Origin of the sequence: Mesorhizobium sp. M6A.T.Ce.TU.016.01.1.1 (assembly GCF_003997065.1) — a bacterium.
Classification (GTDB): Bacteria; Pseudomonadota; Alphaproteobacteria; order Rhizobiales; family Rhizobiaceae; genus Mesorhizobium; species Mesorhizobium mediterraneum.
In genome coordinates, this window is record NZ_RZTJ01000008.1 from 1 (window position 1) to 57,671 (window position 57,671).

The window sequence follows — 57,671 nt, forward strand, 5'->3', positions numbered from 1 at the left end:
CCCCAGGTCCCCGCCCCCGCCCGGCAGTGCGTTTCCGCGTCTTCCACAGACAGCCATTGCGGCGCCGGCTGCTTGCCGGCGGTGATCACGTTGATGCGGTTGTAGGTTCTCAGGCAATGGTCGGCGATCCAGAGCAGCGTGTTGGCATCCGGCGGAAAATACAGCCTGACCGTATCGGCCTTCTTGTTGGCGACGAAGTCGGCAAAGCCCGGATCCTGATGGCTGAAGCCATTGTGATCCTGCCGCCAGACATGGGAGGTCAGCAGGTAATTGAGAGAAGCGATCGGCTTGCGCCAGGCAAGCTCCCTGGACGTCTTCAGCCATTTCGCATGCTGGTTGACCATGGAATCGACGATGTGGATGAACGCCTCGTAGCAGGAGAACAGGCCATGGCGGCCGGTCAGCAGATAGCCCTCCAGCCAACCCTGGCAGAGATGCTCGCTGAGCACTTCCATGACGCGGCCGTCACGGGAGAGCTGGACGTCATAGGGCTCGATCCGCTGCATCCAGACCCGGTCCGTGACTTCGAAGACGTGGTCAAGGCGGTTGGAGGATGTCTCATCCGGTCCCATCAGCCGAAAATTCCTGGCCTCCGCATTCAGGCGCATCACGTCGCGGAGATAGCTTCCGAGAACCCGCGTCGCCTCGGCCTTGGCGCCTCCTGGACGCGGCACATCGAGCGCCAGGCTTTTCCAATCTGGAAGCGCGAGGTCGCGCTTCAGCAATCCGCCATTGGCATACGGGGTCGCGCCCATGCGCTGGGGCCCGGTTGGCGCAAGCGCCGCCAGGTCTGGAAGCAGACGCCCGCTATTGTCGAACAGCTTTTCCGGCTCGTAGCTCCGCATCCAGTCTTCGAGGATCTTGCGGTGCGCCTCGTTGCCGCGAGCGTTCGACACCGGCACTTGATGCGAGCGCCAGAAATCCTCGACCTTCTTGCCATCGACCTCCTTCGGTCCGGTCCACCCCTTCGGGCTACGCAGCACGATCATCGGCCACAGCGGACGCTCTCCCTGCCAGCCCGAAGCACGGGCTCGCTTCTGGATTGAGCGGATCCTGTCCAGCGCGGTGTCCAGCTTCGTGGCCATCAACCGATGCATGGGAATTGGCTCGTGACCTTCGACGAAAAATGGTTCGTAGCCATAGCCGGCAAACAGGCTTCGCAATTCCACGTCATCCATGCGGGCTAGGATTGTCGGGTTGGCGATCTTGTAGCCGTTGAGATGCAGGATCGGCAGCACGGCGCCGTCGGATGCCGGGTTGAGGAACTTGTTGGAATGCCAAGCCGCCGCGAGCGGACCGGTTTCCGCTTCACCGTCGCCGACGACGCAGGCGACCACCAGATCGGGATTGTCGAAGGCCGCGCCGAAAGCATGGACCAGCGCATATCCCAGTTCTCCGCCTTCATGGATCGAGCCGGGCGTTTCGGGCGCCACATGGCTAGGCACGCCGCCAGGAAAGGAGAATTGCCGGAAGAGCTTTCTCAGGCCGTCTTCGCCCTGGCCGATTTCCGGATAGATCTCGCTGTAGGTGCCCTCGAGCCATGTGTTCGCGACCATCGCCGGGCCGCCATGACCTGGGCCGCAGATAAACAGAATTTCGAGACTGCGCTCACGGATGACGCGGTTCAGGTGGACGTAGATGAAATTGAGGCCGGGTGTCGTGCCCCAATGGCCGAGCAGCCGCGGCTTGACGTGCTCGGCTTTCAGGGGCTCGCGCAGGAGCGGATTGTCGAGCAGGTATATCTGGCCAACCGAAATGTAGTTCGCGGCGCGCCAATAGCGGTTCATGAGAGCGACCTGATCAAGGCCTGTTGGCTGCGCGGTGGTCCGAGCCTCGTCGTTCATCGAAACGTCTCCAGAATGCGTTTGCCCGTCGATATCTGGAGTGCCATCGCCCCGGAGAAAGGATTTTCACGGAAATAAGTTCGGCTGGAGCCGCCATTTACGCCTGCCAATCGCTCTTTTGCAGGAACCTGGAAGCTCGCCAACGGTTAAGGAGACGAGCCGCAGGAAATGATCAAGCGCTGCCGAGGCCGGGCGCGCACCGATGGAGGGATTGTCGCCGTTGGGCACGATTGGGGGCACAATCGGGCCGGAGGGCCGCCAACTGGCAAGAGGAGCAAAAGATGCTCGATCTTCCCGATGCACGCAACCGAATGGTCGAAGTCCATCTCAGTCGCCGTGGCATCCATGACCACGAGGTGCTGGAAGCGATGCGTGAGGTTCCGCGCGAGGCTTTCGTCGCACCCGGCTTTGAAGAATTCGCCTACGAGGATGGGCCGCTGCCGATTGCGGAGGGCCAGACGATATCGCAGCCCTACATCGTCGCATTGATGATCGAGATGGCGGAGATCGGACCGGGCGACCATGTCCTGGAGGTTGGCACCGGCTCCGGGTACGCGGCTGCCGTGATGAGCCGGATCGTCGAACGCGTTTACACGATCGAACGCCACGCTGGATTGGCCGAAACGGCGAGGCAGCGGTTCGAAGAGCTTGGCTATGATAATATCGAAGTTCGCACCGGCGATGGCACCAAAGGCTGGCCCGACGCAGCGCCCTTCGACGCCATTCTGGTCGCAGCCGGCGGACCCGGTGCGCCGCTTGCGCTTCAGGAGCAGCTCGACGTCGGCGGCAGGCTCGTCATCCCGGTCGGCGACGAACCGCATGATCAGCGCCTTCTCAAGGTCACCCGAACCGGCGCTGCAACTTACAGCGAAGAGGATTTCGGCGGCGTGCGGTTTGTCCCGCTCATCGGCGAGCAGGGCTGGCCCGAGAATGGCAGCCGCATCGCGGATCGTCCGTCCGGACGCGCGCGCACGCGCAGCCTGCCGGAGATGATCGCGGCGGCGGCCGAACCGCTGCCGGATTTCGACGATCCGGCGTTCGGCGAATTGTTCGACCGGTTTGGCGACAGGCGCGTCGTCCTGCTCGGTGAAGCGAGCCACGGCACGTCGGAGTTCTACCGAGCCCGCGCGGCGATCACTCGCAGGCTGATCGAGAAACACGGCTTCACCATCGTCGCAGTCGAGGCCGACTGGCCTGATGCAGCGGCGATCGATCGCTACGTCCGCCACCGGTCGTCACGCGCTGACGCCGATCCGCCGTTCCAGCGGTTTCCCACCTGGATGTGGCGCAACACGGACGTTGCGGCGTTCGTCGACTGGATGCGACAACACAATGAAAGGATCAGGATATCGTCCCGACTGGCGGGGTTCTATGGCCTCGACATCTACAACATGAGCGGATCGATCGCCGCGGTTCTGCAATATCTCGACCGGGTCGATCCGCAGGCGGCAAAGATCGCACGTGAACGCTATGGCTGCCTGACGCCTTGGCAAAACGAGCCATCCACCTATGGCCGTGTCGCGCTCACATCGGGTTACGAGAAATGCGAGAAGGCGGTGCTTGAACAATGCCGCGAACTGCTTGCCAAACAGCTCGACTATGCGCAGCAGGACGGCGTCGATTTTCTGGATGCCACCCAGAATGCCCGGCTGATCGCTTCCGCAGAACGCTACTATCGGATCATGTACTATGGCGGCGCGCAGTCCTGGAACCTGCGCGACACCCACATGTTCGAGACGCTCGAGCATCTGCTGGAAGCCCGCGGGCCGAACGCCAAGGCGGTCGTGTGGGCGCATAATTCCCATATCGGCGACGCCCGCTATACCGAGATGGGAATTGTCAGGGACGAAGTGAACATAGGCCAACTCTGCCGCCAGCGTTTCGGCGACGAGGCAGCCTTGATCGGGCTCGGCACGCATTCCGGGACAGTGGCCGCGGCCTCCGACTGGGACGGCGAGATGGAAATCAAGCGGGTGCGGCCTTCCCATAGCGATAGCTACGAGCGGCTTTGCCACGACTGCGGCGTCTCGCGTTTCCTGCTCGACATTAAGCGCGACGACACGCTGCGCGAACGGCTTCTGGAGCGTCGGCTGGAGCGCTTCATCGGCGTGATCTATCGGCCGGAGACCGAGCTGCGCAGCCATTATGCGGATGCCTCTCTTTCCCAGCAATTTGACGCGTTCGTGTGGTTTGACGAGACCGCCGCGGTGACGCCGCTTGGGCCGGAGCATGTCGGTACGGGCGTTCCCGACACCTATCCGTTCGGGCTTTAGCGCCTCACGGCAGAGCCGTATCAAGGTGCGTTTCGGCGGAACATTCATCGCGCCCTGCTGTTTCTAGAACAGGACCCTTTTCGAAGGAGTTGTGCCATGAGCGGAACCAAACATCCAAAATGGAAAAAGCCGAGCGATGCCGATCTGAGGAACAATCCCGGTATCGGGACCTCCAAGGGCACGATCAAAGAAGGCGACGAACTCATGCTCGAAGGCGAAAACACGATTGAAGGCGATGTCGAGAACGACACGAACGCCCTTGGCGGGATCAATCCAAGGCAAAAGATGCGGACGAACAAATAGCGTCGCGGCCATCCCTCCGCGCTATTCACTCCCAGCAAAAAATGTCGCGGCGACAGCAATTGAGATCAGGCTCAGCATCGCCAGGCCTGCCCTGGCGACGTGCGAGGCTTCCCAAACGTCGCGCAAGTCCCTCCAGTCGCGGCTTTGCTTCCGAGGGAGCATTGAAAAAAACGTCGCGGCTGGTTTCGATACAGCGATATCTTGCATCCAGAAATTGTTGACGGGATGCGTGACCAACCAATAGGTCGCATGTTCCGCCACCAAGAAGACAAGTGCCATCAAGGTCCACCAGAATCGAGCGCCTGGATAAGGCGTCAGGTAGAGCAGGATGGCGAGCGCAATGATGCCGCCGATCTCGGCGAACCCGCCGACAGTGAAGCCGGGATAGTAGATCGCCTGCACAGATTTGTAGGTTGCCTCCTTGAGGCGCAACTTGCCGGGCAACTCCAACGCGTGCGCGAGCGAGAGAGCCATCGTGATTGCGACCAGAAGAAGGGCGACAATCATGAATGCGCGCATGCTGTTACTCCCTGCCTCGCAATACGCAGCGTACATAGAGTGCTCCCCGACCCGGTAAAGGTGACGACGGTGGAGGCACCGTCCCATTTCCAATGCCGCCTGACATTGAACCGCGCCGAATTTGTCGTTCGGCCGGCGCGCCCGTGCCATCGGCCTTCACCAAAATGGCCACGTCCGTGACGGCAGGGAACCATCGCTAGGCACGATGGTTGTCATCCCAGGTGATCCTCCTCGAGGAACATCCCAGCTGATCCTCCTCAAGGAAACGGACATGCCCGATCCTGATCCGAACAATCCCGTGCCGATACCGGATAATCCCAATCCTGAGCCTGCGCGGCCGCCTGCTCCGCCGGAAACTCCGCCGAATGAGCCTCCGGGCGTTCCTCCGCCTTCGCCTGATCCCGTTCCCAGCCCGGAAAGGCAGCCCGTCGAAATTCCTCCCGATACACCACCCGAGATTCCCACGGAACCGACCTTCCCGGGTCCTACGGCCAGGGCATCGGACCCACAGCAAGCTTGATCACGAGAGGCTGCGCTGACGCATGGCGAAACGGCGCGGACCTTTGCAGCGATTGGCTGTAGACCGGTTGGTCATTCCCCGATTTGGCTGGTCGAACGTTCGTTGAGCGTCCCACCCGTTTGCGCATCGATCGCCGCCAGGCTGACCTCATAGCCCCACAGGCGACGGATATGGCGCAGTGTCGCGTCGCGACTGGCCTCCTCCAGCACGATGCCGTTCTTCACCTTGTGCTCCAGTCGCAACTGTCGGTCGCCGAGCAGGTCCACATCCACCACCTGGATATCCGGCCGGCTGGCGCCGATGTCGTAGCTGTGGGCGAGCCCGGCGCGTATCTTTTCGTAGCCACGCTCATTGTGTATCGACGCGACTTCGTAATGCGGTTCGCTGGCGGCATCGGCGAGGATAAAGAACCGCCATTTCCGCATCAGGGCGGGGCTCAGATACTGGCGGATGAAAGATTCGTCGCGATGGTTCGCCCACGCGTCGAGCAGGGTTTCGCGCCAATTGCCGTTGCCGGCTATATCGGGGAACCAGTCACGATCCTCGGCGGTCGGCTCAGTCGATATGCGCTGGATGTCCTGCATCATGTCGAGGCCCAAGGCATAGGGATTGATGCCGGAAAACCGCGGATCGTCGAAAGCCGGCTGAAAGATCACGTTCGAATGGTTGCGCAGGATTTCCAGCATCGCGCCTTCGGTGATCTGGCCGCGATCGAACAGCATGTTCATGAGTGTGTAGTGCACGAAGGTGGCACAACCTTCGTTCATCACCTGCGTTTGCCGCTGCGGATAAAAGTATTGCGCGACGACGCGGACGATCCTGATGATTTCACGTTGCCAAGGCTCCAGGACCAGGCTGTTTTTTTCCAGGAAGTAGAGCAGGTTCTCCTCGGGCAGCTTGAGCGTTTTCTTCCGCTCCGCCATGCCGAGGTCCGTTTCGCTGGCCTTGGTCCCGTCCTTCGAACGCGGGAGCGTGCGCCACAGGTCGTTGTAGGAACGCTCTTCGTACTCCAGGCGCTCGCGAATGCCTTCACGCTGCCGCTCCGACGACAGCTTCGGCGGCCGATGGTATCTGAACACGCCCTGTTCCATCAGCGCGTGGGCCGAGTCGAGGATCGCCTCCACCGCGGCCACGCCGTGCCGCTCCTCGCAGCGGGCAATGTAGCCTTTGGCGAAATCAAGATAACTCAGGATCGCGCTGGCATCCGTCCACTGCCGGAACAGATGATTGTTCTTGAAGAAATGATTATGGCCAAGTGCTGCATGAGCTGTCACCAGGGCCTGCAGGGCCATGGTGTTTTCCTCCATCAGGTAGACGATGCAAGGATTGGAATTGATGACCAGTTCATAGGCGAGCCCCCGCCCGCCTTTGCGATAGAGCAATTCCTGATAGAGGAAATGCTTGCCGAAGGACCAATGGCGATACATCAGCGGCATGCCGACCGAGGAATAGGCGTCGAGCATCTGCTGGGACGAGATGATCTCCATCTGCACTGGATAGACGTCAAGGTGAAGCTCTTCGATCGCGATCGCCTCGATCGCTTCGTAGGCGCGCGACAATGTCTTGAAATCCCAGTCGGACCCCGAAAAGAGCAAACCTGATTTGCTGGTTTGGCCGGATTTGCTGGTCTGGCCGAATTTGCTGGTCTGGTTCGCCATCAGCTCACCTTCAAGCGCTCTTCTGGAAGGCCGGCTGCCTGGCAAAGAGCTGGCGGAAGACCGGATAGATGTCGGCTGCGTTGGCGATGCGGCTCATCTGGAAATTCGGCCATCTCTGGTTGACAGCATTGTAGGCGCGCCAGAGCGAGGTTCCATTGTCGGTGGTGCCGAAAATATGGCTCTCGCGTTCGTCGATGATCTCGACATAGGCGAAATACTGGCACAGGCGCATGATCTGGCTGTCCATGAGGCCTATGCAGCGCTCGGAATCGGTCACGAAATTGTCGCCATCCGATGCCTGGGCGGCATAGATGTTCCACTCGTTGCTGGGATAGCGTTGCTCGATGATGCGGTGCATCTCTTCGAGGGCCGTGGAAACGACCGTACCGCCGCTTTGCGTATTGTAGAAGAAGGTTTCCTCGTCCACCTCCTGCGCCTCGTGCGTATGACGGATGAAGACGATTTCGGTGCGATCGTAGCGCCGTTTCAGGAACAGGTGCAGCAGCACGAAGAAGCGCTTGGCCAAATCCTTCTCGCGCTCGCCCATTGAGCCGGATACGTCCATGAGACAGAACATGACCGCATTGGCATTCGGCACGGGCCGGAAGTCGAAACGGTTGAAGCGGATGTCGACCGGGTCGACATAGGCGATCCGCTTGCGGCGGCGCTCAAGTCGCTCAAGCTCTTCCCGCAACGCTGTAATGCGCTGGCCTGCCGCCGCGCTCGCGGGCTCTGCCTCCAGGATTGCGAGTTCCTCCGCAATCGCATCGAGTTCCCCCTGCTTGGGACGCCTGAGCGCAATTCGGCGACCATGGCTGTTTCGCATCGTGCGCCCGACATTGATGTTGGTTGGGGCACCGGTCGCGGCGAACCCAGCCCGGCGCGGCTTGAAGGCAAGTATCTCCTTGAGATTGAGCTTGACCATGTCGGGAAGTTCGAGATCCTCGAAGAAGAGATCGAGCACCTCCTCGCGCGAGAGCACGAAACGAAAGTCGTCTTCCGAGACCGCTTTCCCGGGAGACGAGCCGCCGCCGCCCTGGCCGGGCTTGGGAACCCGGTCGCCTGGGGCGAAATGCTTGTTGCCCGGCAGGATGTGCTGCCGCCTGCCGCTGTCCTTCGCATCGCCGAAGCTCGGCTCGGCTGTGCCCCTCGCTGGCATGGAGACGGCATGCTCGGCATCCACATCCGCGATCTTGCCGGTGCGGATCTGATCCCGGATGCTTCGCTTCAGTTCCTCGCGCGCACGCTTCAGGAAGCGCTGGCGGTTGCCGAGGCTCTTGTCCTTCGGGTTCAGTCGGCGATCGATGAAGATCGGCATGGAACCATCCCGGCCGGACTCAACCCGCCTTGTTCACCCGCATGTACCAGTCCACCAGCCGGCGGACCTGACGTTCGGTGTAACCGCGTCCGACCATCCGATGCACGAACTCGGTATGCCGCTTCTCTGTTACGCTGTCCTGCTTGGAGCCGAAGCTGATCACCGGGAGCAGATCCTCGACCTGGCCGAACATCCGCTTTTCGATGACTTCGCGCAGCTTTTCATAGCTTGTCCATGACGGATTGCGGCCATTATTCCTGGCCCGGGCGCGCAACGTGAACTTCACGACCTCGTTGCGGAAGTCCTTGGGATTGGCGATGCCGGCCGGCTTTTCGACTTGCGACAGTTCGTTGTCCAGCACCTCGCGATTGAGGATCTGGCCGGTGTCGGAGTCTTTGTAGTCCTGATCCTCGATCCAGGCGTCGGCGTAGGCGATGTAGCGGTCGAACAGGTTCTGGCCGTATTCGCTGTAGGATTCCAGATAAGCCTTCTGGATCTCATGGCCGATAAACTCGGCATAACGCGGGGCGAGTTCGGACTTTATGAAGTCGAGATAAGCAGCTTCCGTTTCCTTTGGGAACTGCTCGCGCTTGATCGCCTCCTCCAGAATGTACATCAGATGCACGGGATCGGCGGCCACTTCCTTGGTGTCGTAGTTGAATGTCTGCGACAGGATCTTGAAAGCAAAGCGCGTGCTGACGCCGGTCATCCCTTCGTCGACCCCAGCGGCATCGCGGTATTCCTGAACCGACTTCGCCTTGGGATCTATGTCCTTGAGGTTTTCGCCGTCATAAACGCGCATCTTCGTGTAGAGCGGCGAATTGTCGTGCTCGGCCAGACGCGTCGATACGGTGAACCGGCTGAGAATGTCCAGGACCTCCGGAGCACAAGAACTGGAGGCCAACTCGCTTTCGCGCAGCAGCTTTTCGTAGATCTGCCTTTCTTCGGTGACCCGCAGGCAATATGGCACCTTGACCACCAGGATACGGTCGAGGAACGCCTCGTTGTTCTTGTTGTTCTTGAACTGCAGCCATTCCGATTCGTTGGAATGGGCTACGACGATGCCCTGATAAGGGAAAGATCCGAAGTTTTCCGTGCCGTTGTAGCTGCCTTCCTGGGTAGCGGTCAGCAACGGATGGAGGACCTTGATCGGCGCCTTGAACATCTCGACGAACTCAAGCAACCCTTGCGTGGTCCGGTTCAGGCCGCCGCTGTAGGAATAGGCGTCCGGATCGGATTGGCTGAAATGCTCGAGTTGTCTTATGTCGACCTTGCCGACCAGGGCCGAAACGTCCTGGTTGTTCTCATCGCCTGGCTCGGTCTTGGCGATGCCGATCTGGCGCAGCCGCGAAGGCATCAGCTTGACGACGCTGAACTTGGAGATGTCGCCGGACAGTTCATCGAGGCGCTTGGCCGCCCACGGCGAGATCAAGCCGTTCAACCGGCGCCGCGCGATGCCGTATTTGTCCTCCAAAAGGTCAGCCATGCGGTCGGGATGGAAAAGCCCGAGCGGCGATTCGAAAACCGGGCTGATCTGGTCGCCGACCTTCAGCGTATAGATCGGACGCTGCTCCATCAGCTTCTTCAGCCGTTCGGCCAGCGAGGACTTGCCGCCGCCGACAGGGCCGAGCAGGTAAAGAATCTGCTTGCGCTCCTCAAGCCCTTGAGAGGCGTAGCGAAAATAGCCGGCGATACGCTCGATCGTGTCCTCCATGCCATAAAACTCGGCGAAGGAGGGATACACCTTGATTGTCCTGTTCGCGAAAATGCGGCCGAGCCGCTCATCCATGCTGGTGTCGACCAGAGTGGGTTCGCCGATCGCCTCGACCATCCGTTCGGGCGCCGAGGCATACATCGATTTATCCTCACGGCAGGCGAGGAGATATTGCTGGATGCTTATCTCCTCCTGCGCCGCATTCGTGTAAATCTCCGAAAACAGATCGAAGACGTCGGAGTGGTTCTCGCGCATGGTATCCTCGCCCCGGCCGGTCTGGTTGCTGTCGCCTCTTCATTCAACTGTCGGAAAGCCTTTGTGGTTCCCTCTCAACACGTAGTGAGTCTGAGACCAGATGTTAGGGGTCCAGACAGATATCGTCAAAGCCTGAAAACCAGCCAGCCAATGGTTCGCACAATGGAACGTTTCCGAGGGACGTCCATTCCTCCATCAGTGCGCTTGCCGAGCACAAGCACGCCACGAACAAGCCGTTTTTTGGAGGAATGAGCCATGCCGCTTACGCTCAGCAGTTCCGCCTTTGCCGAGGGTGGAAAAATTCCGGAAAGATATACCCGTGATGGAAAGAACGTGTCCCCGCCGCTGAAATGGTCGGGTGTGCCGGATAAGGCGAAGAGCCTCGTTCTCGTCGTGCAGGATCCCGATGCGCCGAACGGAACCTTCGGTCACTGGGCAGTGTTCAACATCCCGCCTGACGTCGGCGAACTGCCCGACGCTGAGAGTGGCAAGCCTGGTCCTGCAGCGCTCAGGCAAGCCACAAACGACTTTGGCAACGCTTACTATGACGGTCCTGAACCGCCGATCGGGCACGGCATCCATCATTACCATTTCCGACTTGCCGCGCTCGACACGCCGAGCCTCGCGATTCCGGGGTCCGCGGGCGTGGAGCGCATCTGGCAAGAAGCCAAAAAACATGTCCTGGAGGAAGCAGAATTGGTGGGGACATACGAACGCAACGGTTGAATTGGCGGCACAGGTCATTCGGTTGAAGATATCTACACCGTGCTGTCCGCCCCTGCACCAGAAGGGAGGAACGGTTCCACCTTCTCGACAATGAGGGAAAGGAGATGTTCCATGTTCGAGAACAGCATGTGGTTGATCGTCGTTGCCGGCGGCCCGCTATTGCTGGCGATCCTGATCGCCTACGCACTCCTCACGCAGCGCGATCGCGGTCCGGCAGAACGCAGAGAAAGCGATCGGGCGACCGAGCGCTTGTATCGCGAGCAAAAGGACTGACCGGCTGGGGCGGAGCCAGTTGAAGATCACATCGGCAGCCCGACCTTTGTCTTTGCTGCCACTACACTCCGACGCTTTCGGGCCAAAGCGCCTGGATGTGTTTCGGCAAAGCGTCTCGCACTTTCGCCGACTGGCCGAGGTCGACATGCCGAGCGAGAACTTTGAACACAGATCTCGTCGCATCCTCGGGATTCACGGGTCGAGTGGATTTCATCTCCTCGGCCACGCGCTGCAGGAATTCCTCCAATGAACGGCTGTTGGTCGGCAGATTATGCGGCCGATACCGATCATAGTAGGCGCCGCGTATGAGAAGCGGCAGCTCCGCTCCCAAATTGGCAGCCAGTTCGATCTGCAGCCAGTCTCGCAAAGTGCGCAAAACGGCGCCCAGCATATGCCAGGCAACGCGCCTATCGGGCCCGTGGTCGGCCATGATCTCGTCCAGCCAGATGTGTGTTGTTTGCAGGGTTTTGTCAAAAACTTCCAGGCCGGTTGCGCTCATCGTCGCCTCCTTAAGCATGGGCAATCCCAATACCCACCATGACGGGCAAACGGGGATCGAGCGCAATTGTTTCGTCAGTGGTTGAAAAATTGCCCAAGAGCCGCGGCGAATGCAGCTTTAGTTCGAAAGCTCAATCGCCCGGAACCTTCCGCCCATCTCGCCGGTTTACCGCGGAGGGGTTGGAAATGGGTCAATATTTCAGCCTGTCCGCTGCGTCTTTTTTGCTCGCGAGCGGCTATGCCGGCGCTTGGTCGGTACTTGAGCCCGCGGGAGAGGAAGCGCAGCAGATAGCCGTGCTGTTCTGGGTAATGCTAAGCGGCGGCGCGCTCATCTGGCTGGGCGTGGTCGGCCTGCTTCTTCATTCAGCCCTGTTCAATCGCCGCAGGCTGGCCGAAAAGTCCGCCAGCAGGATCATCCTTTGGGGCGGCGTGGTCTTCCCGTCGGCCACGCTTTGTGCCCTGCTCGCCTATGCACTGTGGCTGATGCCTGGCCTCCGGCCCTTCGCCCAGGCGAGCTCCGCCGCCCTGCGGATCGAGGTCACCGGCAGGCAGTTCTGGTGGGAAGTTGTCTATCACCCATCTCAGGGGTCACCGGTCGCTTCTGCCAACGAGATCAGGCTGCCGGTCGGCGAGCGGGTCGAATTGACCCTGAAAAGTGCCGATGTGATCCATTCCTTCTGGATTCCACCGCTCGGCGGCAAGATGGACATGATCCCCGGCCGCATCAACAGGCTTTCACTCAAGGCCACGAAACCCGGTGTTTTCCGGGGACCCTGTGCCGAATATTGCGGCACGTCTCACGCGCTGATGGCGTTCTCGGCCGTGGCGATGGAGCCCGAAGCATTCCGGTCCTGGCTGGCCGCCCAGGCGATTCCTGCGCCAAGCGCAGGCGCGAGCGGCAGCGCGCTGTTCCTGCGTCATGGCTGCGGGTCCTGCCATTTCGTCGCGGGCACAGATGCGCGCGGCACGATCGGCCCGGATCTTTCGCATCTCGGATCCCGCGTCACCGTCGGAGCTGGCATCCTGCCCAACACCGAAGACGCCGTCGCCCGCTTCATCGCCCGGCCCGAACTGATCAAGCCCGGCTCCAGCATGCCGGCTTTCGACATGTTGCCACCGGACGACGTTCGCGCCATAGCCGCCTGGCTGAGAGGCCTGCAATGAGCGCTGCGGTCAAGGAGCGTTCGCGGGAAGAATACAAGGCGCAGGAAGAGCGGCTGCGCACCGTGTGGGCCAATCCGACCGGCTGGCGCTACTGGACCTCGGTGAACAATTTCCAGATCGGCCTCTGGTACGGCTCGGCCGCCTTCGCCTTCATGCTGTTCGCCGGCGCGCTCGCGCTGCTCATGCGCCTGCAGCTCGCCGTGCCCGACAACGACTTCCTGTCGGCCGACTTCTTCAACCAGGCCTTCACCCTGCACGGCACGGTGATGATGTTCCTGTTCGCGGTGCCGATCTTCGAGGCGGTCGCGATCTTCCTCCTGCCGCCGATGCTGGGCGCGCGCGAGATGCCGTTCCCGCGCCTCGGTGCCTTCAGTTTTTGGAGCTTTTTCCTTGGCGGTATCTTCGTCTGTGGCTCGATCTTCTTCAATGCTGCGCCGTCGACAGGCTGGTTCATGTATCCGCCGCTCGCCACCGACAAGGAGTTCTCCGGCATCGGCGCCGACATTTGGCTGCTAGGCCTTTCGTTCATCGAAGTCGCCTCGATCGCGGCCGCCGTCGAGCTCATCGTCGGCATCATGAAATGCCGTGCGCCGGGCATGCGCATCAACCTGATGCCGCTCTTCGCCTGGTACCTGCTGATCGTGGCGGGAATGATCCTGTTCGCCTTTCCGCCGCTGATCGCCGGCGACCTCCTGTTCGAGATGGAACGGATGTTCGATTGGCCGTTCTTCGATGCGGCACGTGGCGGCGACCCACTGCTCTGGCAGCATCTGTTCTGGATCTTCGGCCATCCGGAGGTCTACATCATCTTCCTGCCGGCCATCGCGCTGATGGCGATGATCGTGCCGACTTTTTCCCAGCGTCCGATCGTCGGTTATTCCTGGATCGTGCTTGCGGCAGTGGGAACTGGGTTCCTCTCCTTCGGCCTGTGGGTGCATCACATGTTTGCGACAGGCCTGCCGCAGATCTCGCTGGCCTTCTTCTCGGCGGCCTCCGAGGCGGTGGCGATCCCGACCGGCGTGCAGATCTTCGTCTTCATCGCCACCATGCTTGCCGGCCGGGTGATCTTCTCGACGCCGATGCTGTTCGGTGCCGGAGGATTGGCCATCTTCGTCATCGGCGGGCTGACGGGGGTCATGGTGGCGCTAGCACCCTTCGACTGGCAGGCGCACGACACGTATTTTGTCGTCGCGCACCTGCATTATGTGCTGATCGGCGGCATGCTTTTTCCGGTCGTGGCCGGGCTCTATTACTATTACCCGCTGATCGACGCGAAGCAGCTTTCCGACCGTCTGGGTCGGCTCGCCTTCTGGCTGATGTTCTGCGGCTTCAACATCGCCTTCTTCCCCATGCATCTGAGCGGCTTGCGCGGCATGCCCCGGCGCGTCTTCACTTATCCGGCTGAAATCGGCTGGGATTGGCTGAACCTCATCTCGACGGCCGGAGCCTTCGTCTTCGCAGCGGGCGTGCTGATGGTTGTCTTCGACGTGCTCAGGCCGAAGCACCGGCAGCCGCGCGGCGAACTCAACCCGTGGAACGCCGGCACGCTGGAATGGATTTCCGAGCCGGAGGAGAACTGGGGCGTCCGCTCGATACCCCTCGTGCGCAGCCGCTATCCCCTGTGGGACCAAAAGGACCTTGCCCGCAAGGTCAATGAAGGCCGCTATTACCTGCCCGACGCGGAAGAGGGATGGCGCGAGGGACTGGTCACCTCCGTGCTCGACGCCGAACCCATCCAGGTGCTGCGCGTCGGCGGCACGTCCTATGTCACCATCGTCTCGGCCCTCTCGCTCGGGGCCGCCTTCATCGCGCTTACCTTCCACTGGTGGATCGCGACGGCGCTGGCTGCAATTATCTGCTTTTGCGCCGTCCTCTATTGGCTCTGGACGGGCACCGGCGAAATCCCCGAGAAGCCGGAGAAAGATGTCGGCCTCGGCCTCAGCCTGCCGCTTTATGCCTCCGGTCCCGATTCGGTCGGCTGGTGGGCGATGTTCATCACCATGGTGGGCGACGGCACGGCCTTTGCCAGCCTTGTCTTCGGTTATTTCTTCTACTGGACGATCCATGCCGACTTCACCGCGGGGATTGCCGGGCCTGATGCGGTCTGGTCGCTGGTGGCTGCCATCCTGTTTGCTGCAGCGTGGGGCCTGATGGTGGCGGCACGCACGTTCAACAGGCGCGGCGCCACGGCCGCTATGCGCGGCTCGCTGGTGCTGTCCTTACTAACCACCGTCGGCGCGTCCGCCGCAGGCTTGGCCGGGCCGTGGTCTCCCGGCATGGAGCCGACGCGCCACGTCTATCCCGCAATCGTGTGGATCCTCGTGCTCTGGGTGCTCGCCCATGCAGCGGTCGGCACGGTCATGCAGGCCTATTGCCTGGCACGCTCGCTGGCGGGCCGGCTGACGCCGAAGCATGACATGGATCTAGGCAACGTGCTGCTCTACTGGCATTTCCTGCTGGTCACCGCCGTCATCACCTTCACCATCATCGGCCTCTTTCCGGCAGCGATGTGAGGCGGCGATGCGGCTCATCCCGAAACAGATCGAGACACTCTGGACGCTGTTTACCGCGCCCGTGGTCTGGGCTGCGCATTTCCTCGTCTGCTATCTGGGCGCGGCGATCTATTGCGCTAAACCTGAGCTTGTCGGGCTGAGTTTCAGCGCTGTGCGCGCGGGTATCGCCGCCGCCACTGTGATCGCCCTCTCACTGATCGCGCTGTCCGCATGGCTCGCCTGGCGGCAATGGGGCTTCGGCACCGATGATCCGCCCCATGACGATCCGACGAGACGGGACCGGACCCTGTTCCAGGGCTTTGCGACGCTGCTGCTCTCGGGTCTCAGCTTCATCGCCGTGATCTTCACCGCGATGCCCGCATTGTTCCTGACGGAGTGTATCCGGTGAGACGCGCTTGCCTCATCCTCGGCCTCTTCGTCCTCGCCCTGGTCTGGCTCGGGCCGCTGCTCGACGCCTGGCGGGATTCGTTTTCGGCGCACATGCTGGCGCATATGGGAGTGGTAGCGATCGCCGCGCCGCTGATGGCGATTGGGATCCCGCTCGGTCCAACACCAGATGCAAACCGGACGTTCGCCCTACCCCTCCTCGCCTCCCTCGTCGAGCTTGTCATTGTCTGGTCCTGGCACGCGCCGGCCATGCGGGGGCTGGCTCAAAGCTCGCTGTTGGCCACCGCCATCGAGCAGGCCACGTTCCTCGCCGCCGGGCTGTTCTTGTGGTTGGCCTTCCTGCCGCGCCGCGGCTCGGACACCACAGGCAATGCCGCCGGAGCCTTCGCCCTGCTTCTCACATCCATCCATATGACCTTGCTCGGCGCGCTGCTGGCGCTGACCCCAAGGCCGCTTTATGGGAAAGGCGAGGTAAGCTGCTTCGGCATCGCGCTTTCCGCGCAGCAGGATCAGGAGCTTGGCGGCGTGATCATGCTTCTGGTTGGTGCTGCGGTCTATCTGGCCGGCGGCTTGACGCTTTTCGCGCGCATGCTCGCCACTCCGTCGCGGGAGACAGGCTGATGCATATCAGCTGGAAAAAGCTCGCCATAGCGCTGGCCATTCTGCCCTTCGTCGTGGTGCTGGCGGCGTGGATCGGCTTTTTCAATGTCGGTGCCTCAAGCGGCCACTGGAAGATCACGGAATGGTTTCTCCATTTCGCCATGCGATCGGCTGTGCGCACCTATGCGCTGGCGGTCGACGTTCCGGAAACTCTGCCGCGCCATGCGATCCAGCCGGCCGCCGGACATTTCGCGCGCGGCTGCGCCATCTGTCACGGAGCGCCAGGCGAGCCGCGATCTCCTGTCGTCACGAGGATGCTGCCGCAGCCGCCCGACCTTGCCGGGTCCGTCGGCGAATGGACCGACGCGCAGCTTTTCCGCATCGTCAAGCACGGCGTGCGCTTCACCGGCATGCCTGCCTGGCCGACGCAGGAACGCGACGACGAGGTCTGGGCGATGGTCGCCTTCCTGCGCGAGCTGCCGTCGATGGACGAAGCCACCTATCGTGACCTCGCCTTTGGAGAGACGCTAGCGTCTCCCGAAGGCGATGCCGGGCCCCTGCCGCAGGCGCTCGCGGATTGCGTCCGCTGCCACGGTGGGAACGGACGGGGTCGCGGTCCCGCGATACCCGTTCTCGCCGGGCAGAGCGAAGCCTATCTCCTTGAAAGCCTGCGTGCCTACGCCGAAGGAAGCCGGGCAAGCGGGATGATGAGCCTGCCCGCCATTGAGGCGGGGCCGCAGTTCTGGCCGGACCTGGCCAAGCATTTCGCCGCCCTGCCGACGACGCATGCCAGCGGCGGGGGCGATCCCGCGCTCATCGGGCGCGGCAAGGAAATCGCCGAGAGAGGCATGAGGCACGCCGGCGTGCCAGCCTGTCTCGGCTGCCATGGAAGACAGGACCGCAGTCGGTTCTATCCCTCCCTCGCCGGCCAGCCTGAGCGCTACATCGCGGCGCAGCTTGGGCTGTTCAGGGCCGGAAAGCGTGGCGGAACGCGCTTCGGCCATCTCATGGCCAATGCCGCGAAGGGTCTGACGGATGACGACCTCCGCGCGCTTGCGGCCTATTTCTCGCTATCGGCCGCTCCGTCCGCAACCGGAACGCGATAAGCGCGTTTGCGTTTTTTCGACATTCCGAGGTTCTGGTGAAAAAGTTGCTTACCGCCGTTCTCGTGCTGATCGTTCTTTTCGTCGTCGCCGGCGGAGCGGTCTTCTTCCTGTCCCGCGAAGAGGCGACAGTTCCGATCGCAGAGGGCTATGGCCCCAACCCGACTCTGCCGGAGCCCAATCTGACCTGGCTGCCGACCGTCCATGTCGCCAAGGCCGCGCCGTGGCCGAAGGGCACGAAGCCGACAGCGGCCCAAGGATTTGCAGTCAACGAGTTTGCCGGCGGGCTCGACCATCCGCGCTGGCTGCACGTGCTGCCAAACGGCGACGTGCTGGTGGCGGAGAGCAATGCGCCGCCCAGGCCGGACGAGGGCTTTAACACACGCAGCATACGCGGCTTCCTCATAGATAGCATCCGCAGCATACGCCACTTCTTCACAGACCTCTTCCAGAGCCGGGCTGGCGCGGAAACGTCTAGCGCCAATCGCATCTCGCTGCTGCGCGATCAGGATGGCGACGGGGTGGCAGAAACCAAAACGGCCTTCCTCACTGGTCTGTTCTCGCCATTCGGCATGACCCTGCTCAATGGCAAGCTCTACGTCGCCAATGCCAATGCAATTGTGGCTTTTCCCTACCAGGAGGGCGCGACCGAGATCACCGCACCGGCGGAGAAGATCGTCGACCTGCCTGCGGGGAGGAACCACCACTGGACCAAGGACGTGACCGCCTCGCAGGACGGGACGAAGCTCTATGCAACGGTCGGATCCAATTCCAATGTCGGCGAGAACGGCTTGGAGGAAGAGGAGAGCCGCGCCGCCGTGCTGGAGATCGATCTCGCCTCGAAACAGACGCGTCTCTTCGCCTCCGGGCTGCGCAATCCCAACGGCCTGTCCTGGAATCCGGAAAGCGGCGAGCTTTGGGTCGTCGTCAACGAGCGCGACGAGATCGGCAGCGACCTCGTGCCGGACTACATGACCTCGGTGAAGGATGGCGGCTTCTACGGCTGGCCTTACAGCTACTACGGCCAGCATGTCGATGATCGCGTCGAGCCGCAGCGGCCCGACCTCGTCGCCAAGGCGATCAAGCCGGACTATGCGCTCGGGGCGCACACGGCTTCATTGGGACTGACCTTCAACACGGGCGACCTGTTCGGTCCTCAATACAGGAATGGCGCCTTCGTCGGGCAACATGGCTCGTGGAATCGCAAGCCGCGCAGCGGCTACAAGGTGATTTTCGTGCCGTTTACCGGTGGCAAGCCCTCTGGCCCGCCTCAAGACATCCTCACCGGCTTCCTGAGCCAGGACGACAAGGCTTTCGGCCGTCCTGTGGGGGTGGCGATAGACCGGCGCGGCGCCCTTCTGGTAGCAGACGATGTCGGCAATAAAGTCTGGCGGGTCGTTCCATCGCAGGCACAATCGGCACTTTGAGCGGTTCGTGCTGCCGGCGACCTGATGAGGCTGACGCAATCAAGCCGAAATCAAGGTGTCGGTACCACCCCGCGCCCGCGTACATGCCGGACCGTCTGACGCATACGATCGGCAAGAAAAGCGAGCTGGCCTTGCGCCGTGCGCGTCCCAAGAACGGATTGTAGGATAACACCCTGCGTTGCGAACTTGTTCTTGAAGGACTCTGCACCACAGAGGAAATCGACCATGCCCAAGCCATGATCGATCGACCACTGTATGTAGTCCATGATCAGGATTATGCCCGGCGACGCTCGGCTGAAATCCGGATCGAAGGTGGTCACAAACGCCATCATGGTGTGGTGCTGGACGAAGTTGATCGAGACTGCGACCATCACGCCATCGCATTCAAGCACGAAAATGTGCAGCAAGCCGGCGCGCGCCAGCGCGTCGACGAGTGCGGCGAGCACTGGCGCTCCCTCCTCGAAAAGTTGGGATTCACGCGTGTGCTGCACCAGCCATCTGCGCTTCAGGGCAGCGAGCCGCTCCAATACCGGCTGCAGCGGCTCATCGGTCGCAAGCAAGCGAAATTTCACTTTCCCGGTTTCTTCCAATGCCTTGATGCCTCGCCGATAGTTCTGGCGTGTCTTTTTGGACTGGTCCTCGAACCATGCCGCTCCGCTCTTCCACGGTCCGGCGACGCGATAACTGACTTCCTCCCTGTGATTGGGGCGAAGCCTGATGCCGCGTGAGACATCCGCAGTGAAAATTTTGCGCGCCGCCGCACCCGGCAAAAGACGATTGAGAAAGGCAAGATCGAAGCCGCCGGCGTCACATATCTGGGCCCATACGCCCTGCAGGGCCGATAATGAGCATTCCGGAGCAATGAGAATATCCCCGTAATCGGTATAGCTGTTGGCCGCCCATTCAAGAAACCGCAGGCCTTTGCGCTTGCCGATCGCCAGGGGAACGATGGCAACGAGCCTGTCACCGTTCCAGACCAGGCCGATCCGCAGCGCGCGTTGGTCACGGTCCGCTACAGTATTCCACCATGCCGAAACCCAGGCATGACTCTGAAAGATCAGCGCATCGGTGCGATGCCAAAGATGCATCCAATCGGCTTCGACCGCAGCCAGGCGTTCCGCCGAACGGACAACTTCCAGGCGCTCTGCGCTCGAAGCGTCAATCGAAACAATGGTGTTCATGAAGGGGAACGATCCTGTGGCTGTGCGACGACATCGGGACGCCTGTGGAACAGTCGGACGACATGCCCTCCCATCTTCTTGAGAGGCAGGATGTAAAGCCCAAAGAGCGATTGATAGTCGCGCACATCGCGATCTATCAGGCCAAATTTGAGGTCTTCATCCGGATCCGGGACGAACTGCGTTCCGAAGAGGCGGTCCCAGAACGAAAAAAGCAGGCCAAAATTCTTGTCATAGTGGCGAGGGTCGATGCTGTGGTGCACCTGATGCCAGTGCGGGCACAAGATGATGTTGTTCAACGGGCCGAAGGAAATCTTGAAGTGTGTATGGCGAACAAAGTCCATCATCAGGATGTTGCGGATGATATAGACGTTGATGCCGAAGATAGCGATCTCCACCGGATCGAGCGCGATCAGGCCCCAGATGCCGAAGCAGATCCCCGGGATGACGCCATCCCACATACGATTCATCAGATCGTCCAGCGGATGAACCCGATCCTTGGTGATTCCCACCATCACTTCGGCCGAATGATGCACCTTGTGCAATTCCCACAGGAACGGGAAGTGGTGCTGGGCGACATGGTAGAGATAGTATGAGATATCGTAGGCGATCAGCATGGTTGCGGTGAAGATGACGATCGTCACCGGTCCGGCCGGGCCGCCGATGAGCGGCGCCTGGATGTCGAACAGCCAGCCGATTGCCTGGTGTGTCCCATAGCCAACTGCAGCAACGAAGGTGACGCCGGCAGGGATGAGCAGAAAAGGCATCATCAGCCGTTTCGTGACCCAAAATAGGACATCGGCTCGCGCCGACGGGTGTAGAATGACTTCCGCCGGGAACGCGAAATCGAAAAAGTCCCTGAAGGATTTATGCTCGACAGTTCGCCAGTAAGCGACCACCGCGCTCCCCAGTGCCGTGAGAAAAAGCAGGCCGAGCGTCAGCAGATTGAGGTTCGAAAGCTTTTCCACAACCACTCTGGCGAATTCAGAAAACATCGGTGCAGTGGCTCCTGGGCCGTGAGATGGCGATCCGGCGAATTGCGAAGCAAAAAGCTTGCCAAACCCACTGCATGTTGCCTGCAACCAGGCGGCTATTGCGGCTGCAACGAGCAAAGCATGCCGGATTTGCGCCAAACTAGCAGATCAACCGTAACAAAACGCTAAATGTCCGAACGTAATTAATCTCGAATACGGCCGGAACAACGGATAGGCCGTTCTGCTGCGGCGCCGGTCGCTATCTTTGCGACGGGGAGATTGGCGCGAGGTGGATCTTGATTCCGTCTTCGCCCACTTCGCCACGCCAGGCGATGCGTTCGGCTGGCTGCCTGGCGCCAAAACACGGTGAAAACCAGCCGCCCTGCCCCGGTGCGTCGCCGCCGGCGCGGATTTCGACCCCAGCGTCAGGAAACCGGATGGCCATCAGCGGCTCATCGCCACGCAATACCGTGACCGTGTTTGCTTGTTGGTTGGCACTGAGGCCGGCTGCAAGTTGGAAGACGACCTCGGCCACGCGCCTGCCGCCGAGCAGTTGGTCGGCCACGAGAATGCCGTCGGCCTGTTGCGTCACGGTGCGCTGGTGGACGACGCCGAAGCGGCTTTTATACCCGTCATGCCGGGCGCGCAGCTTCCAGTGGGTTCCCGGCTCGCTGTCCATCAATGTCGCAACCGCCTTGTGCGACCAGTTAAACTCCCCGGCGATAATGCTTTGGCTTTTGCCCTCGATATTCAGTGTGTTGTGCGCCGGTGTCGAGCGGAACCAGTCGCGCCAGACGCCCCCCGAGCCGTAGAGCCAGGTGCCGGGGTCGACCAGCACCGGCTCGCCATCGATGCACAAGGTGAGCGACAGCGCGTCGGCATGGCCGTGAGCCGCGATCGAGAGATAGCCGAGCGGGCCGTGGTCGAATGTCAGATCGATGCTGCGGCCATTCATCTCGCCGCGCCAGACGGAGAGCCCGCCTTGCGTGAACGTTTGCAGCCCGTGTGGAACCGGTGCCGGTTCGGACGGCGTGCCAAGGAAAAGCGCACGAAAATCGTCTGGCTTCGACGCGTCGCCCGGCATCCGCAGAAAACCATGGATGGCGGCGGCGACGGATTGGACATAGCCCGGCTCGTCCCCGAGCGTCAGCACGCGACCTTCGTCGTTGTCGCCAAAGCCGGCGGCTGGCGGGAGCCAGCCGACGAAATTGGCAAATGCGGCCAGACGCGCTTCGACGGGCGAGGGAAACGGCGCCCCGCCCTGGCGTGCCGCAGCGGCGCACAGCAAGATGAGTTCGGCCGTGAAGGCGGCGTAGGTCGGGGTCTGCTCGGCACCGGCGCCATCGGCGAGAATCTGCTTGCGCGTCTCGGCCAGGAGGGCTCCGCGTGCAGCGTCGGCCTCGGTCCCCAACGCCAGGCCGATCAGATACTCGCCAGCCAGTTCTGCGACGAGATGGTTGTTGGCGGAGGAAAACCGGGAGGGAAACCGCGGCAGCCAATAGGCGCTTGCCGCCAGGATTTCACCCACTTGCTGCCGTGTCGCCGCGCCCAGTCGGTCGCCGACGAGGTCCAGGGTGACAATCAGGCTGATGGCTCGCAGCGCGACTTCGATGCCGGAAGCCCAGCCACCCCCCCGAAACGGGGGGTTGGCTGAATGCCAACTGTCGATCGCCGCCTCGATGGCCATTCGGGACTCATCGTCGCCGGCGAGAAGCAGGTGGGCGGCAAGTGGCGGCAACTGCTGCAGCCGGTTGATCTCCCAAACATATTTCACATCGCCACGGCCGCCGCCGTCGCGAAAATCGATATCGAAAGTATGGCTTTCGGGACCCGGCCAAAGCCTGCCGGTTACCGGATCAAGGCGCCAAAGCTCGGGAGGAAACAGCCGATCGCGGTCGCGCGGCGGCCATGTCCGCCCGAGTGCGGAAAACTGGCCCTCAAGCGTTTTTTGCGCCGCCGCCGCTATGGCTTGCCGTTGTGCCGGCGTCGCAGCCAGCGCAGCTTCGCGCCACCCAAGCAGCACCGGATGCAACGGGGACGAAGCATAACGCTCCCAGCCGTCGTCGCGGCGGCGCGAAGCGATCCTTCGACGCTGCTCGCCCAGCCGGTGCAACACCTCGGCCGGCTCCATGCTGCGCAACCGGTTGATGTACCAGCCGATTCTCATACGCGCTCCGCCAAGGTTTCGATTCTTATATACCATGCTGTCGAAAAGCCGCGCGACGGCAATCCTCCTTTTCCGATCCTGCGGTTAATATCTCCGACCATGATACGGAGAGTGGCGATGAGAAGGATTGCGTGTGTTGCAGCGTGGGTGCTCGGCATGGCGATGGCCGCCAACGCTGCGCCGATCCCGCTCCAGCGCGGCGTTGGCGTGCATGGATGGCTCAACTGGTCGCCGATAGAGGATGATGGATCCTACCGTTGGCCGCCCTATCGCAGCGAGAAGGAGTGGCGCGCCGGAGATAGGCCGCTCGCCAACTGGCGTGATGGCGAGGCGTTTGCAAGCATTCGATCGATGGGTTTCGACTTCGTCCGGCTGAGTGTCGACCCCGGCCCTCTGCTTGCCAGCGAGGGCGCCAAACGGCAGCAGGCGCTGGACATACTTGCCGCCGCGGTCGAGCGGGTCACGTCGGCCGGCCTCAAGGTGGTTTTCGACCTGCACGGCGTCACCCAGGTTCCGGCCTACAGCATGGAGATGATCTATGACGGTGCCGACAGCGGGGGCGTTGCCAGCTATCGCGAAATGGTCGTGGCGGTCGCCACCATGCTGGTCAAAATCGGCACCGACAAGGTAGCCATCGAGCCTTATAACGAGCCGGCCTACTACCCCTGCGATTCGAGCGGGAGCGATGACTGGCAGCGGATCATGGCAGGCACCATCCGCGATATCCGCGCAGTCAGCAGCGAGCTCACCATCGTCGCAACGGGCGCCTGTGGCGGCAGCATTGCCGGACTGGTCAATCTCACCCCGGGCTTTGACGATCCGAACCTCTACTACAGCTTCCACATGTATGAGCCGCACAGCTTCACGCATCAGCGGTCCGACGGGACAAACACCTTCGCCTCGGGCCTTCCCTGGCCGGCCGACAGCAGCACGCCTGAAGTGGTGACCGAAACCCTTAAGGCGCAGATGGACGCTGCCGGCTTGAGCCCGGTCGAGCAGGTGATGAACATGGTCGCGGCGCGTGAAGCAATCGCCCGATATTTCGAGCAGAATTGGGGCCCAAGCCAACTCGAGGCGAGCTTCCGTCAGGCGGTCGACTGGGCCGAGGCCCATGGCATTCCAAGCCGACGGCTCTTCATGGGCGAGTTCGGCGTCATCCTCATGTCCGCGGACGGCCGCATGGGCGCGTTCGACGCTGACCGTCTGCGCTACCTCAAGGCGGTGCGCCAGCAGGCGGAACGCTTTGCGATCCCATGGTCTATCTGGGAATTCTCCAATCCCTATGGAATGACCGTCATCCGGCAGGAAGGGCCTGCGGTCCCGGACTCCGAGATGCTGCGGGCCCTGGGCCTGCCATAGCTGCCGTTACCCTCTTGGCGGGTGAACCAGCCGGGCGGCAACGCCAACCCTCACCCCTGCCACACTGGATCGGGATCGGCCTGGCTTCATTAAACCGTCTTGCCGCCTCCGGCCGCAACCGCCGGTGGCACTTCATCCGGAACGGGCAGAGCTTCATCGAACCGATCAAGCTGAGCTGCACCAACTTGCGGCCTTTTTCCGCGCGATCCGGTTTGTCAGCAACCAAGTGTTTAATACATTCGTCGTAAATAGCGCCGCAAATACGCGCTCGCCCAAGGGAAAGAAAATGTGTGGAATTGGCGGCTGGGTAGGGCCGAGGGTTGAGAATCCACAAGATCGGGCCGCCAGAATGTCTAACGCATTGCGGCATCGTGGTCCCGATGCCGAAGGTACCGAGTTCTTGGACTTGAACACCGGCGAGAACCAATTGGCATTGGTGCATCGCCGCTTGGCGATTATTGACCTAAATGCCGATTCTAACCAGCCGATGCATGTCGACGACGGCCGCCTCAGAATTATTTTCAACGGCGAAATATACAACTATATCGAGCTGCGCCAGGAACTGATCGGCCTCGGTCATCATTTTCGAACACGCTCCGATACTGAGGTGCTGCTCAGAGCTTATGATCAGTGGCACTTGTCCATGTTTGACCGATTGAGCGGCATGTTCGCTTTCGCGCTCTGGGATGCTCAGAGGCAGGAATTGATCCTCGGCCGGGATCCCTTCGGCAAAAAGCCCCTTTACCTCATGCAAAGCGGAAAATTGCTGTCGTTTGCCTCAGAGATCAATGCGTTGTTGTCGTCGCAGCCAGATGCGCAGCAGCTCGATTTGGACGCTGTCCACGAGTATCTGCGCTGGCGTTATGTGCCTGGACCGCGCACGCTTTTCAAACAAATCCGCAAACTCAACCCCGGAAGCTATGCTGTTTGGTCGCAAGGGACAGTGACGGAAACGCGCTATTATACGCCTCCAGATCAAACCGATCTGACCGAGGATATCGACGAAGAAACCGCCAAGCGACGATTTCTGGAACTGCTCGACCATTCCGTCGAGATTAGAATGCGCAGCGATGCACCCTTTGGCGCCTTTCTCTCCGGAGGGCTCGACTCGTCGGCGATCGTTGCCCTGATGACCAAGCACAGCGACAAGCCCATTCGTACATTTTCGGTCGGTTTCAGCGAGCCGGCTTACAGTGAGTTCCCATTCGCCCGACGCGTCGCCGATCATTTCAAGACTGATCATTGCGAGCTGGTCATTGAAGCGGACGACCTGATCGACCACCTGCCCAAGTTGATTCGCCATTTGGGGGCGCCTGTTTCACAAAGTTCGGACATTCCAATTTACCTGATGTCGGAGCGGGCCTCGCAGGACGTCAAGATGGTGCTCACTGGGGAAGGGGCAGACGAGATTCTCGGCGGGTATCCCAAACATCGCGCAGAATCACTGGCTGGAATCTACCGGTCGCTGGTTCCAGCCTTGCTCCACAACAACCTCCTCGCCCCTTTGATACGCGCGATGCCTGGCGCAACGGCCAAGTTCGATACATTTGCCCGAAGCGCGGGTGAAAGGGACTTTGCCACCCGGATGATCTCCTGGTTTGGGGCCATGACAGCACGGGAACACCATCGCCTCATTGGTGCGCCGGCCAATTGCCGCAGTGGACGCAACAACTTCCCGTTCTCCTCAAGCGCGACGGCGTCCCACCTTCGCCGCGCGCTGTTTTTCGATCAGACATCGTGGTTGCCCGACAATCTCTTGGAACGAGGCGACCGGATGATGATGGCCGGTTCAATCGAAGGAAGAATGCCATTCCTCGATCGCGATCTGGTTGCGTTCGTCAGCACATTGCCCGATCGCTACAAGGTGGGTTGGCGGAAGGGTAAGCTGATCTTGCGCAACAGTATGGCCAACATGCTTCCTGAGGAAATTCTCAATCGCCGCAAGATCGGGTTCAAGGTGCCCGTCGCCGAATGGTTTCGCGGCTCGATGAGGAACTACGTGCACGACCATCTTTGCTCCTCTCAGTCCGTCATTCGCAGCTATTTGAGCGCAAAACACCTTGATCAAATTGTCTCGGAGCACACCAAGGGGGCCGCAGACCACGAAAAGCTGATATGGGCGCTGTTGAATTTGGAGATATTCCACCGCGAGTTCGCGCTTGGAGCGCCGCAGTGACGCCAATGGGATCGATGTCGCGCTCAACCCTCAGCAGCTCGTCATAAGGTCACCTTCCGCAAGCATGGCGCGCACGCTAAGCGTCCATGCATACGACAGCGTCAGTGCTTGACCGATTGAGCCTTTAACGTCACCGACCTCCAGACGTCGCAAATCGCGCCGACAAACGGTGCGAGATCAAGCCGTTCCCGATGCACGGCCATCGCGGCAGCACCAAGCCTGGCTCTCAATGCCGGATTTTCGACCAGCCGTGTCAGCGCATCGGTCAACGCCGCAACATCGCCGGGCGGCACCAGCAATCCGGATTGCTCGTTGGTGATGATATCCTCCACGGCGCCGACAGGCGTCGTCACCACTGCGAGGCCTGCGGCCATGCCTTCGATGACCGAGACCGGCAGGTTTTCGGCAAAGGAGGGCAGCACCAGAATGTCCGCCGAAGCGATCAGCGATGCGACCTCGTCAGGCCCGACCCAGCCAGGAAAGGTAACGCGCTCGGCAAGGCTCAGTTCGGCCGTTCTCATCCGCGCCGCCTCGACGTCGCCATCGCCGGCGATCGTGGCGCGCCAACCCTCGATCGGTTTCATCCGGTGCAGCGCATCGATCAATTGCGGCACGCCCTTGCGGTCGCCGATGCGACCAAGGAACAGGATATGCGCATCGCCGCCGCCGCCGACATGCGCCAAGGTGGGAACCGCGGTGGCATTGGGAACGATGACAATATTGCCGGCCGCCCCCGGTGCCCGGCTGGCGACGAAGTCGCGCCAAAGCCCGCCCAAGACGATCACCCGACCGGCATGCTCGAACAGAGCTTCGATGCGGCGGCTCATGAAACCACGATCGTCTTTCCAGAATGTCTCATACTGCGCCCCGTGCAAATGCAGGACATAAGGTATCGACAGCAGCCGTGCGCAGGCGGCGATCACCATCTTGCGATAGGTGCTGCCGGAAACTGATATATTGATGTGTATGACATCGGCACGCTTGGCCAAACGCGCCGCGAGCATCCGCAAGCAAAAGTCAAACATATAGAAGATCGAAAGCCCGACATGCCCCGGGCCGCGGCTGGCAAGGAAGCGTACATCGATGTCGGCGATCTCCTGCCGCTCGAACTCGTGCTTCAGCGCCCCCATGATGCGGTCGATGCCTCCCTGCCCCGAAACGCCCGAGGGCGTTGCGACAAGGACATGCACTTTTCGATTGTGAACCAGACGCTGCAACATGACTCCATTTCGGAACTACAAAGCAAAGGTTTCAAATTAGGTTACGACAAATCCGTTAGTTCAAACTGAATCTGTTCACCCTTTGCCGTCATCGCGCTGGATTTTCCGCCGGTCGACGGTTAATCGAAGGTGAATCTCCGGGGAAAACCCTTTGCTGCTCCGCTCAACGCTCATCTATGCCCCGGCGATCCTGCTGACGCGGATCTCCGCGCTGCTCCTGCTGGTCATCGTGACGCGGTTGATCGACCAGACCGAGTATGGCCTGCTGACCCTGGTGGTGACCGTCGGCGAAATGACCGACGTTGCCGTTACCAACTGGCTGCGTATCGCGTTACTCAGGCTTGGCGGCAAAGGCGACATCAGCCGCGGCAGCCTGATGCTGGCCGGGCGGGTGTTGCTTGCCAGCACGGCGCTGGCGCTGATTATATCCGTGGTCGCCTCGGCAGTGGTCGTGCCGGAGCGCTGGGTCGAGTTCGCGATCGCCGTCTGCAGCTACCTGATCGCCGGTTCCATCGGCCGCTTCGCGTTGACGGTGCTGCAGATGCAGCAGCGTCATTCGGTCTATTCGATGCTCGAGTTCCTGCGCGCCGTGCTGCAACTCGCGCTGCCGATAGGCGCCGTCGTCCTGTTTCAGGATTCCTTTCTGACGGTATCGCTCGGCTCGAGCCTCGGCGTTTTAATCGCCGGCATCGTGGCGGGCATAATGGCATCGCGACGTGTCGTTGCCGGTCCGCCACGCTTCACCCAAAAGGAGTTCTTCGTCCTCGGTGTGCCCCTGGTCATCATGGCGCTGGTTGGCTTCGGCCTGCACAGCGCAGAGCGCGTATTCCTCAAGATCTATTACGATGCCGGCGCCGTGGCGATCTTCGCCGCGGCCTATGCACTGGCCCGTCAGCCGATCGACATGGTCGCCAACTCGATCAACATGGGCGCCTTTCCCGAGGTGGTCAGCCGGTTCGACGACGACGGGCCTGCGGCATCGGGCCGGCTGCTGTCGCAATTGATGGCCTTGATGATCCGCCTTTGCCTGCCGGTCGCAGCGATGCTGGTCGCACTCAGCAGCGACATCACGCAGCTCCTGCTGCCCCCGCAATATCACGGCCGTTTCGGCCTGCTCTTTCCGATCATCGCCTTCAGCGTGCTGTGTGCCAACCTCGCGAGCTTCGTCTATGGCACAGTGGTGCACGCGCACAAGCGGCCGTGGCTGCTGATCATCGCCAATTCCTTCGGCTCGGTGGCGACAATCGCACTGTCTGTGCTGTTGATCCCGCCGATGGCGGAGGTCGGTGCTGCTTTGGCGCTGGCGGGCGGATCGCTGGTCGGCCTTGTTGCCTGCATCATCATCAGCGAACGGCTGACGCCGGTGCCGGTGCCATGGCGCGACATCGGCATTTCGATCGTCATCTCGCTCTGCACGGGGCTGGCCGCCAGCCTTGCCAGCGCTGTACTCGGCGATGCGCCGGCCATCTTCTCGCTCGCCGCGGGCGGCACCGCTGGCGCAGTGGTTTTCTTCGGGCTGACGTGGCTGTTTTATCCCGCCGCCGCAATGCTATTCGCAGCTAAGTTGCGGGCGCGGCTACGACTCGCATAAACCTGCGACGGCGCGCGTCGTATCGTAGTCCTGGAAAAGTGGTTCCGATTTCGGACCGGTGCTGTAGCCCAGGGCCGGTGCCCTATTTTTTGGGGTAACCGGTGCTTACAGATCGACCTTTCGGCGCCCCCGACGGTCCCAGAACTCCCGGCATAGCAGCCCCACGTAGGCAGTGTTGGTATCATAATAGCGGCGCCACAAGCGTCGCGGCTCCTGTGCCACGCGAAACAACCACTCGAGACCGGCCGCTTGAATCAGTTTTGGCGCCCGGGCGACCTTGCCGCCATAGACGTCGAAACTGCCGCCCACGCCCATGACGAAACTCGGAGTGAGTTCGTCTCGATGGCGTTTGAGAAAGCGCTCCTTGCGCGGCGTCGGCATGGCCACCAACAGGCAGTCGGCACCCGAGGCGTTGATCGCCTCGACGATGCCGGCCTCGTCTTCCGGTTTGAAGTAGCCATTGCGAATACCGGCGACGACGAGGCTCGGATGATCCTTGGCAAGCCGCCTTCCAACCGCATCGAGAACGGATTGCTCGGCACCCAGGAGGAAGGGCCTGAAGCCGCGCTTCGCGCAGAGGCTCAACAGATTGGTCATGATGTCGACGCCGGCTACCCGCTCCGGCAGCGCGACGCCGCAAAGACGCGCGCCCCAAAGCACGCCGATGCCGTCGACATTAATCACATCCGCCGTCGCAACATCCTCCCGCAGCTCGGTATTGTTGCGCATGTTCACGAGCTTGGCGACATTCACGACCACATGATGCAGCGGCCGCCGCAGGGTCATCGCCTCATCGGCGATGGCCAGCGTCTCGGCCATGGTCAGCGCATGGATCGGCGCGCCGAGGAACTCCCGGCGCCGTGATGCCAATAGGCGATGCTGCGCCCATACTGGATCGTGCGCGTTCATGCGGCCTCCTCTGCACCTGCAGGAAGTGCCAGGTGCTCGGTCGCAGATTTCTTGCCTTCGATGCGGGCGTCAGGCTTGCGTGCCTTGCGCCAGGTCCACAGACCCCGCGTGTCGATGAGCTTCTTGTCCTTGAGCGCTTCGGGATCAACCAGATTGAACTGCCGATGGTCGACCAGCAGGACGACGATATCGCACTGGTCGATGGCGGAAAGCGCATCGGTGAAGATGATGCCCTTGCCCTCGAGCTCATGCGGCAGCCTATGTGTGTTGGGCTCAGCCGCGATGATCTTCAGGTTGGGAATATCTGACAAAAGCTTCACCACCTCGACAGCCGGGCTCTCGCGCATGTCGTCGATATTGGCTTTGAAGCTGAGGCCAAGACAGGCGATCGTCTGCTTGCGGGACGGGTCGAGCAGGGCTTCTATATCCCTGACCACCGACAAAGGACGCTCGGAATTGATCCGGCGTGCCGAGGCCATCAGCCGCGTGCTGTTGGGCGCGGCATCGATGATGAAATACGGATCGACCGCAATGCAGTGGCCGCCAACGCCCGGGCTCGGCTGGAGGATGTTGACGCGGGGGTGCCGGTTAGCGAGATCGATCACCTCCCAGACGTTGAGCGACAGATCCTGGCACACCGCCGCAAGCTCGTTGGCAAAGGCGATATTGACGTCGCGGAACGCGTTCTCGGTCAGCTTCACCAGTTCCGCGCTTTCGGCCTTGGTCGTGAACAGGTCGCCGGCAACAAAGGTTGAATAGAGTGCCGCAGTCCGTTCCGACGACTTGCGCGACAGTCCTCCGATCGAGCGATCGTTGTTGATCAGCTCGGTAAGGACCTTTCCCGGCAACACGCGCTCGGGCGAATAGGCGACCAGGACATCGGCCTCTTCGCCATGCACGAGAGGAAATTTGAGATCGGGCCGCAGCTCGGAAAGCAGTGCCGTCATGATGCGCGTCGTGCCGACCGGCGATGTCGATTCCAGCACCACAAGGTCTCCCCGCTTCAGCACGGAGGCGATGCTTCGTGCTGCCGCGAGCACATAGCTCACATCCGGCTTGTGGTCCTCGGTCATCGGGGTCGGCACGGCGATGATAAAGGCGTCCGCCGGCTGCGGCGTGCTAAAAGCCCTGAGCTTGCCGTTGGCCACAACCTTCTGGATCAAACCATCAAGGTCCGGCTCAACGATGTGGATTTCGCCGCGATTGACCTTCTCGACCACGGCCTCGTTGACGTCGACGCCAATGACGTCGAGCCCACGACTGGCGAAGATGGCACAGGTCGGCAGGCCGATATAGCCCATGCCGATAACGGAAACGGTCTTGATCTCAGCCATGATGCAGCAGTTCCTCAACGATCCGGTTACTGGCCCGGCCATCGCCATATGGGTTGTGTCGTTCCGCCATGCCGCGATAGGCGGCCTGATCGTCGAGCAGGCTGTTAGCATTGGACAGGATTTTTTCGATATCGGTGCCGACGAGACGGGCGGTACCTGCCGCGATCCCCTCAGGTCGCTCGGTATTCTCACGCATCACCAGCACCGGCTTGCCGAGCGAAGGCGCTTCTTCCTGCACGCCGCCGCTGTCGGTCAGCACCAGATAGCTCTGCTTCTGCAGGAACAGGAATGGCAGATAATCCTGCGGGTCGACCAGATGGATGTTCGGCACATCCCCTAGCTCTGTGTTGACCACCGAGCGCACATTGGGATTGGGATGGACAGGATAGACGATCTGCACGTCCTCGCGCACCGCCAATCGCTTCAGCGCCGCACAGATACGGTGGATGCCGCCGTCGAAATTCTCACGGCGATGACCGGTGACGAGGATCATTTTCTTGGTGGGATCGAGGAAAGGGAAACGAGTGGCGAGCTTCGCGCTCATCAACTTGTCGCCATCGATCGCGCCGGAAAAATGCAACAGCGTGTCGATCACCGTATTACCGGTCACGAAGATGGTGTTCGCAGCCTTTCCTTCGGCGATGAGATTGTCGCGCGCCTGGATGGTCGGCGCGAAATGCCACGTCGCGATATCGCCGGCAATCTTGCGGTTCAGCTCCTCCGGAAAGGGAGAGTTGATATCGTGGCTGCGCAATCCTGCCTCGATATGGGCGACCGGGATGCGCTTGTAGAAGGCAGCCAGAGCCGCAGTCATCGCCGTGGTCGTGTCGCCTTGCACCAGGACGATATCGGGCTTCGCCTTCTCCAGCACTTCGGCCATGCCCAGCAGCACGCGCGAGGTCACGTCGAACAATGTCTGGCCGGGCTGCATGATGTTGAGATCGTGATGCACCGGCAGGCCAGTCAGTTCGATGACCTGGTCGACCATCTCGCGATGCTGGCCGGTGATGCATGTCTCGGTAATAAAACCTGGATGGGCAAGCGCGGCACGCACCACCGGAAAGCATTTGAGCGCCTCCGGCCTCGTGCCGAACACGATCAGCAGTTTTTGCCTGGACGGCAGTTTTGGATGTGAAAGGACGTTCATTGCTGATCCTGGTCGCCAGAAGGCGTCGCGACCTGCTGATTATTCGCCACAAGAGCTATAATAGCGGCAGAAGCCGCCTTCGTGACCTTAAATCTTAATATATGATTAACAGCCAAGCCTGCGTTCTCCCCGGTAACTCTTATGAAAGCCTGACCCGATAGGTATCCTGGCAGAGTAGTCTTGAAAAAGAACATATTCGATTGACTAATATTTTAATTATCGACCACATCGTTGGATCTCGGCGCTGGGAAAATGAGCTTCTGGTGCGGTTGAACGCAGCTGGCCACGTGGTTTCGAGCTGCCGCGCGCCGACGCCTGCGCCGATCGCTCGCGGACTGGACATTGTGCTGGCGGTCGAGAGCCGGCGCTTCGGACCCTCGTTGGCAAGCCCCTCCGACCCGTTGCCGTCTGGCGGTTCCGGTCCAGCCAACCTCGTGATCGATCTCACCGGCACTTTCGCACGACTCGGCACACCGGTTCTGACGCTCGAGTTTTGCGGCCGCAGCACCTTTCCCGCCGGGGTGGCCGAGATGCTCGCGAGCGGGCGATTGCCCGAGCTTGCCGTTCGCCTCGATGGCGTCACGGTCGCCCGCGGGCGACCGATGCTCGGCGACCGTCTCTGGCTGTCTCGCAGCTGCAACGACCTGCTGGCTGGGGCGATCTCGTTGGTTGCGCAAAGCGTCGCCCGTTTTTCCGCGGGCGAACTTGTGCCAATCGCCGATAGCCCGGCGCCGATCCTGAGGAGCGGCGGTTTTGTCCGGCATTACCTGCCCTTTTTCTGCAGGGGATTGATCGATCGCGCCGTGCAAAAACTTAGACTTGGGCGGCGCCCCTTCTATTGGCAGGTTGCCTATCGGCTGATCGACGGGCCAGGTGTCGCCGAAACCGGGCAACTCGATGGTACGCCGTTCACCGTCCTCCCGGACGATGGCCAGCGATTCTACGCCGATCCATTCGTCATCGAGCGGGATGGCCGCCACTATCTGTTTGTCGAGGAATTTCCCTATGCCACCGGTCGCGGCGTGATTTCTGTCGCCGAGCTGGGTGACGACGGCACCTTCGGTGTGCCGAGGGTTGTGCTGGAGGAAGCGCACCATCTGTCGTATCCGCAGGTGGTCGCTCACGCCGGCGAGATTTTCATGATCCCCGAAAGTGGAGCAGCGCGCGAGCTTGTGCTCTACCGTGCCGCGCAGTTTCCAGATCGCTGGGTACGCGACACCGTGCTGATGACGGACAAGGATTTCAATGACGCCACGCTGCTCGAATCGGACGGGCGCTTCTGGCTGTTCGGGACGGAGCGGTTCGGTTATGGCAGCGCGTCGGATACGATGACGGTCTATTCCGCGCCCTCGCTGCGCGGGCCATGGGTTGCACATGCGCTCAACCCTATCGCCGTCGATCACTCGGCCGCTCGACCCGGTGGCGCCTTTATCCGCCACGATGACGCCCCGGTGCTGCCGGTCCAAAACGGGTCGAGAGCCTATGGCGGCGGCCTGGGGTTGATGCGGCTGGATCGGCTTGACGATTGCGATGTCCGTTTTGCGCCGCCCCACCCGATCGGCCCGGGGCCGGCATGGGCCCGCGGCGGCATTCACACGCTTAACCGCGCCGGCAATGTCGAAGTTGTGGATAGCGCTGGCTGAGGCGTCTGGAGTCTGCGCTTATCCAAGCCGATCCAGTTTCGGCTCGGATGCAACAGCGGTCGAAGATGTGCTCTTCGGCTGGTTTCTATACGGCACGTTTCTATAGGCAAGCAGCAAGACCACGATGGTCGTGATATCCGGCGCCTTTGACGAAAGCGCATTGTTCGACAGCGCAGCAAGCAGAAACGTCATGGTGCCGATCCATGCCGGCAGCGGCGCCGCGCGCAGCAGCCGAAAAATGAACCAGAATACCAGCACGATAAAGAGCACAGCTATGGGCAAGCCGAAGAGCATGATGATGACCACCGGCGCGCTCTCGATATAAGGCAGATGCAGCTTCTCGTTGACGATCGCCAGGAGGTCGTCGACGTTCATGCCAAACAGGATGTCTTTCCAGCTAACAAGTCCGAATATCTGGTAGATCGTCACCCGCGCCATGAAATTCTCGTCAAAGATCGTGTTGCCGAATCGATTCAGCAGCCCGCCCGAAAACAGTATAGCCACCAGCGCTGCGCCGCCCGCCAGTGCGAACAGCAGCACGACGGACTTGGCCTGCCGCTGGTGCTTGAGAGTCAGGCGCGGCCAAGGCACGAACATCAGCAGAATGAGGGTTTCTCCGGCAGCGAGCATCAGGGCGGCGCGGGCGCCTGACGCAGCACAACCGACGAGCAACACGAGAATCGATGCCACCCGCACCCATATGCGCCAGCGCGTCAGCGGTACGAATCCGATGGCTGTGGCGCAGAGCGCGCCTAGTGCCAGCGGATGCGCCGATAGGCCGATTGGCCTGAACTGCAGTTCGTTGAGACCGTAAGGCATAAACCGATGTTGAGTCACCGCTTCGATCGTGCCGAGCACAGCGCTGAGGATCACCATTCCAAGCACGACGTCGCCCAACGCCCGCCGCACTTCCGCGTTCAAGGCCAGCATCAAAAGGCCTGCGGCGCCCGCCACCAGATAAGTATCGATGATGAACCCCGAGGAGCCCGCACGGCCGGTGATGAACAGATACGGCACCAGCGCGAACATCAGCGCAGAATAGAGCATTAAAGCCTTGAATATTCCAATTTCGTCGCCCTGCAGCAGGAACGGTCGGCTGAAAAGAACGATAGGAAGCAGCAGAAAGATAGCATAGGTGCCGAAATGCAGTTTCTCGTAGAATGAGCCACCGTCGGCCGTATAGTCGACGACCATGTTCATAATCTGCGGTGACACCGTGAGGCGGAGCAGGAACGCAAACGCCGCGCACAGGAAAAACAGAACCGACAGCGCGTTCTGACGGCGCGCCTGGCTGGACATCAATCGTTCCGAAGCGGCAGCGGGATAGCTCATGGCCCATCCAAGTGGCGGTATTCAAACGGCATTCTGGCCAAACGAGATCCATTCAAGGGACCGCCGAACGGCCGCGGCGCGTGAATCGGCAAAATATGCCAACTTGGAAAATGAGATGTTAACGATCTTTCTGTAGTGCTGGCCCGCATAGCGAATAACCAGAGTTAGCACCATGTCCGCCGCTTCCGACACACCCCTTCCCTCTGTGGCGGATTCCGACATCAGTGCACTCGAGCGGATCGCCAATGCGCGGCGCGCCAGCAGGGCAAGGCTGCAACAGGATCCCCTAGCCATGGCGCGCACCTCCGCCCCTGTCACGCAGCACACACCCGAGCCTGTCCCGACGGTGACGCTTGATAAGATCGGCGATTTCCTTGAGCTCGATTTTCGACGCCTGTTTGTCTGGCTGCGTGCCGGGCTCGCCGTGGCCTGCATGCTGGCCGTGGCCGGCGGCGTCATCGGCGCCGCCTATGGGCTGCTGAGCAAACAGCGTTATACCGTTACAACGGAAATCCTCATCAATCCTGCCAATTTGCAGGTTGTGGAAAACGACCTCTACTCGCAACCGGGCCAGGTCGACAGCCAAATTCTCAACGCGCGCAGCAAGCAGCGCATCTTGACCTCGGGCAACGTGCTTGCACGTGTGGTGGACGAACTCGGTCTAGCCAACGATCCGGAGTTTTTCGACCCGGACCAGAGTGCCTCCACGTCTGGTGTTGGAGCGAGTGGCGGCAAGTCCGATCCGAAGCTTGTCGCCCAGAAGAGCCTGGCGGAGCGGGTCGATGTCACTGCAGATGAAACGTCGTTCGTCACGACCCTCTCGGTGTCGGCGGAAACCACCAGCAAGGCGATCCTGATCTCGCAAGCCATAGTGAAAGCTTTCCAGGAAGAACTGGCCAAGGCCGAAGCTGCTGGTGCCAGCCGTGCAGCAGCTGCTCTTGACGGCCGGCTCGGCCAACTCAAGCGCGACGTGCAAGCGGCCGAAGAGAAGGTCGAGAGCTACAGGCGCAGCCACAACCTGTCCTCCAGCAATGGCCAGCTCGTCAGTTCGCAGACGATGACGCAGCTCAATAGCGAAATTGGGGAGGCGCAATCGCGCGTGATCGCTGCGCAGGCAAGTTACGACGCCTTGGTTGCGTCCGGTGTCAATGGAGCCAACCCTGACCCGGCGGATTCGGCAGCACTCGCAGCACTGCGCGACAAGGCAAACGGCCTGCGGCAGCAAATCGATTCACAGTCCATGACCTTTGGTCCGCGCCACCCGACGATTGTCAGGCTCAGGACAGAATTCGAAACCGTCAGTTCTCAACTCAGGGCGGAGTTCTCCCGCACGGTCGGCACGGCAAAAGCCAACCTGGATAAGGCCAACGCCTCATTGGCTTCCCTCAGCGCCAAGATGAACGATCTGAAGAGCAATGTTTTCACCGACAGCGAGTCCCAGGTCGCCCTACGTGAGCTTGAACGGGACGCCGCCTCAAGGAGGACGATCTATGAAAGCTTCCTGTCTCGCGCCCGCCAAATCACCGAGCGCGAGCAGATCGACACCACGAACGTGCAGGTGATTTCCACCGCAGTACCGCCAAACGGGCGCTCGTGGCCGCCCCGCACCCCCCTCATGGCAGGCCTGGGAGCTTTCGCTGGCTTTGCTCTAGGCATGCTGCTCGCCTTAGCCATGGGCATCGTGCGCGACATGCGCCAGCCGCCGAACCGACCAGGCATTGGCGTCAGCCAAGCCTGAATCCAGGCATGGCGAAGCGCATTGTTTTTCACATTGCCAGCCTCAGGGGCGGCGGCGCCGAGCGTGTCTTCGTCCTCATGGCAAACGAATTGGCGTCGCGTGGGCACGATGTCACACTTTTTACCTGGAACGCGGAAGGACCTAACGCCGCGCTGCGCTCCCCTGCTGTGCATCTGATCGATTTCGACCTTCCTATCCGGGGCGAGGGCTACGGCAAGTGGGAGACGCTGAAAGGCATCGTGCGAAGCGCACGTTTATTCGACCGCCTTGGTCCCCATGCGGTCTATAGCGCCCCGGAATTTGCCAATCTGGTCGTGACGCTGGCGCTTCTCCTGGCGCGAAGCCGAGCTAGATTCTTTCCGAGCTTCCACGCGGCGGCCTCACTGCCTTCCGGCAGCCTCGGCGCGAGAATAGCGGTCTGGCTTTCCGCGCTGGTTGCAGCGCGCGCAACCAAAGCCATCGCCGTCTCAGTGGGTGTCGGCCGCGATATTGCGGCCCGCGGCTTCCCCAAATCCAAGGTTGTCGTCATCAACAACCCGCTGCCGCCGGCTGCGGCGCCCCAGGGACATTCCTATGCCTGGCAGGCAAAGCTGGCGGCGATGGGCGATGGCCCGGTCATTGCCACCGCCGGGCGCCTGGTGCCGGTCAAGGATCATCGGACTTTGCTGCGGGCCTTCGCTATCCTGCGCGCCGGCCGCCGCGTTCGACTTGCCATCTTCGGTGAAGGTCCACTGGCCGACGAGTTGCGCGCTTATGCCCAAGAACTCGGCATAGGCGCGGATGTGCTCTTTGCTGGCTACGTCAACGATCCCGCGGCCTGTTACACCGCAGCCGATCTGTTCGTGCTTTCCTCGACGAGCGAGGGCTTTGGCAATGTGTTGGTCGAGGCCATGGCTGCCGGTGTTCCCGTAGTCTCCACAGATGCACCACATGGCCCGCGCGAGATTCTGGGTGACGGTCGTTTTGGCGCCTTGGTGCCGGTCGGCGATGCCGCGGCCCTGGCAGCAGCGATGGCTACGATGCTGGACCACCCCACTTCCCCTGCCCTCCTGGAGAGCAGGGCAGCGGATTTCGAAGTTGAAAAGATCGGCGATCTATACGAAGCGCTGCTCTAGCCAGGAACTTCGCTTGGCGGTACAGGCGCCAGAGCAGGATCGTCACATACATCGGAATCTGATAGCAACCGATGAAGAGGAGCAGCGGGTCGGTCACCCCTGCGGGAAACGCGAGCGCGCAGCCGCAGGGCGTTTCTTTTCTAACGGAGTGTTCGAATGAGACATGTGTGGCGTTGGTTCGGCCCAGTCGACAAGGTGACGATCGCGGACGCGCGTCAAGCCGGTGCACAAGGCATCGTCTCAGCCCTTCACCACGTTCCTTACGGCGCCGTCTGGCTGCCCGCCGAAATCCAAAACCGTCAGCGCGAAGTCGCATCTTTGCCGGATGGAAGCGCAAGCGATCTGAACTGGGAGATCGTCGAGAGCCTGCCGGTTTCCGAAGCGATCAAGACGCAGGTCGGCGAATGGCGCAGCCATATTGCCAACTACAGGACATCGTTGGAAAACCTGGCGCGGGCCGGCATTTCGGTCATCTGCTACAATTTCATGCCCGTGCTCGACTGGACCCGCACCGACCTCGCCTGGCGCCTGCCGCATGGCGGCACCACCATGCGCTTCGATCTGGTCGACTTCGCCGCATTCGACATCCATATCCTGAAGCGCCAAGGGGCGCTCGGCGATTACACACCGGAGATCGCCTCCGAGGCGGAGCGGCGACACGCGCAGATGGATGATTTTGCACGCAAGGTTCTGGCAAGAAGCGTCAATTCCGGTCTGCCCGGCTCGACCGAAGACACGTCTCTCGACGGTCTCGCGGCGCAACTGTCAAATTATGACCGCATCGACGCAACAACGCTGCGCCGGCATTTCGTCGATTTCCTGGCGGAGGTCGTGCCTACGGCCGAAAGCCTTGGCCTGCGTCTCTGCTGCCACCCTGACGATCCGCCGTTTCCGCTGCTGGGCCTGCCGCGCGTCATGTCGACCGAGGCCGACTATCGGTACATTCTGGACGCGGTCGACAGCCCGGCCAACGGGGCGACACTGTGCACGGGATCACTCGGTGCGAGACCGGATAATGATCTGCCGGGCATGATCGAGCGGATGGGGCCAAAAATCCACTTCGCGCATTTGCGCAATGTGCGCAAGGAAGCGGCCGGCATCCCCTGCTCGTTCCACGAGGATGAGCATCTTGCCGGCGACACCGACATGGTGGCAGTGGTGGCGGCGCTACTCCACGAGGAAGCGCGGCGCAAGAAGGAAGGGCGCCCGGACGCTCTCATCCCGATGCGCCCCGACCATGGCCAGGACATCCTCGACGACCTGACGCGTGGGGCCCAGCCCGGCTATCCGGCCATCGGTCGGCTCAAAGGATTGGCCGAACTCCGCGGCGTCGAACATGCCATTCGCAAGTCGGCTTCATTCGCCGCGGGCCGGCCTCGCCTCCCCGGCCCCGTTCAATAAACGGCAATATCCAGAAGCAGTTCGGTCGCGGAAGCCAGTCCGAAATTATCGAGATATGGCCGGCTTCGCCCCGGATAAGATCACTATGATTTCGGAGCGATCTCAAGACACACCGGTGCCTATCGCAAAAATGCGGGCTTGCGCTGACGGTAGGACGTGCGGCTAGTATGCGTCGTCAGATCATTGGACTTCGAAAGGCCAAGCAATGCTGCCGAGCGAAATGACCACAAGCGATCCGATCGAGGAAGCTGTTCTCTCCGTTCAAAATCTGACTATCCGCCTGCCCAGGAACATGGAGCGTGAGAACGCGGTCGAAAACATATCCTTCGACATGAAGAAGGGTGAGATGCTCTGCATCGTCGGCGAATCCGGCTCCGGCAAGTCCGTCACCGCAAATGCGATCATGGGTCTGCTGCCATCTTCGGTGCGGATCACGCAGGGAAGCATCTGGTTCAAGGGTCACGATCTGGCCAGCGCACGGGAAGACGTCCTGCGCGGCCTCAGGGGCCGGTCGGTCTCCATCGTCTTCCAGGATCCGCTTTCGGCGCTCAATCCGCTGATGACCGTCGGCCAGCAGGTCGCGGAGGTTATGGAAGCGCACCACGCAGGCACTTCGGCGACCCGCGCGAAGGCAGTTGTCGATCTGCTCGGCGAAGTCGGCCTGCCGGAGCCCGAGGTCCTGCGGCATCAGTATCCGTTCCAACTCTCGGGCGGGCAGCGCCAGCGCGTCATGATCGCCATGGCGCTCGCGCTCGGGCCCGATCTGCTGATCGCCGACGAGCCGACGACGGCCCTCGACGTCACCACCCAGGCGCAGATCCTTGCGTTGATCCGGCGGCTGCAGCGCGAAAAGAACATGAGCGTCATGTTCATCACGCACGATTTTGGCGTCGTCGCAGAAATCGCCGATCGCGTCATCGTCATGGAGAAAGGCGCGATGGTCGAGCAAGGCGTCGCTTCCGACGTGCTCGGCAATCCTAGCCATCCCTACACCAGGCGACTGATCGCCGCCGTTCCACACATGATCGAGAATGAGACGAAGTCGCGCGGCGATGCGCCTGTCGTGCTGGAGGTGCAGAAGCTCGACAAGACCTACCGGCCAGGCATCGGGTTCTTCTCACGCTCGCGCATCGTGCACGCCGTCAAGCAGGTCAGCTTTGAAGTCCGCCAAGGTCGGACACTTGGGATCGTCGGGGAGTCCGGCTCGGGAAAATCGTCGCTAGGCCGCGTCCTCCTGAAGCTGCTGGACAGCGATGGCGGCAGCATTCTGTTCGACGGCAAGGATATCGCGGCGCTTTCGGCTTCCGAGTTCCGGCCGATGCGGCCGCATATTCAGATGATTTTCCAGGATCCATTCGCCTCGCTCAATCCGCGGCAGACGATCGCCAAGATCCTCACCGTCGGCCCGATGGCGCACGGCCTGTCCGCTCGCGAAGCGCGCGCGAAAGCGTTGAAGCTGCTTCGGCTGGTCGGGCTCGACGAGGGTGCCTACGACCGGTTTCCGCATGAATTTTCAGGCGGCCAGCGCCAGCGGATCGGCATCGCTCGGGCTCTGATGATGGACCCCAAGGTCCTGGTCGCCGACGAAGCGGTCTCCGCCCTCGACGTCTCCATCCAGGCGCAGATTCTTGATCTGCTGGCCAATATCCAGGAGGAAATGAAGATCGCCATGATCTTCATCACTCACGACCTGAGAGTGGCAAGCCGTATCTGTGACGAGATTCTGGTCATGAACCGCGGCGAAGTCGTGGAGTCCGGCCCGCCTTGGCAGATATTCCGATCCCCGCGTCACGCCTATACCCAGCAACTCATCTCTGCCATTCCCGGCAAGGAATGGGTCCCCGCCGCCTAGGCGGCGATCGAGAACGTCCCGCGATCCATCGATGACGGCGCCGATAGAGGACGCGGATCGCAAGGCCGTGTCTCGATCGAACTGCACGCGCGCACCTCGGGCCTTCCTGCAGGGGAGATAGTTGCTTTTGTCCATCAAAAGTAGTTGCAATTGTCCACTACCCGCTCAACTATGCCTTTGAAGGCTCGCGGCAACCTCGATTTTCAAGGCTGCCGGTGATCTCGACGCAGGCTGCCAGGAAAGCCTCAGGAGAGTGTCCGTTGCCGAAGAAGAAGAAAGGCCCTCCTCATACCGTCGAGACGGTAGGGCTCGATGTCCTCGAAGACACGTTGAGCTTCTATATCAGAAGCATCAACATCGCCCTTTCTCGTGATCTCGATGACCGCCTGGAGGGTCTCGATGTCGCCCGGGGAACCGGCAAGATCACCACCTTGCTTCTTGTCGACAGCCATCCAGGGATACGACCCTCGGTCATCGCGCAGCTCATTATGCGCGATCGCTCAGCCATGGGCCGGCTGGTCGACCAGATGACCGAGCACGATCTTCTGACGCGGGAGGCCGCAGCGGACGACGGACGCGCGCAGGAGCTCCATATCACCGAAAAGGGAGCGGACCTCGCCCGCAAGGTTCGCAAGATCGCCACCAAGCAATCCAGCGATTTCTTCGCCGGTGTGCCCGAAGAAGACCAGAAGCGTCTGCTCGACATATTGCGGCGAGTCTATCGTCGCACCGTGGGTCTCGGCCAATGAGGGAGCCGGCAGCAGTGGGCCGAGTGCAGGCCACCCAGCGGGTGGCGCTCCTGTCGGGTGCTAGTCGCGGGATCGGTGCGGCTTGCGCCCGGCACTTGTATGAAACGGGCTGGTCACTGTCGCTCGGCATGCGTGAACCGGTGCAACCTGACTGGGCAGACAGCGAGCGCGTCCGCGTATTCCCCTATGAAGCCGCGGCTGCCAACGCCGAACGGGCGTGGGTCGACGGCACCATCGATGGCTTCGGTCGGATCGACGCGGTCATTGCCTGTGCCGGCATCATGATTCCGAAGTCGGTCATCGACGTCGACGACACCGATCTCGATCTGATGTTCGAGATCAACGTGAAGGCTCCGCGCCGCCTGGTGCGCGCGTCATGGGACTGGCTTGCGGCAAGTCGAGCAGGCCGGGTCATTATTCTCGCCTCGCTGTCGGGCAAGCGGGTCAAGTCCGCGACATCAGGCTCTTATTCGATCTCCAAGTTTGCTGCCGTCGCCCTTTCCCACGGCATCCGGCAGGCGGGGTGGGATCTCGGAATTCGAGCCACGGCCGTCTGCCCCGGATTCGTCGCCACCGATATGGCGCGCAGCATCACCGATCGCGCCGACGCACTGATGACCGATCCCGATGATCTCGCACGGAGCATCGGGATGCTCCTCGATCTGCCCAATAATGCAAGCGTCGCGGAATTTTCCATCAATTGCCAGCTCGAGGAGCTCTACTGAGCATGCCCGGACCGTTCGTCATCCCCGTTCATGGAGATATTGAACTGCCAAAGGAGGTGGACTGCGTCGTCATCGGCGGCGGCATCGTCGGCGCCTCCACGGCGCTGGAACTCGCCGAAAGCGGTTTGCGGGTGGCTTTGTGCGAAAAGGGCGGAATCGGCCAGGAGCAGTCCAGCCGCAACTGGGGCTGGGTACGCATCTCCCGTCGAGATCCGCGCGAGGTCCCGCTGATGGCGGAAGCACTGCGCATCTGGACGCGGCTCTCCGAACGAACGGGGCGGGATACCGGCTACACGCGTGCAGGAATCGTGTTCACCTGCGCTAACGACAAGGAATACGACCGGCACGAACGCTGGGGACGTCATCTCGAAGGCTATCAGCTCGAGTCGCGAATGATCGGTGCGGGAGAATTGCGTGACCTCCTCCCCGGCTCCAATCTCGATGTCAAAGGCGCGCTGTACACACCCGCCGACGGCCGCGCCGAGCCGCAGAAGGCCGCCCCGGCGATTGCCGAAGCCGCGCGCGAGCGCGGCGCCGCCATTCTAACGGAGTGCGCGGTGCGCGGCGTGGAGACAACCAACGGCGCCGTCTCGGGTGTCGTGACAGAACGTGGTTTCATTGCCTGCAAGGCAGTCGTCCTTGCCGGAGGCGCTTGGTCGAACCTATTTTGCGGAGCGCTTGACCTTGATCTGCCTCAGTTGAAGGTCATGAACACGGTCCTTCGCACGACGCCGGTCGAGAACGGGCCGGAACAGGCCGTATGGGCAAACAATTTCGCCATGCGCAAGCGCCAGGATGGCGGATATACCATCGCCTCCAGCACCACCAATGTCGTCGATATCGTGCCGAACTCCTTTCGGTACGCGCGCGACTTCCTTCCGGCCTGGAAGATGGAATGGCGATCGCTGAATTTCCGTCTCGGAAGCCGTTTCCTCGAAGAGGCAAGAGTGCCGACCCGTTGGGCAATGGATGAGGCCAGTCCTTTCGAATACTGCCGCGTGCTCGACCCCAAGCCGTCGAAGAAAAGCTCCGAGCGTATCCTTTCGAACGCCCGCAAGGCATTTCCGGTTCTGGACAAGGCAGAGATCGCGCAGCGCTGGGCCGGCTATATCGACGTCACGCCCGACGCCGTCCCCGTCATTTCCGCGGTCAATGCCGTCCCCGGCTTCCATGTCGCGACTGGGTTCTCGGGCCATGGCTTCGGCATCGGCCCGGCCGCAGGCAGGCTGATGGCAGACATCGTCACGGGGCGGCCGCCGATCGTCGACCCGACGGACTTCAGATGGTCGCGGTTTTCGGACGGATCGAAGGTCGCGCCAATCAGTGGATTCTAACCGCTCCGACAAGAGAGCGGGACGCAGCAAAAGTGGAACACTTCAAAAAGGAGATTCTAATGTCAAACCAGAGCAGCAGCACAGTCTTTCGGCCGACGCGTCGCCAGACGCTTGGAATGGCAATCGCCGGCGCCGCCGGCCTCGCCATGCCCAACCTGACAGGGGCCGGCAAAGCCCTTGCCGCAACCCCGCCGAGCGCGCCCAAGGGGCAGGTGATCGTCGGCTTTTCTCAGGAACCCACCGTCTTCAATCCGCACCTGGTGCATATCGAGGTCGACGAGGGCATTCACTTCAGCGTCTTCGATCCGCTGTTTGGCGTCGACCCGAAAGGTAATTTCTACCCCGCACTCGCCAAGGAGGTGCCGACCGTCGAAAACGGCGGCATCTCGGCCGACGGGCTTGAGTGGCGCGTAAAGCTGCGCGGTGACGTCAAGTGGCATGACGGAAAGCCGTTCACGGCCGAGGACGTCAAGTTCACGCTCGAACTCTTGGTCGACCCGAAATTTCTGAGCTGGCGGCGCGCCGGCCACGAACTTATCCAGGATTTGACCGTCGTCTCGCCAACCGAGATCAGCTGGAAGATGAAGGAGCCTTACGCGCCCTATCCGTCGATCCTGGCGGCGACTTTCATCGTCCCGAAACATGTGCTCGGTGCGGCGGAGGACAAGAATACCGCGCCGTTCAACAATGCTCCCATCGGAACCGGACCGTTCAAGTGGGTGGAGCGCACGGCCGGCGATCATATCGAGCTGGCCGCCAATACCGACTACTTTGGCGATGGCCCTTATCTCGAGCGGCTGATCTATAAATACATTCCGGACCTGACGGTTCTCTACACCCAGTTCAAGACCGGCGACATCGATGTCATCGGACTGCAGTGGATCACGCCCGACCATTACGAGGAGGCCAAGGCGTTGAGCGGAACATCCGTAGCCGTCATTCCCGCCGCCACCGTCGAATCGCTCAGCTTCAATATGGAGCGCCCGCAGTTCAAGGAACTCGCCGTTCGCCAAGCGCTGTACTATGCGCTGGACAAGCAGACGATCATCGACGCCCTCTACTACGGACTGCCAACCCCCACCGAAACCTACATGCCGCAGCAATCTTTCTACTACAATCCGGATCTGCCTAAGCAGGAATACAATCTGGACAAGGCGAAGAAATTGCTGGACGACGCCGGCTGGGTCCCTGGCAGCGACGGTGTTCGCGTCAAGGATGGCGTCCGCCTCTCGTTCAAGAACTCGACCACGGCGGGCAATCATATCCGCGAACAGGCGCAGCAGTTCATCCAGCAATCGTATCGCGACATCGGTGTCGAAGTGGAGATCTCCAACCTGCCGCCTGCGGTCATGTGGGGGGACTACTGGATGAAGTCGCAATTCGATTCCGTTGTCGTCGGCATCAACTTCCTGACAGGGTCCGACCCCAATACTTCGGATTACCTCAGTTCGAAATCAATTCTGGCCAAGGGCGGCGCTGGCCAGAATACCTGGCAGTACGCCAACCCGGAGGTGGACAAGCTGCTCGAAGCCGGCGGTGTCGAATTCGTGCCGGAAAAGCGCAAGCAAGCCTACCTGAAAATCCAGGAGACCGTGCGCAACGACCTGCCATTCCTGCCGATATTCCAATACGCGACGGTCCGCGGACACAAGTCCGGTGTCGAAGGCGTCGTCCCGAACATCAATGTGCGCATCGACTCCTGGGACGTAGCCACCTGGTACTGGTCATAGCTCCGGAAATGGGCCGGGCCGGCAATGACCGGCTCGGCCTGCATCGCCGTAGATTCAGGGTGTTAGAGCGTACTTTGTGCGTCCAATTGGACGCGCGTCGCTCTAAGGCGCGCCCTGGCGCAACCGTATCCGACTGACAGCAAACGGAGGCAACCGGCATGCTTCGCTATCTGCTGGGACGTTTCTGGCAAAGTCTTGTCCTGCTCCTGCTGGTCTCGATGATTGGCTTTGCCGTCCTGAACCTCGCTCCGGGTGGGCCGCTTTCGCAGTTCAGCCTCACGCCGGGAATGACGCAGGCCGATCTCGATCGCATCGCCTCGCAAATGGGTCTCGATCGACCTCTTCCGGTACAGTACATCGACTGGCTGGGGCATCTGCTTCGCGGTGACTGGGGACGTTCCTTCCGGGACGGCAGGCCCGTGCTCGACATCATCTGGGAGCACCTTCTCGCGACACTGCTGCTGATGGGCGTATCGACCGCGATCGCCATCTTCGTCGGCACCTGCATAGGTGTGCTGGGCGCGCTCAAACGGTACTCGATCTTCGACTACGCTGCGACGGTCGGCGCGATGGTGGCATTGTCGATCCCGACCTTCTGGTTCGGGTTGATCGCGATTTACATCTTCTCGCTCCGGCTCAGGTGGCTGCCGGCCGGCAACATGTACACGATCGGCGATGGCTCGCTCGGTGACTATGCGATCCATCTCATCATGCCGAGCATCGTTCTTGCGCTGGTCAATATCGCCGTGTGGAGCCGCTACATGCGGACCGCGACGCTCGACGTCATCAATCAGGATTTCGTCCGCACTGCCCGGGCCAAGGGACTGAGGCCCCGACGTGTGTTGATCCGTCACATCCTCGGAAACGCGCTGCTTCCGATGATCACGCTGATGGGGCTGCAGCTGCCGACAATACTGGGTGGCGCCCTGGTGACGGAAACCGTCTTCACCTGGCCCGGCATGGGACGGCTGTTCCTCGATAGTCTCGGCTACAGCGACTACCCCGTGGTGATGGGCCTGCTGATGATGTCCGCGGTTCTCGTCCTGGTCGGTAACCTGGCCGCCGACCTCACCGTCGCATTCGTCGATCCGCGCATTCGATTGAGCTGAGGACCAAAAAAATGAGCCAGTCGGAATTACTCCTCCCCGCCCGCTCCACGCAACCCTGGTGGCGCAGCCGCACCGTGCGCCGATTTGCCCGCCATCGGCTGGCGATGTTTGGCTTAGCCACGATCATCATACTGGTCCTCGCCTGCGTCATCGGACCCTTTCTCCTGCCCTTTGATGATCTTTACATCGACCTGCGTGGACGGTTCTCCCCACCGTTCACCGGCTACCATTTCTTCGGCACCGATCCGCTCGGACGCGACATCGCGGCGCGCCTTCTCATGGCTGGTCGCGTTTCGCTGCTGGTCGGTTTCGCTGCCATGCTCCTCAGCACCGTCTTCGGAACCGTGCTCGGGATTGTGGCAGGCTTCTTCGGCGGCCGCATCGGCACCGTGCTGATGCGTTTCGTCGACGCGATGCTGTCCTTTCCCAACATCTTCCTGCTGCTGGCGATGGCTGCCTTCATCAAGCCGAGCCCGATCATGATCACCCTGATCATAGCGGCGACGAGCTGGATGGAAATCGCCCGCATTGTCGAGGCGGAAGTGCGCTCCCTGCGCGAACGCGACTTCGTGGTCGCCGCCCGGATGCTCGGGCTCAGCAACAGCCACATCATGTTTCGCGAGCTTCTGCCCAATGCGATCGGCCCGATCATCGTCGCGGCCACGCTTACCGTCGCCCGCGCCATTCTCCTTGAGGCCTATGTCAGCTTCCTTGGCTACGGCATCCAGCCGCCGCTGCCGAGTTGGGGCAACATGCTCAACGGCGCCCAGCAGTATCTCGATAGCGCGCCGTGGCTGGCGATCGTTCCTGGCGCCGCCATCACACTGGCGGTCACCAGTTTCAATTTTATCGGCGACGGCCTGCGCGATGCGCTCGACGCGCGAAGCGACATGCTGTGAGGCCGTCTGGCATGACAAGGTTTTCGCCGTTTGAAGTCTCGCTCTGGTATGCGACCGCAAAACCGGCGCCAAAAACCGACCCGCTGCAAGGACGCACGAGGGCGGACGTCTGCATCGTCGGCGGTGGCTATACCGGATTGACGACTGCGCTCGATCTCGCTCGCGACGGCATACGCGTCGTTCTTCTCGAAGCTCAGGAGATCGGGTTCGGCGGCTCGGGACGCAATGCCGGCCACTGCACGCCAACCTTTACGCATTACAGCCTGCCCGAACTGCGTGCCATGTTGGGCGAGCCGTGGGCCGAAAGGCTGATCGCCCGGCAGACAGGGGCCAACAGACAAGTCGCGGGGATGGTCAAGCGTTACGGCATCGATTGCGAATGGCAGCAGAACGGCTACGTCATGGGCGCGCTTACGCCAGGCGCCGTCGCCAAGCTCGAGGCGAAGGCGCAGCAGTACAATGCAGTTGGCGCCAGGACGTGGGTGCTCGACAGGCAGGCTAGCGAGGAGATGACCGGCAGCCCGCGATATTATGGCGGCTGGTTCCATTCCGAGGCTGGTCACCTCAATCCCTTGAGCTATGCAAGAGGGCTGGCGCGCGCCGTCATCGAGGAGGGCGGCACGATCCATACCAAGTCGCCTGTCCGCGATGTCGTGCGGCAGGACGGCGCCTGGGCAGTGCACTCGGGCGAAGGGATTGTGGTTGCGGACAAGGTCATCTTTGCGACAGGCGCCTATACCGTTAACGGTTGGCCCGGCCTCGACCGGACCTACAAGATCCAGAAGGTGTTCGTCGCCGCGACGCAGCCGCTGACCGGCGCGGAACGCCAAACCGTCCTGCCACGCAACGCCACCATGCATGATGGCCGCGGCGACATCTTCGTCTACAAGTACAACACCGAGGGACGGATTGTCGCCTCGATGTTCCCTATGGGCCGGCGCGGCCGGGACATGGCGTTCACACACCGCCTCATGTCCGACCGTCTGCATTGGCTCCATCCGCAGATCAGCAGCGACTTGAGATGGGAGTATTTCTGGTTCGGTGAACTGGACATGCAGAAGCGCACCATCCCGCGATTCTACCAGCTCGCGCCGGGCGTCGTCGCGCTGACTGGCCTGTCCGGTCGGGGCGTGCCGACCGGCAGCATGCTCGGCGGCATACTCGGCGAATGGGCGAAGGGCGTCCCTGAAAAAGACCTGTCGCTGAAGCTCGAACCGCTCCGGCGCGCACCCTTCTTCATGTCGTTCGCCCCGGCCGCCATGTTCCGATACTATCGCGTCTCGGACTGGTTGCGGGCACGGGCGAGCGGAGCTCCACTTCCACCGCACGCTTAGCGAGTCCGGAGGAAGGGCACAGAGAGGTCCGTAACCGGTATTCGCTATCAGATTTCGACCAGCTCGATGTGACCTTTCCACCCATTTTGCGCGGACGGGTTGTGCATAATCGCAGTTTGCGGTTTGACCCCGATTGCAATCCGCTAGCCTGCGCTAGTTATTGCTCCATCCAGCCGGTGTTGAAAGGAACTCTGGGCAGCGGTTGGGAATTCATATCCTGGGAGGAAATCACGATGAGAAAATTCGTCGCCGCTCTGGCCGCAGCCGCAGCCGTCACGCTCTATCCGTTCGCCGCGGGCGCGCAAACCTATCCCGAACGCACCATCACCGTTGTGGTGCCGTTTTCGGCAGGCGGCCCGACCGACACGGTCACGCGCCTCGTCGCGGAAGCCATGTCGAAGGATCTCGGCCAGCAGATCATCGTCGAGAATGTCGGCGGTGCCGGCGGCACACTGGGCGCCGGCCGCGTCGCGCAAGCCGATCCCGACGGCTATACGCTGCTCCTCCATCACATCGGCATGGCGACAAGCGCTACGCTATACCGAAAGCTCGCATACGACACACTGAACGGCTTCGAATATGTCGGCCTCGTCACCGATGTGCCGATGACCATCGTCGGCCGCAAGGACCTCGAGCCGACGGATCTGAAGGGGCTGGTCGACTACGCCAAGGCGAACAAGGATACCGTCACCGTCGCCAATGCCGGCATAGGCGCGGCCTCGCATCTGTGCGGGATGCTGTTCATGAGCGCGATCGGCACACCGCTGGTCACCGTGCCCTACAAGGGCACCGGCCCGGCCATGACCGATCTTCTCGGCGGCCAGGTCGACATCATGTGCGACCAGACAACCAATACCACCAAGCAGATCCAGGGCGGCACGATCAAGGCCTATGCCGTCACCTCGTCTGAACGCCTCGATGTGCTGCCCGATCTGCCGACGACGACGGAAGCCGGTCTCCCGGAGGTGCAGGTCGGTATCTGGCACGGCCTCTACGCGCCCAAGGGCACGCCGGCCGAGGTCACCGAGCGCCTGTCGAAATCGCTTCAGGTCGCGCTGAAGGACCCGAACGTCGTCGCCCGCTTCGCCGAGCTCGGCACCAAACCGTCGTCCGACGCAGATGCGACGCCGGCCGCGCTGAAGGCCAAGCTGGAAGGCGAGATCGCGCGCTGGAAGCCGATCATCGAAGCCGCCGGCCAGTACGCCGACTAAGGTTTTGAACGGGGCGCCACCAGCGCCCCGTTTTTCACACCGGCATCAGCGTGCCCCGCGGCGGGCCTGGGAGGACGTCATGAAACCTTTCACGATCGACACGACCAACGGCACATGCGCCGCGCTGTTCATCTTTCTTGGCGGATTTTTCGCTCTGCAGTCGCTCGGCCTCGAAATCGGCACCGCCTTCCGCATGGGACCGGGCTATTTCCCCCTGGTCCTGGCGATCGTGCTGATCCTGCTTGGCGCCGTCATCCTCGTCGAAGCGGTGCGCTTCGAGAGCGAGCCGATCGGGCATATAGCCTGGCGCGGCATGCTGTTCATCCTCCCTGCCCCGATCTTCTTCGGCCTGACCGTGCGCGGCCTCGGCTTCATCCCCTCGATCTTCCTGACGGCGCTGATCGCATCCTTTGCCAGCGGCCGCATGAGGCCGCTGACCGCGCTCGTGCTCTCCGCTTGCCTGACGCTGTTTGCGTTCCTCGTCTTCAGCTATGCGCTCGGCCTGCCGTTCCGGCGCTTCGGCCCGTGGCTGCCTCCATGGCTGGTATGGTGAGAGGATGAACATGGAACTCCTCGACAACCTCGCGCTCGGCTTTTCGACGGCCACGTCGCTGGCAAACCTCGGTTTCTGCCTGATCGGCGTCCTTCTCGGCACGCTGATCGGCGTCCTGCCCGGTATCGGCGCCACCGCGACCATCGCCATGCTGTTGCCGATCACCTTCCAGATCGGCGACCCGGTTTCCTCCCTGATCATGCTCGCCGGCATCTACTACGGCGCGCAATATGGCGGCTCGACCACCGCCATCCTCATCAACATGCCCGGCGAATCCTCGTCAGCCGTTACCGCGATCGACGGCTACCAGATGGCCAAGAACGGCCGCGCCGGGGCGGCACTCGCGATCGCGGCGATAGGCTCGTTCTTTGCCGGCACGGTGTCGACGTTCCTCGTCGCCATCTTCGCCCCGCCGCTGACGGCGATCGCGCTGCAATTCGGCGCGGCCGAGTATTTTTCGCTGATGATCGTCGGCCTCGTCTCGTCCGTGGCGCTTGCCCACGGCTCGATCGTCAAGGCGCTGGCGATGGTCGTGCTCGGCCTGCTGCTCGGCATTGTCGGCACCGACATCTACACCGGCACACCGCGCTTCACGCTTGGCATCCGCGAATATGCCGACGGGCTGAATTTCGTCGCGGTGGCGGTCGGCGTCTTCGGCGTCGCCGAGATACTGCGCAACCTCGAAAACGAGCACGAGCGCTCCGTGATGATCCGAAGGGTCTCCGGCCTTATGCCGACCCGCGAGGACTTTCGGCGTATGGCGGCTCCCATTGTGCGCGGCACGATCATCGGTTCGGCGCTCGGCATCCTGCCGGGAGGCGGCGCGATCCTTGCAGCCTTTGCCTCCTACACGGTGGAAAAGCGTGTATCGAAAAATCCGGGGGAATTCGGCAAGGGCGCCATCGAAGGCGTCGCCGGACCGGAATCGGCCAACAATGCGGGCGCGCAGACCTCCTTCATCCCGATGCTGACGCTCGGCATTCCGGCCAACCCGGTCATGGCGCTGATGATCGGCGCGATGATCATACAAGGCATCGTGCCCGGCCCCAATGTCGCGATCGAACAGCCGGCGCTGTTTTGGGGCATTATCGCCTCGATGTGGATCGGCAATCTGATGCTGATCGTCTTGAACCTGCCACTGATCGGGCTTTGGGTAAAACTCCTGACGATCCCCTACTACGTGCTCTTCCCGATCATCATGGCGTTCTGCTCGATCGGCGTTTACAGCGTCAACACCAACATCTACGACCTCTACGCCGTCGCCTTCTTCGGCTTCCTTGGCTACCTCCTGACCAAGCTACGCTGCGAGCCCGCGCCGCTGCTGCTCGGCTTCGTGCTTGGCCCGCTGCTCGAGGAAAACCTGCGCCGCGCCATGATTCTCGCGCGCGGCGACCCGAGCACCTTCCTCACCAGGCCGATCAGCGCCGGCCTGCTCTTCATCGCGCTCGCCGTGCTCGTCATCGTCTTCCTGCCGGCGGTCAAGAAGAAGCGCGAAGAGGTGTTCGTGGAGGAGAATTAGCGAACGTCACGCGGCTGCCTGTCCACGGACGCGGCCGCCGATGCGGCCCCCGGTTTCCGAATCGAACAGAAAGACGGCGGTGTCCTGGAAGGTGATGCCGATCGGCTCATCCATGTCGTAGTGCGCCGATTTATCGGCCTTGACGGTTACGGTGGCCCCACCGAATTGGCAGGTGATCAAGGTATGATCGCCGATCAGTTCCACAGCGTAGACCCGTGCCGCAATCTTGCCCTCCGATGGGCCCGTGACCCGGCAATCCTCGGGCCGAAGGCCGGCAGTGACCTTTTTCCGGCTCTCGGCAACGCTGGTCGCAAATCGTCCTTCCGCACACACGAAGGTACCCTCGACCAGCTCGCCATGGAGAAAATTCATCGGCGGTGAGCCGATGAAGCCAGCGACGAACAGGTTCGCCGGATCGTCGTAGATCTGTCGGGGTGTCGCGATCTGCTGCACGACGCCACGGTTCATGATGGCAACACGGTGAGCCAAGGTCATGGCCTCGATCTGATCGTGGGTGACGTAGATCGTCGTCACGCCCAGATCAGCCTGCAGGCGCTTCAGCTCCGAGCGCATGTGGCCGCGCAGCTTGGCGTCGAGATTGGAGAGCGGCTCGTCCATCAGGAAGACGCTCGGCCGCCGCACCATGGCGCGGGCAAGCGCGATGCGCTGCCGCTGACCGCCGGAAAGCTGCCGTGGATAGCGGTCGAGGAACTCCTCGAGGTGGACCTTGACGGCGGCGCTGCGGACGGAGGCGTCGCGTTCAGTGCGCGGCACGCCCCGCAGCTTCAGCGGATATGCGATGTTCTCCGCAACGGTCATATGCGGATAGAGCGCGTAGGACTGGAACACCATCGCCACGTCGCGATACTTGGGCAGCACATGGGTGACGTCGCGGTCGCCGATGAGGACGCGGCCGGAACTCACCGATTCAAGCCCGGCGACCATGCGCAGCGCCGTCGTCTTGCCGCAGCCCGAGGGGCCGAGCAGCACCAGGAACTCGCCGTCCTGGATCTCCAGGTCGAGCCCTTTGACCACCTCGACCGCGCCGAAGGACTTGTAGATATCGGACAGGGTGACCCGCATATCGACTAGCCCTTCACTGCGCCGACCAGCAGCCCGCGCGCAATGTGCTTCTGCAGGATGCTCGAGATGACGATCACGGGGGCGATCATCACGGTGATCAAGACCGACATGTTCCACCATTGCGGCCCGCGCGTCGTGTTCTGTGCCGATACCAGCACCGGCATCGTCTGCGCGTCGGCATTGGAAAGGAAGAGGGCCAGCAGATACTCGTTCCAGGCAAGGATCAGCACCAGCAGAAAGGTCGCGACCAAGCCGGATCGCACCAGCGGCAGCGCGATGGTGAAGAAAACGCGGAACTTGGAGGCCCCGTCTATCTGTGCGCTCTCCTCAAGGTCGAGCGGGATGCCGGCGAAGAAATCGCGAGTCAGCCACACGACGATCGGCAGGTTGATGGCGGTGTAGGTGGCGATCAGCGCCACCTGTGTGTCAAGCAGGCGCATCTGCTGGAACATCACGTAGATCGGCAACACGGCGACGATCGGCGGCATGATGCGGTTGGAGATGATCCAGAATTCAATGTCGTTGTTGCCGACAGCAAGCCTCGTGCGTCCAACAAGCGTGAACAGCGCGATGATGAAGAGAGCGGCTGCCACGGCAACGGCGATCTCCCACTGCACGCCGAAAGTGGCCACCGCGACGATGATTGCGGTGAGGAGGATCAAGAAGAGCGCAACGGCGACGAGCTTCACCTGGAAGCGGATACGCACGAGCGCGTAGGCCGCCAGCGAGCCGATCAGGACTGCGAGCAGCGTGCTCGCCACCGCGACAACGACCGAATTCATGTAAGGGCGCAGCGTGTAATTCTGCACGAGCATGAAGTCCCATGCCTGCAGCGAGGGGGCAAAGTCGACGAACGGGAGATAGAACGGCCCATTGTCGACCTCCCCCGGCCCCTTGAAGGATGTGATGAACACCCAGTACAGAGGAATCACCACAACGAGCGTCCACAGGAACAGCAGCGCATAGGTCACGATCCTGGCGACCGGTGCCTGGCTGTCGATCGAGGCCGGCTCGAACAGCCGGCGCGCCAGCGAGCGCGGCTCGGCGCTCATGCTTCGAACCGGCGCGCCGGCCGGACCACAAAATTGAAGAACGAGACGCATACGATGGTCGAGATGAAGAGGAGCATGTAACCGACAGCGGCCGAGCCGCCGAGATCCTGGGTACGCCAGGAAATGAAGGAGTGGAGCGTCATCGATTCCGTCGCCAGGCCGGGACCGCCGCCGGTGAGCACGTTCGGCAGATCGACGATCTTGAAAGCCTCGATGAGCCGGATCAGCACGACGGTAGCGGCAATCGGCGCGATCGCCGGCCAGGTAATGTCGCGAAAAATCTGGAAGCCGTTGGCTCCGTCGAGCCGCGCCGCCTCGACCTGGTCGCGCGGCTGGTTCTCAACGGCCGCCAGCAGCACGATGAACATGAACGGCGTCCACTGCCAGGTATCGCCGACCAACACCATCAGCCGCGCCGACCAGGCCTCTGTGGCCCACGACCACTCGCTGATGCCGAAAGCGCGCACGATCGGGGCGAAGGGGCCCTTCTGCATGTCGGCGAGCATGCGAAACGTGTAGGCGATGCCGACCGGGGTCACCATCAGCGGGATGAAGAAGAGGACGCGAAAGAAATTCCTGCCGCGAATTGGCTGGCCGCAGAGGAGCGCGAGGCCCAGCCCCAGTGCGAACTGCACGGACACACCGACGAACACGTAGAGAAGCGTGTTGACGACAGTTCCCGGCACGCCGCCCGGTGCCATGGTGGCCAGCGCGAGAACCGCCAGGCCCATAGCCATTGCCGTCGCGAGAAGGCGACCAATCACGCCGGCGATGGTCGGCCTGCCACGCCAGAGATAGCGGGCGAGAAGAAAAAGCAGCCCTGCCGCGACCAACGCCAGCAAAGCGGATTGGACAAAACCGAACGTGCCGAATTTGCCGAGCAAGTGATACTGCTGCGAGCCGACCAGCAGCTTGCGGAAGTTCACAAGTCCGATGAATTTCAGCGTGAATCCGCCCGGCGCGAGCGCAAAGCGCGAAAGCGCGAGATAGGCCGAGATGATGAGCGGAAAAATCGCGAAGCAGAGAAGCACGACGACGGCTGGCAGCACCATGATCCGGCCCGAGTGACCGTCCAGCCATTCGGCCCAGCTGCGGCGGTCGGCAGCTTCTGGCATAGTGTCGGTTGCGGTCATCATAACCCGGGAATGTGGGGCAGGCATGAGACCCGGCGCGGACCGATGCCACGCCGGGTCGATTGCTTGGCCACCTATTTGGCGCCGATAGTCGCCTTGTAAAGTTCGAGCTGCTTGTCTTTGCCAATCTCGTCGTTCAGCTCATTCCAGCCTTCCTCGACCGCCGAAACCGTCGCTTCCTTGTCGATTTCGCCGGCAAGGAAGCGCGAGACCGCTTCGTCGAGCACGACCTGCTGGTATTTCTGATTTTGTGGGATGCGCAGGTCGAGGATCATGTTCGGGCTGCTCATGCTGTCGTTGATCGCGCCTAGGTACACTTTGGCCTCCTCCTCGCTCATGTTGGCCTTCTTCCAAAGGTCGCTGTAGCTGAGCTGCGAGGTGCGATACGGGTTGAAGCCGGTGCCGCCGACGGTCACGTCGGCGTTCGACTGTGCCGGCTGCGTCATGAACGAGAAGTAGGCGTAGGCGGCGTCCTTTACCTTCGGATCGGCCGCCGCGTTGATGCCGCCGCCCCAGCCGCCAAAAGCGGCGAAGGGTGCATGGTTCACGCCGTCGATCGCGTGCGGGCAGTTTTCTGCCGTGCAGGCCTCGAGCTTGCCAGTGTCCCAGTTCAAGACCTCCTTGGATCCGGGCATGATCGCCGCGCCCCATTTGCCCATCACCTTGGACTGGGCCGGATCGATCGAGATCGTGCCTACATCACCCCAGTCGAGGTTTAGCGCGCAGCGGCCGGAAGCGAAGAGCGGCCTTGTATCGCTGACATCGAGGTTCAGCTCGTCCGGCGGGCCGTATTTGGTCGATTCAGACAGGAAGTCGAGCGCCTTGCGGAAGGCGTCGTTGTTGACGAGCGGCGTCATATCCTTGGTGTTGAAGAAGGTGCCCTGGCTGGTTCCCTTGGACTGGGTCATCGAGCCGACCACATCGGTGACGAACCAATAGCTCTGCGCGTTGCGCTTCTTGGCGATGCACGAGCCGAAATCCGGCGTGCCATCGCCGCTCATGTCCTTGC

At 61.6% G+C, this 57,671-nt stretch carries 47 protein-coding genes (1 of these 47 running past the window's edge); 28 read left to right on the top strand and 19 right to left on the bottom strand.

All coding sequences use genetic code 11. The features are described 5' to 3' along the window. The coding region (locus EOC94_RS16580) for a phosphoketolase family protein (RefSeq protein WP_148128430.1) at positions 1–1,844 on the bottom strand (1,844 nt) is incomplete at its 3' end. 281 nt (positions 1,845–2,125) lie between these two features. Between EOC94_RS16580 and EOC94_RS16585 the strand changes: the two genes are divergently transcribed. Together EOC94_RS16585 and EOC94_RS16590 are read left to right on the top strand one after the other, a co-directional pair. After that, entirely contained in the window at positions 2,126–4,117 is a 1,992-nt protein-coding gene (locus EOC94_RS16585; protein WP_127291828.1) for a protein-L-isoaspartate(D-aspartate) O-methyltransferase, read from the top strand. Between the two features lie 96 nt (positions 4,118–4,213). Then, positions 4,214–4,420, top strand: coding sequence for a hypothetical protein (locus EOC94_RS16590; protein WP_126105496.1), 207 nt, complete (start codon positions 4,214–4,216; stop codon positions 4,418–4,420). A gap of 21 nt (positions 4,421–4,441) precedes the next feature. On the opposite strand, the gene EOC94_RS16595 is transcribed toward EOC94_RS16590, so the two are convergent. The 4 genes from EOC94_RS16595 to EOC94_RS16610 all read right to left on the bottom strand — a co-directional run bounded on the left by EOC94_RS16595 (position 4,442) and on the right by EOC94_RS16610 (position 10,404). Then, positions 4,442–4,939 carry a DUF1772 domain-containing protein gene (locus EOC94_RS16595; RefSeq protein WP_127291830.1) on the bottom strand — a complete coding sequence of 166 codons (498 nt, stop codon included), beginning with the start codon at positions 4,937–4,939 and terminating at the stop codon, positions 4,442–4,444. A 591-nt stretch (positions 4,940–5,530) separates the two neighbouring features. After that, positions 5,531–7,117 (bottom strand): SpoVR family protein, encoded by a 1,587-nt coding sequence (locus tag EOC94_RS16600; protein WP_126105494.1) that lies wholly within the window; start codon positions 7,115–7,117, stop codon positions 5,531–5,533. Positions 7,118–7,127: 10 nt separating this feature from the next. Further along, entirely contained in the window at positions 7,128–8,435 is a 1,308-nt protein-coding gene (locus tag EOC94_RS16605) for a YeaH/YhbH family protein (protein ID WP_126105493.1), read from the bottom strand. Positions 8,436–8,454: 19 nt separating this feature from the next. Beyond that, positions 8,455–10,404: a PrkA family serine protein kinase gene (locus EOC94_RS16610; RefSeq protein WP_126105492.1), complete on the bottom strand. Its 1,950-nt coding sequence runs from the start codon at positions 10,402–10,404 to the stop codon at positions 8,455–8,457. Between the two features lie 255 nt (positions 10,405–10,659). Here EOC94_RS16610 and EOC94_RS16615 point away from each other — a divergent pair, with 255 nt between their 5' ends. Both EOC94_RS16615 and EOC94_RS34105 read left to right on the top strand, forming a co-directional pair. After that, entirely contained in the window at positions 10,660–11,130 is a 471-nt protein-coding gene (locus EOC94_RS16615; protein WP_126105491.1) for a YbhB/YbcL family Raf kinase inhibitor-like protein, read from the top strand. A 111-nt stretch (positions 11,131–11,241) separates the two neighbouring features. Beyond that, positions 11,242–11,403 (top strand): hypothetical protein, encoded by a 162-nt coding sequence (locus tag EOC94_RS34105; RefSeq protein WP_095489090.1) that lies wholly within the window; start codon positions 11,242–11,244, stop codon positions 11,401–11,403. 61 nt (positions 11,404–11,464) lie between these two features. Here the strand turns inward: EOC94_RS34105 and EOC94_RS16620 are convergent, their stop codons facing one another. After that, positions 11,465–11,902, bottom strand: coding sequence for a DUF2267 domain-containing protein (locus EOC94_RS16620; protein ID WP_095489250.1), 438 nt, complete (start codon positions 11,900–11,902; stop codon positions 11,465–11,467). A 185-nt stretch (positions 11,903–12,087) separates the two neighbouring features. On the opposite strand from EOC94_RS16620, the gene coxB reads away from it, so the two are divergent. The 6 genes from coxB (at position 12,088) to EOC94_RS16650 (ending at position 19,095) form a co-directional block, all read left to right on the top strand. Next, positions 12,088–13,065, top strand: a complete 978-nt coding sequence (gene coxB, locus EOC94_RS16625; RefSeq protein ID WP_127291833.1) for a cytochrome c oxidase subunit II — start codon at positions 12,088–12,090, stop codon at positions 13,063–13,065. Then, the gene (gene ctaD, locus EOC94_RS16630; protein ID WP_127291836.1) at positions 13,062–15,578 is read left to right on the top strand and encodes a cytochrome c oxidase subunit I; all 2,517 of its coding nucleotides are present in this window, start codon (positions 13,062–13,064) and stop codon (positions 15,576–15,578) included. Before coxB ends, ctaD begins: the two co-directional genes overlap by 4 nt. A gap of 7 nt (positions 15,579–15,585) precedes the next feature. Next, a complete protein-coding gene (locus tag EOC94_RS16635; RefSeq protein WP_095489087.1) occupies positions 15,586–15,966 on the top strand; it encodes a hypothetical protein in 381 nt (126 codons plus the stop codon). Next, positions 15,963–16,586: a cytochrome c oxidase assembly protein gene (locus tag EOC94_RS16640; RefSeq protein WP_185928255.1), complete on the top strand. Its 624-nt coding sequence runs from the start codon at positions 15,963–15,965 to the stop codon at positions 16,584–16,586. The genes EOC94_RS16635 and EOC94_RS16640 overlap by 4 nt, the downstream gene beginning before the upstream one ends. Further along, positions 16,586–17,671 (top strand): c-type cytochrome, encoded by a 1,086-nt coding sequence (locus EOC94_RS16645; RefSeq protein ID WP_185928256.1) that lies wholly within the window; start codon positions 16,586–16,588, stop codon positions 17,669–17,671. The genes EOC94_RS16640 and EOC94_RS16645 overlap by 1 nt, the downstream gene beginning before the upstream one ends. 107 nt (positions 17,672–17,778) lie before the next feature. Beyond that, positions 17,779–19,095, top strand: coding sequence for a sorbosone dehydrogenase family protein (locus EOC94_RS16650; RefSeq protein WP_245465595.1), 1,317 nt, complete (start codon positions 17,779–17,781; stop codon positions 19,093–19,095). Positions 19,096–19,145: 50 nt separating this feature from the next. Here the strand turns inward: EOC94_RS16650 and EOC94_RS16655 are convergent, their stop codons facing one another. The 3 genes from EOC94_RS16655 to EOC94_RS16665 form a co-directional block, all read right to left on the bottom strand. Continuing rightward, positions 19,146–20,276: a GNAT family N-acetyltransferase gene (locus EOC94_RS16655; protein WP_126105486.1), complete on the bottom strand. Its 1,131-nt coding sequence runs from the start codon at positions 20,274–20,276 to the stop codon at positions 19,146–19,148. Continuing rightward, positions 20,273–21,268, bottom strand: a complete 996-nt coding sequence (locus tag EOC94_RS16660; protein ID WP_127291844.1) for a sterol desaturase family protein — start codon at positions 21,266–21,268, stop codon at positions 20,273–20,275. The genes EOC94_RS16655 and EOC94_RS16660 overlap by 4 nt, the downstream gene beginning before the upstream one ends. A 238-nt stretch (positions 21,269–21,506) precedes the next feature. After that, positions 21,507–23,414: a heparinase II/III-family protein gene (locus EOC94_RS16665; protein WP_127291847.1), complete on the bottom strand. Its 1,908-nt coding sequence runs from the start codon at positions 23,412–23,414 to the stop codon at positions 21,507–21,509. Positions 23,415–23,531: 117 nt separating this feature from the next. On the opposite strand from EOC94_RS16665, the gene EOC94_RS16670 reads away from it, so the two are divergent. Together EOC94_RS16670 and asnB are read left to right on the top strand one after the other, a co-directional pair. Next, positions 23,532–24,773 carry a cellulase family glycosylhydrolase gene (locus tag EOC94_RS16670; RefSeq protein ID WP_095489081.1) on the top strand — a complete coding sequence of 414 codons (1,242 nt, stop codon included), beginning with the start codon at positions 23,532–23,534 and terminating at the stop codon, positions 24,771–24,773. Between the two features lie 124 nt (positions 24,774–24,897). Beyond that, positions 24,898–26,949, top strand: coding sequence for an asparagine synthase (glutamine-hydrolyzing) (gene asnB / locus EOC94_RS16675; RefSeq protein WP_245465583.1), 2,052 nt, complete (start codon positions 24,898–24,900; stop codon positions 26,947–26,949). A gap of 101 nt (positions 26,950–27,050) precedes the next feature. Here the strand turns inward: asnB and EOC94_RS16680 are convergent, their stop codons facing one another. After that, entirely contained in the window at positions 27,051–28,169 is a 1,119-nt protein-coding gene (locus EOC94_RS16680; RefSeq protein ID WP_127291850.1) for a glycosyltransferase family 4 protein, read from the bottom strand. 151 nt (positions 28,170–28,320) lie between these two features. Between EOC94_RS16680 and EOC94_RS16685 the strand changes: the two genes are divergently transcribed. After that, positions 28,321–29,760, top strand: a complete 1,440-nt coding sequence (locus EOC94_RS16685; protein WP_095489079.1) for a polysaccharide biosynthesis C-terminal domain-containing protein — start codon at positions 28,321–28,323, stop codon at positions 29,758–29,760. Between the two features lie 105 nt (positions 29,761–29,865). Here EOC94_RS16685 and EOC94_RS16690 read toward each other — a convergent pair whose 3' ends face one another. The 3 genes from EOC94_RS16690 to wecB are packed head-to-tail and all read right to left on the bottom strand — an operon-like array spanning position 29,866 to position 33,150. Further along, a complete protein-coding gene (locus EOC94_RS16690) occupies positions 29,866–30,669 on the bottom strand; it encodes a WecB/TagA/CpsF family glycosyltransferase (protein ID WP_127291853.1) in 804 nt (267 codons plus the stop codon). Beyond that, positions 30,666–32,003 (bottom strand): UDP-N-acetyl-D-mannosamine dehydrogenase, encoded by a 1,338-nt coding sequence (wecC, locus tag EOC94_RS16695; protein WP_127291855.1) that lies wholly within the window; start codon positions 32,001–32,003, stop codon positions 30,666–30,668. The genes EOC94_RS16690 and wecC overlap by 4 nt, the downstream gene beginning before the upstream one ends. After that, positions 31,996–33,150, bottom strand: a complete 1,155-nt coding sequence (gene wecB / locus EOC94_RS16700; protein WP_127291858.1) for a UDP-N-acetylglucosamine 2-epimerase (non-hydrolyzing) — start codon at positions 33,148–33,150, stop codon at positions 31,996–31,998. Before wecB ends, wecC begins: the two co-directional genes overlap by 8 nt. A 263-nt stretch (positions 33,151–33,413) precedes the next feature. Between wecB and EOC94_RS16705 the strand changes: the two genes are divergently transcribed. Continuing rightward, positions 33,414–34,793, top strand: a complete 1,380-nt coding sequence (locus tag EOC94_RS16705; protein ID WP_127291861.1) for a hypothetical protein — start codon at positions 33,414–33,416, stop codon at positions 34,791–34,793. Between the two features lie 18 nt (positions 34,794–34,811). Here the strand turns inward: EOC94_RS16705 and EOC94_RS16710 are convergent, their stop codons facing one another. Both EOC94_RS16710 and EOC94_RS34580 read right to left on the bottom strand, forming a co-directional pair. After that, positions 34,812–36,125, bottom strand: coding sequence for a VpsF family polysaccharide biosynthesis protein (locus EOC94_RS16710; RefSeq protein ID WP_210212082.1), 1,314 nt, complete (start codon positions 36,123–36,125; stop codon positions 34,812–34,814). Positions 36,126–36,146: 21 nt separating this feature from the next. After that, positions 36,147–36,419 carry a hypothetical protein gene (locus tag EOC94_RS34580; protein ID WP_245465584.1) on the bottom strand — a complete coding sequence of 91 codons (273 nt, stop codon included), beginning with the start codon at positions 36,417–36,419 and terminating at the stop codon, positions 36,147–36,149. Between EOC94_RS34580 and EOC94_RS16715 the strand changes: the two genes are divergently transcribed. The 14 genes from EOC94_RS16715 to EOC94_RS16785 all read left to right on the top strand — a co-directional run bounded on the left by EOC94_RS16715 (position 36,418) and on the right by EOC94_RS16785 (position 53,394). Further along, positions 36,418–37,863 carry a GumC family protein gene (locus EOC94_RS16715; RefSeq protein ID WP_245465585.1) on the top strand — a complete coding sequence of 482 codons (1,446 nt, stop codon included), beginning with the start codon at positions 36,418–36,420 and terminating at the stop codon, positions 37,861–37,863. The two genes, EOC94_RS34580 and EOC94_RS16715, sit on opposite strands and share 2 nt — an antisense overlap. Before the next feature lie 8 nt (positions 37,864–37,871). Continuing rightward, positions 37,872–38,978, top strand: a complete 1,107-nt coding sequence (locus tag EOC94_RS16720; RefSeq protein WP_127291866.1) for a glycosyltransferase — start codon at positions 37,872–37,874, stop codon at positions 38,976–38,978. Between the two features lie 156 nt (positions 38,979–39,134). After that, the gene (gene uxuA / locus EOC94_RS16730) at positions 39,135–40,379 is read left to right on the top strand and encodes a mannonate dehydratase (RefSeq protein ID WP_127291872.1); all 1,245 of its coding nucleotides are present in this window, start codon (positions 39,135–39,137) and stop codon (positions 40,377–40,379) included. A gap of 220 nt (positions 40,380–40,599) precedes the next feature. Then, complete coding sequence (locus EOC94_RS16735; protein ID WP_127291875.1) at positions 40,600–42,231, top strand: ABC transporter ATP-binding protein; 1,632 nt, start codon at positions 40,600–40,602, stop codon at positions 42,229–42,231. Positions 42,232–42,491: 260 nt separating this feature from the next. After that, positions 42,492–42,980, top strand: a complete 489-nt coding sequence (locus tag EOC94_RS16740; protein WP_127291878.1) for a MarR family winged helix-turn-helix transcriptional regulator — start codon at positions 42,492–42,494, stop codon at positions 42,978–42,980. Positions 42,981–43,003: 23 nt separating this feature from the next. After that, positions 43,004–43,705 (top strand): SDR family NAD(P)-dependent oxidoreductase, encoded by a 702-nt coding sequence (locus tag EOC94_RS16745; RefSeq protein WP_245457963.1) that lies wholly within the window; start codon positions 43,004–43,006, stop codon positions 43,703–43,705. 2 nt (positions 43,706–43,707) lie between these two features. Then, the gene (locus EOC94_RS16750; RefSeq protein WP_126105471.1) at positions 43,708–45,039 is read left to right on the top strand and encodes an FAD-binding oxidoreductase; all 1,332 of its coding nucleotides are present in this window, start codon (positions 43,708–43,710) and stop codon (positions 45,037–45,039) included. A 59-nt stretch (positions 45,040–45,098) separates the two neighbouring features. Beyond that, complete coding sequence (locus tag EOC94_RS16755; RefSeq protein WP_127291881.1) at positions 45,099–46,769, top strand: peptide ABC transporter substrate-binding protein; 1,671 nt, start codon at positions 45,099–45,101, stop codon at positions 46,767–46,769. A gap of 158 nt (positions 46,770–46,927) precedes the next feature. Beyond that, positions 46,928–47,878, top strand: coding sequence for an ABC transporter permease (locus EOC94_RS16760; protein WP_126105469.1), 951 nt, complete (start codon positions 46,928–46,930; stop codon positions 47,876–47,878). A gap of 11 nt (positions 47,879–47,889) precedes the next feature. Then, complete coding sequence (locus tag EOC94_RS16765) at positions 47,890–48,777, top strand: ABC transporter permease (RefSeq protein ID WP_126105468.1); 888 nt, start codon at positions 47,890–47,892, stop codon at positions 48,775–48,777. Positions 48,778–48,788: 11 nt separating this feature from the next. Beyond that, on the top strand, positions 48,789–50,111 hold the full coding sequence (locus EOC94_RS16770) for an FAD-binding oxidoreductase (RefSeq protein WP_127291884.1): 1,323 nt from the start codon (positions 48,789–48,791) through the stop codon (positions 50,109–50,111). A gap of 233 nt (positions 50,112–50,344) precedes the next feature. Beyond that, positions 50,345–51,322 (top strand): tripartite tricarboxylate transporter substrate-binding protein, encoded by a 978-nt coding sequence (locus EOC94_RS16775; protein WP_126105466.1) that lies wholly within the window; start codon positions 50,345–50,347, stop codon positions 51,320–51,322. Positions 51,323–51,401: 79 nt separating this feature from the next. Then, positions 51,402–51,875: a tripartite tricarboxylate transporter TctB family protein gene (locus tag EOC94_RS16780; protein WP_126105465.1), complete on the top strand. Its 474-nt coding sequence runs from the start codon at positions 51,402–51,404 to the stop codon at positions 51,873–51,875. A 10-nt stretch (positions 51,876–51,885) separates the two neighbouring features. After that, positions 51,886–53,394, top strand: coding sequence for a tripartite tricarboxylate transporter permease (locus EOC94_RS16785; RefSeq protein ID WP_126105464.1), 1,509 nt, complete (start codon positions 51,886–51,888; stop codon positions 53,392–53,394). 6 nt (positions 53,395–53,400) lie between these two features. Here the strand turns inward: EOC94_RS16785 and EOC94_RS16790 are convergent, their stop codons facing one another. The 4 genes from EOC94_RS16790 to EOC94_RS16805 form a co-directional block, all read right to left on the bottom strand. Further along, a complete protein-coding gene (locus tag EOC94_RS16790; RefSeq protein WP_127205244.1) occupies positions 53,401–54,477 on the bottom strand; it encodes an ABC transporter ATP-binding protein in 1,077 nt (358 codons plus the stop codon). A gap of 5 nt (positions 54,478–54,482) precedes the next feature. Further along, positions 54,483–55,529: a carbohydrate ABC transporter permease gene (locus tag EOC94_RS16795; RefSeq protein ID WP_127205245.1), complete on the bottom strand. Its 1,047-nt coding sequence runs from the start codon at positions 55,527–55,529 to the stop codon at positions 54,483–54,485. Then, complete coding sequence (locus tag EOC94_RS16800; protein ID WP_185928257.1) at positions 55,526–56,644, bottom strand: sugar ABC transporter permease; 1,119 nt, start codon at positions 56,642–56,644, stop codon at positions 55,526–55,528. The genes EOC94_RS16795 and EOC94_RS16800 overlap by 4 nt, the downstream gene beginning before the upstream one ends. Before the next feature lie 92 nt (positions 56,645–56,736). Continuing rightward, positions 56,737–57,671, bottom strand: partial view of an extracellular solute-binding protein gene (locus EOC94_RS16805; protein WP_126105461.1) — the 3' portion only. Its footprint extends 538 nt past the window's final position; 935 of the gene's 1,473 nt are visible here — the last part of the coding sequence; its start codon lies off the right edge, out of view; its stop codon occupies positions 56,737–56,739.

Excerpts from the sequence above, each read along its gene's own strand:
- EOC94_RS16585 (WP_127291828.1), top strand. The coding sequence starts at position 2,126 with ATGCTCGATCTTCCCGATGCACGCAACCGAATGGTCGAAGTCCATCTC.
- EOC94_RS16590 (WP_126105496.1), top strand. The coding sequence starts at position 4,214 with ATGAGCGGAACCAAACATCCAAAATGGAAAAAGCCGAGCGATGCCGAT.
- EOC94_RS16595 (WP_127291830.1), bottom strand. The coding sequence starts at position 4,939 with ATGCGCGCATTCATGATTGTCGCCCTTCTTCTGGTCGCAATCACGATG.
- EOC94_RS16600 (WP_126105494.1), bottom strand. The coding sequence starts at position 7,117 with ATGGCGAACCAGACCAGCAAATTCGGCCAGACCAGCAAATCCGGCCAA.
- EOC94_RS16605 (WP_126105493.1), bottom strand. The coding sequence starts at position 8,435 with ATGCCGATCTTCATCGATCGCCGACTGAACCCGAAGGACAAGAGCCTC.
- EOC94_RS16610 (WP_126105492.1), bottom strand. The coding sequence starts at position 10,404 with ATGCGCGAGAACCACTCCGACGTCTTCGATCTGTTTTCGGAGATTTAC.
- EOC94_RS16615 (WP_126105491.1), top strand. The coding sequence starts at position 10,660 with ATGCCGCTTACGCTCAGCAGTTCCGCCTTTGCCGAGGGTGGAAAAATT.
- EOC94_RS34105 (WP_095489090.1), top strand. The coding sequence starts at position 11,242 with ATGTTCGAGAACAGCATGTGGTTGATCGTCGTTGCCGGCGGCCCGCTA.
- EOC94_RS16620 (WP_095489250.1), bottom strand. The coding sequence starts at position 11,902 with ATGAGCGCAACCGGCCTGGAAGTTTTTGACAAAACCCTGCAAACAACA.
- coxB (WP_127291833.1), top strand. The coding sequence starts at position 12,088 with ATGGGTCAATATTTCAGCCTGTCCGCTGCGTCTTTTTTGCTCGCGAGC.
- ctaD (WP_127291836.1), top strand. The coding sequence starts at position 13,062 with ATGAGCGCTGCGGTCAAGGAGCGTTCGCGGGAAGAATACAAGGCGCAG.
- EOC94_RS16635 (WP_095489087.1), top strand. The coding sequence starts at position 15,586 with ATGCGGCTCATCCCGAAACAGATCGAGACACTCTGGACGCTGTTTACC.
- EOC94_RS16645 (WP_185928256.1), top strand. The coding sequence starts at position 16,586 with ATGCATATCAGCTGGAAAAAGCTCGCCATAGCGCTGGCCATTCTGCCC.
- EOC94_RS16655 (WP_126105486.1), bottom strand. The coding sequence starts at position 20,276 with ATGAACACCATTGTTTCGATTGACGCTTCGAGCGCAGAGCGCCTGGAA.
- EOC94_RS16660 (WP_127291844.1), bottom strand. The coding sequence starts at position 21,268 with ATGTTTTCTGAATTCGCCAGAGTGGTTGTGGAAAAGCTTTCGAACCTC.
- EOC94_RS16665 (WP_127291847.1), bottom strand. The coding sequence starts at position 23,414 with ATGAGAATCGGCTGGTACATCAACCGGTTGCGCAGCATGGAGCCGGCC.
- EOC94_RS16670 (WP_095489081.1), top strand. The coding sequence starts at position 23,532 with ATGAGAAGGATTGCGTGTGTTGCAGCGTGGGTGCTCGGCATGGCGATG.
- EOC94_RS16680 (WP_127291850.1), bottom strand. The coding sequence starts at position 28,169 with ATGTTGCAGCGTCTGGTTCACAATCGAAAAGTGCATGTCCTTGTCGCA.
- EOC94_RS16690 (WP_127291853.1), bottom strand. The coding sequence starts at position 30,669 with ATGAACGCGCACGATCCAGTATGGGCGCAGCATCGCCTATTGGCATCA.
- wecC (WP_127291855.1), bottom strand. The coding sequence starts at position 32,003 with ATGGCTGAGATCAAGACCGTTTCCGTTATCGGCATGGGCTATATCGGC.
- wecB (WP_127291858.1), bottom strand. The coding sequence starts at position 33,150 with ATGAACGTCCTTTCACATCCAAAACTGCCGTCCAGGCAAAAACTGCTG.
- EOC94_RS16710 (WP_210212082.1), bottom strand. The coding sequence starts at position 36,125 with ATGAGCTATCCCGCTGCCGCTTCGGAACGATTGATGTCCAGCCAGGCG.
- EOC94_RS16715 (WP_245465585.1), top strand. The coding sequence starts at position 36,418 with ATGGCGCGCACCTCCGCCCCTGTCACGCAGCACACACCCGAGCCTGTC.
- EOC94_RS34580 (WP_245465584.1), bottom strand. The coding sequence starts at position 36,419 with ATGGCTAGGGGATCCTGTTGCAGCCTTGCCCTGCTGGCGCGCCGCGCA.
- EOC94_RS16720 (WP_127291866.1), top strand. The coding sequence starts at position 37,872 with ATGGCGAAGCGCATTGTTTTTCACATTGCCAGCCTCAGGGGCGGCGGC.
- uxuA (WP_127291872.1), top strand. The coding sequence starts at position 39,135 with ATGAGACATGTGTGGCGTTGGTTCGGCCCAGTCGACAAGGTGACGATC.
- EOC94_RS16735 (WP_127291875.1), top strand. The coding sequence starts at position 40,600 with ATGACCACAAGCGATCCGATCGAGGAAGCTGTTCTCTCCGTTCAAAAT.
- EOC94_RS16750 (WP_126105471.1), top strand. The coding sequence starts at position 43,708 with ATGCCCGGACCGTTCGTCATCCCCGTTCATGGAGATATTGAACTGCCA.
- EOC94_RS16755 (WP_127291881.1), top strand. The coding sequence starts at position 45,099 with ATGTCAAACCAGAGCAGCAGCACAGTCTTTCGGCCGACGCGTCGCCAG.
- EOC94_RS16760 (WP_126105469.1), top strand. The coding sequence starts at position 46,928 with ATGCTTCGCTATCTGCTGGGACGTTTCTGGCAAAGTCTTGTCCTGCTC.
- EOC94_RS16765 (WP_126105468.1), top strand. The coding sequence starts at position 47,890 with ATGAGCCAGTCGGAATTACTCCTCCCCGCCCGCTCCACGCAACCCTGG.
- EOC94_RS16770 (WP_127291884.1), top strand. The coding sequence starts at position 48,789 with ATGACAAGGTTTTCGCCGTTTGAAGTCTCGCTCTGGTATGCGACCGCA.
- EOC94_RS16775 (WP_126105466.1), top strand. The coding sequence starts at position 50,345 with ATGAGAAAATTCGTCGCCGCTCTGGCCGCAGCCGCAGCCGTCACGCTC.
- EOC94_RS16780 (WP_126105465.1), top strand. The coding sequence starts at position 51,402 with ATGAAACCTTTCACGATCGACACGACCAACGGCACATGCGCCGCGCTG.
- EOC94_RS16785 (WP_126105464.1), top strand. The coding sequence starts at position 51,886 with ATGGAACTCCTCGACAACCTCGCGCTCGGCTTTTCGACGGCCACGTCG.
- EOC94_RS16790 (WP_127205244.1), bottom strand. The coding sequence starts at position 54,477 with ATGCGGGTCACCCTGTCCGATATCTACAAGTCCTTCGGCGCGGTCGAG.
- EOC94_RS16795 (WP_127205245.1), bottom strand. The coding sequence starts at position 55,529 with ATGAGCGCCGAGCCGCGCTCGCTGGCGCGCCGGCTGTTCGAGCCGGCC.
- EOC94_RS16800 (WP_185928257.1), bottom strand. The coding sequence starts at position 56,644 with ATGCCAGAAGCTGCCGACCGCCGCAGCTGGGCCGAATGGCTGGACGGT.